This window comes from Thiobaca trueperi, assembly GCF_004342175.1.
GTDB lineage: Bacteria > Pseudomonadota > Gammaproteobacteria > Chromatiales > Chromatiaceae > Thiobaca > Thiobaca trueperi.
On record NZ_SMAO01000002.1, the window covers coordinates 344,301 to 400,820 of the forward strand.

Sequence of the window (56,520 nt, forward strand, 5' to 3'; positions counted from 1 at the left end):
AAAGGGACCGGGGCTCACCGCGACCGGTGGTCCACTGAGCGTCAAACCGCTGAAAAACGGCCCGCTGCGGCTCGACGGCAACCTCAGCATCCGCGCCGCCACCGGGCGCGACGCCTGGCAGGGTGATAACGCCTTCCTCTGTCGCTGCGGGGCATCCAGCAACAAACCCTTCTGCGATGGCAGCCATCGCGCCGCCGGTTTTAAAAGCGAGTAGCCAGGCGGCATCAAAATGGACAGGATGAACAGGATTTTCCAAGATTCACAGGATTGAAAAAACCTCACAACATCCTGTCCATTCTGCCAACTGACCACTGATGCGTGGGAGAACGTCATGTATGTGAGTGCCTTTCTATTGGGTTTGCTGGCTTTTATCGTCTACAAGGTCTTCTTCCGTGCCTTCTACACCGTCAAGCCGGATGAGCGGGCGGTTCTCACCTCATTCGGACGCGCCCAGCGTCTGGGTCGTCTGATGGTCGAGGACGACTCGCTCAATGACGAGGAAAAAGAGCGTTACCGGGTGCCGCGTCTGGTCACCGTCGGCCCCGGCGGGCCGTATTTCAAATGGCCCTGGCAGGAGGCGCACAAGGTGCGGGTGGTCACGCAGGCCATCGATCTGACCTGGGATCCGACCAAGACCCAGCACACCATCGAGGCGGTCACCAAGGACAATCTCACCACCGGGGTGGGCGGGCAGATCCGCTTCCGCGCCTCGGAGAACAATCTCTATGCCTACTGCTTCGGCGTCGATAGCCCGCTGGAGCACGTCATGGGCTATTTCATCTCGGTGCTGCGCGAGCGCATCGCCAATTTCGTCGATCCCAAGGGTCCGAGTCTGGTCGGCGAGACCGGGATCGCCGGCAGCGGCGGCTCGCCCGAACTCTCGGAAGGGGTCTCGATCAACGATCTGCGCAAAAACCTGCCGCTGCTGAACGACTACATGGAACAGCAGTGCCGCTCCACCGGCGCGCGTTACGGCATCGAGCTGGACGCCGCGCTCATCACCCAGATCGACCCGCCGCCCGAGGTCGACCGCGCGCTCTCGGCGATCAACACCACCCGCAATCAGGTCGCCGCCGACATCAGCACCGCCCGCGCCGATGCCGAGCAGCAGATCACCATGAGCAAGCGCGCCGTGGATATCGCCCGCAACAACGCCCAGGCCGAGGTCGCCCCGCTCAAGGAGCTGGCCGATACCCTCGTCAAGATCAAGGCCAGCGGCGGCTCCACGGCGCTGTACGCCTATATCCGTAACCTGCGCGTGCCCCTGCTGGGACGGGCGACGCGGATCATTCAGACCACCAGCCAAAGTGGCTGACTGACTGGAGTTGGCGTATGACAGACACCGAGCCTGAGCGCGACGTTGTTCTGGCGTGGCTTGGTCGCGAAGATGCTGTCCATTACCAGGATGGACGCGGTCAACCGCCGAAAGATCTCGACAACCTTTCCGAGCAGGAGCGTCAGGCCGTTTTGGCCTGGTTGGAGCTTGAAGATGGCCGTCCTCCACCGACGCTTCCTGACATGGAAGAGGTGTTCATGACTCACCTGAGCGATGAACACGACAAAGCCGCCACAGTCGCGTGGCTGATGCAGTCCCGTGTGATCATGGCCAGCAATCGTCTTTCGATTGGGCAGAAATTAGCCAGATTGGCAGCAAATGTGCCTTCAGAGAAAACAGTGGCGGTCTTGAAAACGGTCGGTGGAACGGCCTTGAGCGGTTATCGAAACCTGCCTTTGGCCCTGCGTGTCGCCCTGCCGGCGACTGTACTGGCAACGCCCTTATTAGGTGGCGCCGGTGTCGGTATCGCGGCGTTTGGCGGAGCAGTTGGCGTTCCGGCGCTGCTGGTCTTTTTCCTTGGCGTTTCCGGGATCACCGCCGTCATCGAATCCCTGCTGAATACCAGGGACGGTGAAGGGCTCTTTGTTCAGGGTATTCTTGCCGTCATCGCGACGGATGCGGCGCTGATACGCATGAACAAAGGGGCGCGGGAAGCCATCGTCAAAGACATTGCTCCACCCGGCAGACAATCGCTGTCGAAAGATCGCAACGTGTTACAGGCGGAGCTGCTCGCCATGAATCCGCTGGCATTCGAGCGGCATGTCATGGGCTTTTTCGCCGAAGCTGGCATGACCGCCTGGGCCACTCCAGCCGGTTGCGATGCCGGTATCGACGGGGTGGCAAAAGATGGCAGTCGATTGATTCTGGTGCAATGCAAACGCTATGGGCTCGATAACTCGGTGGGCCGGCCAGCGATTCAGCAATTCAAAGGGGTTCTGGAGGAGAATCAGGCCGATCTTGGCGTATTCGTGACCACCAGTTCGTTCACGACTCAGGCACGGGACAGCGCCAATCGAAGCAACAAGCTGATGCTGGTCGATCTGGACCGATTGATCGGCTGGCATCTCGATGGATTTGTGCTGGATAACCGGGAGACAACGGTTCCTTGAGTCACGCCCGAACACTTTACGCACCACATTTGCTCGCGGAGGTCTTATGATATTTGACATCGATAGCTCAGTCGGTCTGGTGGTCGCCTTTGTCGTCGGCTTCCTCTATATCCCGATCCTGCTCGCCATCGCCCGCAAGCTGGGGCTCTATGCCATCGTCAACGAGCGCGAGGCGCAGGTCTATACGCTCTTCGGCAAGGTCATCGGCACGCTGGACGAGCCCGGCATCCGCTTTCCGCTCGGCTATTTCGGCCCCAAGGCGCTGCTGGTGCCCTTCTTCGGCAAGCTCTACCGGGTCTCGACCACGCTGCGTCAGCATTATCTGCGCGATCAGATGGTCAACTCGGAGGAGGGCACCCCAATGGGGGTCGGCATCTGGTACGAGATGCAGGTCAGCGATCCGGTCGCCTATCTCTTCCGCAATGCCAACCCGGACGCCTCGCTCCAGGCCAATGTCGCCAGTTCGACCATTTCGACCCTGAGTAATCTGGAGATGGACAAGATGCTGGAAGACCGGCATCAACTCAGCCGGCGGGTGCGTGCGGCGGTGTCGCCGCTCTCGGAGCAATGGGGTTACAAGCTCGGCTCGGTCTATATGCGCAAGGTTGCCTTCACCGACCGCCAGATGGTCGATAACATCACCGAGAAGGTCGTCAAGCGTCTGGTGCAGGTCACCAGCGCCATGAAGCAGGACGGCGAGAACCGGGTCGGACTCATCAAGAGTCAGACCGCCTACAAGGTCTCGCAACAGATGGCCGAGGCCGCCGCGACCCGCCCGGCTATCGTCGGTGAGGCGCTCAACGCCATCGCCCAGCAGGATCCCGAGGTGCTGGATGCGGTGATGGAGGTGATGGAGACCGAACAGCTCATCCAGTCCGGGGCGACGGTCGAGGTGCTGCCGCGCGACTCCGAGATTATGGTGCAGGTGAGTTAAACCGCGTCCAGTGCGACATGCGTAATTTTCAGTTTGTGTTTAGCTTTGGGGATGTCACCGACATCAGTGGGAACGTGGTTTAAAATTTCATATAGACAGGATTAACAGGATTTTCCAGGATGGACAGGATTTTTAGATCATTGTTTTTAAACCTGTTAATCCTGTCCATTGACGGCGCTTCGGGCGGGTACGAACTTTCCCGGAAATCGCCTAAGGCGCGCCCCGTGCGTCAGTCACCGTAATGGGTTCGGGCGCGCAGTACCATGATGACCAGTTCATCGTCATGGATACTGTAGACGATGCGATCTTGGTAACTCAGCCGCATCGAGTAATACCCTTTGAGCGAACCGACCAGCGGCTTTCCTGAGTAGGGATCGACCGCCAGCCGGTGACGAACGATGTCCTTGAGCCGGGCACGCAGTTTCGGGGTCAGCTTGTCGATGTCTTTTTCGGCCTGCCGGGTGAAGCGGACCCGATAGCTCACTGCGGTTCCCCGAAGATCTCCTCGAAAGCGCGCGTCTCGCCACTGTCGGCCTCTTGGCGCGCCTGCTCGAAGGCATCCTTGAAACCGGGCGCGGACAGCAGATCCAGGGTTTCGATGAGGCTTTCGTATTCGCTCTCCGACATCAGCACCGCGTCGCCCTGCCGATGTCGGATGTGGTAGATCTCATGGCGCTCGTTGGCCCCACGCAGGAGATCGAACAGGCTTTTGCGGGCATCGGTCGCGGTGAGAGTGGTCATGTTGTTAGAATCTGTACAGGTTTTGGTACCGAAAGGCTAGGTAGCCTAACCATCTGTGTCAAGCACCCCGATTCGTCCGAGCAGATCCTGAGCGACGATTATTATCCGCCAATGGAATAACCCATGATCCCAGAGAAGCCGGAGCCGCTCGCGGCACCCACCGAGACCAGCGAGGCCGCATCCTCGCCCAATCTGATGCCCGAATTCGCCGCCCTGCGCGAACAGATCAGCCGCACCATCCTCGGCCAGCGCACCCTGGTTGATCGTCTGCTGATCGCCCTGCTGGCCGACGGGCATCTGCTGGTCGAAGGCGCGCCCGGACTGGCCAAGACCACGGCCATCAAGGAACTTGCCGCCGGGCTGGAAGGCGATTTCCACCGGATCCAGTTCACGCCCGATCTGCTGCCGGCTGATCTGACCGGGACCGAGATCTATCGTCCGCACGATGGCAGTTTCCGCTTCGATCGCGGTCCCATCTTTCACAACCTGCTGCTGGCCGACGAGGTCAACCGCGCGCCGGCCAAGGTGCAGTCGGCGCTGCTGGAGGCGATGGGCGAGCGTCAGGTCACGGTCGGGCGCGAGACCTATCCTTTGCCCGGGCTGTTTCTGGTCATGGCGACCCAGAATCCCATCGAACAGGAAGGCACCTATCCCTTGCCGGAGGCCCAGCTCGACCGTTTTCTGATGCATGTGCGGGTCGATTATCCGGATCTTGACACCGAGCGCGCCATCCTGCGGCTCAATCGCGACGAGGCGCAGCGGGGGAGGGCGGTCAGCCCTGCCGTGGTGCTCAAGCAGGCCGATGTCTTCGCGGCGCGTCAGGCGATTTTCAGGCTCTACATGGCGCCCGAGGTCGAAAACTATCTGGTGCATCTGGTGATGGCGACGCGCAACCCCGGCGCCTATGCGTCAGATCTGGCCGGCTGGTTGCGTTTCGGCGCCAGTCCGCGCGCGACCATTGCGCTCGACCGCTGCTCGCGGGCGCTGGCCTGGCTCAATGGGCGCGATTATGTCTCGCCGGAAGATGTCCAGGCGGTTGCGCCCGATATTCTGCGTCATCGGGTGCTCCTGTCTTACGAATCGGAGGCGGAAGGGCGACGGCCCGATGATTTCATCGCCGCGCTGTTGGCGCGGGTGCCGGCGCCTTAGGTGATTGACGGAAAAGGACATGCCACCCTGTAGGGGCGATTTAAATCGCCCCTACACATTGCCTGGAAGACGAGACATGACTGAACTCAGCACACTCTATCAAACCGATTATTCAGCCTGGGCGGCACAGAACGCCGAACTGCTGCGTGCCGGACGCTACGACGAACTGGATATTGAGCACCTTCTGGAAGAACTGAGCGACATGGGCAAAAGCGAGCAGCGCGCACTGGAAAACCGGCTGACGATTCTGATCGCTCATTTACTGAAATGGGAATATCAACTGCAAACGCTATCCGATCGCTGGCGCGAATTCGATGGTCGCAGTTGGCGCGCCACCATTGTCGAACAGCGCGGCCGTCTGGCCCGGCTGTTCAAACAGGCGCCCGGTCTCAAATCGCTGCTGGCCGAGACCATCATTGATGCCTATGCCGACGCCAGACAACTGGCGAGCGATGAAAGCGGTCTGCCGCTGGAGGCGTTCCCGGCGCAGTGCCCCTATACGGCCGAGCAACTGCTCGACAAGCTCTATTATCCCGCACCGCACGCATGATCTCGCCGCAGCAGACGCCGGCTACCGCTGGCATCCAGCCCAATCTCAAAGACCTGATCGCCCTGCGCGGTCAGGCGCGGCGGCTCGATCTCGCGCCGCGCGGGCGGGTGCTGGCGACCCGCAGCGGCGGTCATCTGTCGCGCTTTCGCGGGCGCGGCATGGAGTTCGACGAGTCGCGGGTCTATCAGCCGGGCGATGATCCGCGCAACATGGACTGGCGTGTGACCGCGCGTGCCGGCACCCCGCATGTGAAGCTCTTCCGCGAGGAGCGCGAGCGTCCGGTGTGGCTGCTGGTCGATCAGGGACCGTCGATGCGCTTCGGCACGCGGGTCGCCTTCAAGTCGGTCGTGGCAGCACAGGCGGCGGCGCTGATCGGCTGGGCGGCGGTTGATCGGGGTGATCGGGTCGGCGGGCTGGTGTTCGATGAGAGTCATCATCTGGAGCGTCGGCCTGCCGCGCGCGGGGCGGGGTTACTGCCGCTGCTCGACCGTCTGAGCGCGGTGCCGAAGGATGCGAACGGCGGTCATGCCGCCATCGCCGAGGCCGCTACGCATCTGGTCACTCAGGTGCGCCCCGGCAGTCTGGTGGCCATCATCAGCGATTTCGCCGGCATTCAGCCGGAGCGCAGCGGCTGGCTGGCGCAACTGGCAGCCGGCAGCGAATTGCTGCTGATCCTGATCCATGACCCGCTGGAAAGCGAGACGCCGCCGCCCGGACGTTATCCGGTGACGGATGGCGTGCAAAACGCTCTTTCGGCGGTGCTGAGGACGGGCATTCTGGATCTGACCAGCGCCCGTGTCCGCCAGGTCTATCAGGGGCATTTTCAGCAGCGTCTTGACAGCCTGCAACGACTCGCCCGACGCGACCGCGCCCATCTGCTGCAACTGGCGACCTTTAATCCGGTGGGGCCGGCGCTGGCGCGCGGTCTGGGTGCGCGTCTCGGTGCCCGGGCAACGGGGATGGCGCGATGAATCCCGATCCGCTGTCCGGGCTGCGCGACTGGCATCTGCCGGATCCGGTCTCCTGGTGGCCGCCCGCGCCCGGCTGGTGGCTGCTGGCCGGTCTGCTCCTGGCTGGCGTCTGGTTTGCCATCCGTTGGTGGCGGCGCTGGCGTCGGCAGGGTGCCGGCACGCGACTGGCGCTGCGCGAACTGGCCGGACTCAATGCCGCCCTGACGACCGATGGCGATGCACGCCGTTTTGTCGCGGGTGTCTCGCAGCTTTTGCGGCGTCTGGCGCTGGTTCGTTTTCCCCGCGAACAGGTCGCCGGGCTCAGCGGTTCCGACTGGCTGACCTTTCTCGACGCCACCGGCGGTGGTACCGGCTTCACGCAAGGTCCAGGTCGCATCCTGGTCGAGTCCGCCTATCGCCCTGAGTTCGCGCACGAGTCTGGTTTCGATCCCCAGCCATTGAGCCGTCTCGCCGCGCGCTGGATCCAGACTAAACCGCGTCCGGAGCGAAATGCGTAATGCTCATTCTGTGTCTGACTTTGGAGATTTCTTCGGTCGCGGTGAAGAGGCGGTTTAGAAATTCTTATTTTTAGTGTCTTAAACCGCGCCAGCTCCGGCAGTCATGGATTCGGCGACACCGATCCAATCCAAGAACACCGCATACCGCGCTGGGCGCGGTTTAATGAGGGAAGACGCGCCAATGATCGAAATGGACTGGTTCAGGCTGGACTGGCCCTGGGTGCTGCTTGCACTGCCGCTGCCTGTGCTCGCGCGTCTGCTGCCGCGCGCCCGCGAAAACCAGGGCGCGGCCCTGGGTCTGCCCTTTTATCGCGAACTGGAGTCGGTGACGGTCACGGGAAGGGGACGACCTTCCAGATGGCGTCTGCTGCTGGCGACACTCGCCTGGATACTGCTTGTGCTGGCCGCCGCGCGTCCGCAGTGGATCGGCGAGCCCATCGGTCTGCCGGTCGCCGGGCGCGATCTGATGCTGGCGCTGGACATCTCCGGGAGCATGGAACAGGAGGATTACGAACTTGGCGGGCGTGCCGTCTCGCGGCTGATGGCGGTGCAGGCGGTGGCGATGCGCTTCATCGAACGGCGCGACCGCGACCGGCTCGGGCTCATCCTCTTCGGCACCCAGGCTTATCTTCAGACGCCTCTGACCTTCGACGGGGCCACGGTCGCCACCATGCTGCGCGAGGCGGTCATCGGTCTGGCCGGACGCGAGACCGCCATCGGCGACGCCATCGGGCTGGCGGTCAAGCGGCTGCGCGAACAGCCGGACGGTGAGCGGGTGCTGATCCTGCTCACCGACGGTGCGAACACTGCCGGCATGCTCGATCCGCTGGATGCCGCCCGGCTCGCGGCTCAGGCCGGGGTGCGCATCCACACCATCGGCATCGGCGGCGGTGAGGTCGGCATCCGCACGCCCTTCGGCATGCGTCTGCTGCGTCAGGGTTCGGATTTCGATCCGGCGACACTCAAGCAGATCGCCGAGATCACCGGCGGACACTTCTTTTCCGCGACCAACCGCGACCAACTGGAAGCCGTCTATGCCGAACTCGACCGTCTCGAACCGACCGAACGCGATGAGCGCACCTACCGCCCTCAGCGCGCCCTCTTCATGTGGCCCGCCTCGGCTGCGCTGCTGCTGACGGTGTGGCTGGCGCTTGGATATTTGAAGAGGCCGGGGTAGCGCCGCCGGGAAATCGCCTTATGCCAGCAACTGCGAGACGAACTGCGAAGAAATGCGGCTGGCCTGACTGATCATGGCGATGTTCGCCTCATTGCGTAGCTGGTTCCGGGCCTGTGCCGCCGCCTCAAGGGCGTAATCGGTATCCTGGATACGGCTTTGCGCGGCGGCGGTGTTGAGGTTGCTCTGCGTCAGATTTTGGATGCCGGCGTCAAAGCGGTTCTGGGTGGCGCCAAACTCTCCCTGTATCCCGCTGAGATAGTCGCTGCTCTGGTCGAGCACCTTGAGTGCGCTGGCCGCGCCAGCGGAGGTGGAGAGGTCGATGCTGTCGAATCCAAAGGCGTTCAGTTGACCCTGAACGTCATGGGTGTTGACGGACAGGCTGTCGCCCGCCTTCGCGCCGGCCTGGATCGCCAGTTCACCGTTCTTTCCGAGCAACTGGGTGCCGTTGAACGCGGTGCCTTCAATGGTCTGGGTGATCTGATCTTGCAGTGCGCCGGTCTCGGTCTGAAGCGCGGCGCGATCCGAATCGGAGAGGGTGCCACTGGAGCTCTGGACGGCCAGATCGCGGATCCGCTGCACGGCCTCGCTGACCTGACTGACCCCGGCCTCCGCCGTCTGCACCATCGAGATGCCGTCACTGAGATTGCGCCCCCCCTGCGCGTTTCCGGTGATCTGGGCGGCGAACTGGTTGATGAGTGCAAGCCCGGCGGCATCGTCGGCGGCGCGGTTGACCCGCTGCCCCGAGGTCAGGCGCTCCTGAGTGGTTTCCAATGCGCCCTGACTGCGATTGAGTGCGTTCTGTGCGCCACCCAGTGCAACGACGTTATTGTTGTTGATTAACATGGCTGCCAATCCTCCATCATGTGGTTGATGGTCATGATCGATTCAATTTTATCAGCAAAATTCATTGTCACACGCAGACCGGGACAGCCGCACTCAACCCACTCGCCGCAGTAATAAAAGCGCCCCGGACACGAACAGCAGCGGTGGCGCGATGGCGGCGACGAATGGATTCAGGCCGAACAGCAGCGCCAGATAGGCGAAGGTGCGGCTGATCAGATAATAGAGGATTCCCACCAGCACCCCGCCAAAGAGACGCCGCCCCATGCCGGTGCTGCGGGTCGAGCCCAGCAGCAGCGGGATCGCGACCAGGATCATTGAGAGGGTCAGGACCGGGTGCAAGATCTTGGCCCAGAAGACGACCTCATAGGGACCGGCATCCTGTTTGTTGGTCCACATGAACTGAATATAGTGATAAAGCCCCCACACCGGCAGCACACGGGGGTCTGCGACCACCACCTTGAGCAGATCGGGATCAAGCATCGAGTCCCAGCCCGCGCGCTCGATCCGCTCGACCTCCACCCCGGCGGCGCTGACCCGGCTGCGCGAAATCCCCTCCAGTTCCCACTGGCCGTTCCGATAGCTCGCGCCCTCGGCATGGGTCGCGATCAAAGTTCCCTTTGCCGAGTCGATCTCATAGATGGAAATGTTGCGCAGACTGGCGCCGGAACGGATCTCGCGGATGTTCACATAAGACCCGTCTTCCATCGCCCAGAAGCCATCCGGCGTGCGCTGGGTCACGCCGCTTGAGAGCGCCTGCCGTCGCAGCTCGACGCCGTGCTGCTCAGTCAGTGGGGCGATGACCTCGCCAATCAACACGGCCAGCGCCGCCAGCAGCAGTCCGCCCAGCAGCGCCGAGCGGACGATCTGTGACACCGACACCCCGGCGGCGCGCATGGCGACCAGTTCCGAACGGCTGGCGAGTGCGCCGAGACCGATCAGTGCGCCGATCAGGGTTGCGATGGGAAAGAGCTGATAGGCATAGCGTGGCAGGCTCAGGAGCATGAACAGCGAGGCTTCCGCCAGACCGTAACGCTCGACGCCGATTGAGTCCGCCTCGTCGGCAAGGATGAAGACGCCAATGAGCGGCAGCAGCACGCCGAGGGTCAGCAGCGTGCCGCCAATCACCGCCCAGGCGAGATAGCGATCCAGGATTCTCACTTCGACCAAGACCCGTCATTCGGTAGACTTGAAGTCCGTCATCCTATCATCAGATCGGATCGGCCCATTCGCCCCCGAACCGCACCAGGAGCCTCGTGATGGAATTCACCACCAAAACCGGCGATCTCGCCAAACAGAAAACACCCTGTCTCGTGCTCGGGGTCTTCGAGAAGCGCAAGCTGGCCGCTCCAGCCGAGGCCATCGACGCCGCCAGCGGCGGCCGGCTGGCCGGGCTGCTGAAGAAGGGCGATCTGGACGGCGAGGCCGGGCGCACCCTGATGCTCTACGACCTGCCGGGCGTCGCTGCCGAGCGGGTGCTGCTGGTCGGCTGCGGCAAGAAAAAGGCGTTCACTCGCGCCAATCATCGCAAGGCGGTGGCGGCGGCGGTGGCCTTGCTTCAGACGACCCATGCCGGCGAGGCCATGCTGGCGCTCGCCGATCCGCTGCCCGAGGAGCTGGATCGCTACGCGGCCACCCGTGATGCCGTGCTCGCGGCGGCGGACCGGGTCTATCGCTACAGCCGAACCAAAGACGACAAGCAGGCGCCCAAGATCCCGCTCAAACGTCTGACGCTCTGGGCGCCGGACAAAGCGGATCTGGCGGTTGCCGAGCTGGCCGTCCGTCACGGCGAGGCGATGGCGGCGGGGATCGATCTTGCCAAAGAGCTGGGCAACCTGCCGGGCAATCTCTGCACCCCGACCTATCTGGCCGAACAGGCGCTTGCACTCGGCGGGCGTTTCGACACCCTCAAGGTCGAGGTACTCGACGAGGATGAGATGGCGAAGCTCGGCATGGGCGCTCTGCTGTCCGTGTCGCGTGGCAGCCGTCAGCCGGCCAAACTGATCGTCATGGAATATTGCGGCGGCAAACAGGAGGTCCGTCCGATCGTGCTGGTCGGCAAGGGTCTGACCTTCGATGCCGGCGGCATCTCGATCAAGCCCGCCGCCGAGATGGACGAGATGAAGTACGACATGTGCGGCGGCGCCAGCGTCTTCGGCGCCATGCTCGCCGCCTGCGAACTGGGTCTGCCCATCAATCTGGTGGGCGTGGTGCCTGCCTCCGAGAATCTGCCGGACGGCGACGCCAACAAGCCTGGCGACATCGTCACCAGCCTTTCCGGCCAGACCATCGAGATCCTCAACACCGACGCCGAGGGCCGTCTGATCCTCTGTGATGCGCTGACCTACTGCAAACGCTTCAATCCCGCCGTCGTCATCGATCTGGCGACCCTCACCGGCGCCTGCGTGATCGCGCTGGGCAAGCACCCGGCCGGACTCTTCACGCCGGACGACAAACTGGCCGATGAGATCCTCAAGGCGGGCGAGACCGCTGGCGACCGTGCCTGGCGCATGCCGCTGTGGGACGACTATCAGACCCAGCTCGACAGCAATTTCGCCGACATGGCCAACGTCGGCGGGCGCGAGGGCGGGGCCATCACCGCCGCCTGTTTCCTCTCGCGCTTCACCAAGGATTACCGCTGGGCGCATCTGGACATCGCCGGCATCGCCTGGAATGGCGGCAAGGAAAAAGGCGGCACCGGGCGACCGGTCGCGCTGCTCACGCAACTGCTGCTGGAGCGGAGTGGGGTGTTGCGGCAGGCGGATTGAGCGTTATTCAAGCGCCAGATTGAGCACGTTCGGAGCGGCTATATTCAGATCCGCAGCGGATTGCGCACCGTCAAGCCGTCGATGATCTGCCCTTCCTGCAAATCCTCGGTATAAAGCGTGGCGCAACCCGCCTCCAGCGCGGCGGCAACGATCTGGCTGTCCCAGATGGAGAAGCCGTAGCGTTTACGCACGGCAAGCGCACGGTGCACGACAGCCAGATTCAGCGGCTGCATTTTGCATGCCCGCAACATGCGGGCGGCATTTCGCTGAATCCGGTCTTCATCCTGTTCGTGACGCAGCATGACGTTGTAATACTCGGCGATCACTTGCGAGCTGATGATGGGCTTGGTCAGCGAATTGATGAAGTCCCACGCCCGCAAAGAACGTGGCTCGTTGGGATCGTCCAGATGTGCGTATACCCAGATATTGGTATCGACGAAACAATCACCTTGCATTGCGTTCTTCCCGCGAAGGAATGACAATTTTTTCCACGCTGGTTCTTTCGTAACCAATAAACGCGGTGCGTGCCGCAACCGTTTCATCGTCCAGGGGCCACAGAATCAACTCGACCCGGCGATGCCGCAGTTCCTGCGGCACTGGGATCATATCGGGTGCATCGTCGTAAATCTGGCGGATGGGCTGCATGACTGATCTCCAGATGCGTCGGGCTTAAACCGTGCCCGGTGCGGTATGTGATAGTTGAGGATTGAGTCGGCCTTGGCAGAATCGACGACCGTTCGAGCGGGCGCGGTTTAAGATATTAAAAAATATAAAATTTTAAACCGCGTCTCCACTGATGCCGATGACATCTCCAAAGCTAAACACAAACTGAAAATGACGCATATCGCGCTGGACGCGGTTTAAAACACCCAGGCAATCAATAGCGTGAGGACGAGAAAGAACGAGAAAAACGAACCGAGCATGAATTGCAGCTCGCCAAGCAGTCCGTCGCCGGCAACCGTAGCAAGCAGCACGAAAAGCCCGACCGTCAGACCGAACCCCCAGGGAACGGCCGCTTTCAGACCCATCCCCTCATTCAGCGCCGCAACCGCTGGCGCTGCTGCGGGCAGGAAGAAGACGATCAATGCGCCAAGCAGCAGCGCCACGACCAGCAGCGCGACCGCCAGGAGCTTGAGATCGCCGCGATTGTCGCCCGCCATCCTCAGCCCGCTCCGCCGGGCGCCGGTGCCTTGACCAGATCGCGGATCCGGGCGGGGTCGGGCAGGCCGCGCACCATGAGTTCGGGATTGTCCCCGGCGGTGAAGACCTGGATATCGCCAGCATTCATGATGCGCTGCAACAGGCTCTGACTCACCCGCACCGTGCGCACCGAGGCCATGTTGATCTCGGTGTACTGCTTGTTGAGCAGGCCATGGGTCCAGATCAGCTCGTCTTCGGTGATGACGAGTCGATCCGAGCGGGTCGAGACCCACCAGATCAGCAATTGCAGGGTCGCGGCTGCAAACACCGCGATGCCGATCATCTTGACGATTCGATCATCGATCTGCGGAAGCATTAGTGGCGGCAGCAACTGCGCCCCCAGCACGGCGACCAGGATTCCGCCGCACAGCAGCAGAATCAGCAACAGGGTGGCAAAAGGGCGCATCCGCAACAGGGATGGATGGGCGTCATAGCGGTTCCCGGACATGCGGCAGTTCCTCGGCAGGCGCAGTGAATCGCGCTTAAGAAATTGATAAAAATAATAAAATAATCGCACAACCACACGGCTGTGCGCTCCGGGATACTATCAGCAAGCCGCATGGTTAGAAAGCGGGCGATCCTCGCCGATCCCGTTATAATCCGCCGCCATGACTCCACTCTCGCTCTTTCGACTCTCATCCGGCCCGATCCGCTCGCGGCTGTTGCGCGATCTGATGCTGCTGGTCGCCTCCTCGGTCGGTCTGCTGATGGCGATCAACCTGCTGCTGATCAATGACATCAAACATGATCTCGCGGGGGACCGCATCGAGGCGGCGACGACGCTGGTCCGCGACGAGGTTCTGGGGCTCCTGTTGCCGGTGCGGCAGCAGTTGCTGATCGTCCGCGATGGACTGCAAAGCGCGGGCATCGCCCCGGCGGACGAGCAGGCATTGAATCAGCGTCTGATTCCGACCCTGGCGCACATTCCCCAGATTGCCGGCGCCATTGATGCCACCGCCGATGGTCGCGAGTATTTTCTGCGCCGTGAGGGCGACGGCTGGCTGACCCGGCAGCGCGTGGCGGAGCATCCGACACAGGCCAGCGTCACGCTCTGGGACGCCATGCTGAACCAGAGGGAGAGCCGCGAGGAGTCTTCGCCCACTTTGCCCGGTAGCCGTCCCTGGTTCCGCGAAGCGGCGGAGACTCCAGGGGAAGTGGTCTGGAGTCCGCCCTATGTCTTCGCCTCGCTCGGCGTGCCGGGCGTCACGGCGTCCATCGCCTGGCCCGGATCCGATCCGCTGCGGGTCACGGCACTGGATGTGACGCTCCAGAGCATCGTCGATGCCATCAGGAGACTGGATATTGGCGTAGATGGTCGGGCCTTTCTCTTCAGCGGCGAGGGCGGCGTCTTCGTGCCGCCGGAGTCATCCGAGACCGCTTCTGGCGAACATCATGCCGACGGGTTTTTCTCGGCCCAGACGCGCCTTGGTGGTCCGCTTCCATTCGATGCGATCGCGGCCTGGAAGACGGCTGGCGAGCCGCACGACGATCTGATTCGTTTTCACAGCGTGGGCGAGGACTGGTGGGGCGGTTTCCGGCCCCTGCTGACGGACGACCCGGATGGCGCCTGGATCGGCGTGGTGCTGCCGGTCTCCGAAACCCTGACGATCCTCCAGAGCCGCTGGCATCTCATCGCGCTTACGGCGCTCCTGATCCTGGTAGCCAGTCTGAGTCTGGCCCTGCTGGTGGTGCGCAAATACAGCCGCCAACTGCGCGATCTGCCGAAACTCAGCATTGACCGTCGCCGACTGGAAGCGGATCTGCGCGAGCTGATTGCCGCTGGCGAAGGTCCGCATCTGGAATTCAAATCCACCATGCGGATGAATCTGCGCACCCAGACCAAAGGCAAAGAGATCGAACTGGCCTGGCTCAAGGGGGTGGCGGCCTTTTTGAACACCGAGGGCGGGATCCTGCTGATCGGCATCGCCGACGACGGCACCACGCTGGGGCTGGAGGCCGATCAGTTCGAGAATGAAGACAAGTGCCATCTCCACTTCAAGAATCTGCTGAACCAGCATCTCGGCCCCGAGTATGCGCGCTGCGTGCGTTTTTACCTGCACGATCTGGATGGCCTGCGCATCGGTGCCGTCGAGTGCGAACGCGCCGATGCCCCCGCTTTTCTGCGTGACGACAAGCAGCGCGAGCTGTTCATCATCCGCAACGGGCCATCCAACATTGAGCTGTCCATCAGCCGGGCGCTCAAGTACATCCGCAGCCGCTTTTAAACCGCGCCCGGTGCGGTATGTGATCGTTGAGGATTGAGTCGGCCTTGGCAGAATCGACGACTGTTAGAGGGGGCGCGGTTTAAGATATTAAAAAATTTAAACTTTTAAACCGCGTCTCCACTGAGGTCGATGGCATCTCCAAAGCCAAACACAAACTGAAAATGACGCCTATCGCGCTGGACGCGGTTTAAACCGGCCCGCACCGACCGTCATCGATTCCGCTAGGGCTGACCCAAAAGGTGCTGGGTCAGATTGGCAACCGCAGACACAGCCGCGCCCCGCCCAGTGGACTGCTGGCGACCCGTACCTCGCCGCCATAAGCCGTGCAGATCTCGCGCACCACGGCAAGACCGATTCCATGTCCGGGCGTCGTCTCGTCCGCCCGTGCGCCCCGTTCGAGTAAATGGATCGCCTGAGCGGACGGGATGCCGGGACCGTCGTCATCAATCACCAGCTTCAGGGCGTTCCGGGTGCCTTCGCCGCTGAGACGGACCCGCCGCCCGCACCACTTGAAGGCGTTGTCCAGCAGATTCCCCAGCATCTCCAGCAGATCGCCCTCGATACCGCGAAAGACGATGGCGTGATCAAGCTCAAGATCGACCTGTACGCGCTTGTCCCGATAAACCTTATGCAGTGACGCGATCAGCCGTTCCGCCGCCTGTCGCACGGGAACCGGCGGCGCCAGGGTCGCGGCCTGTCGCCCGCCTGCACGCGCACGCTGCAACTGATACTCGACGAGATGCCCCATGCGCGTCAGTTGCTCCAGCAGCAGCGCCCTGACCGGATCGGCGGGCTCTCCGTCATCGATGGCGCCGCGCATCACCGCAAGCGGAGTCTTGAGACTGTGGGCCAGATCGCCGAGGGTGTTGTCAAGCCGCCGCTGGCGTGCCCGCTCATGGGCCAGCAGTGCATTGAGATTGCCGGTCAGGACACGGATCTCAGCCGGATAGCGTCCCTGAATCTGGGGCTGCTGGCCGGACTCGACAGCGGCGACCTCCGCCGCGACCTGACGCAGAGGCGTCAGACCCCAGCGCAGAATCAGGACCAGCGCCACCAGCATCAACAGCGCCATGCCGCCCAGCCAGCCGGCGAGACTGGCGCGGAATTGAGTGATCTCCGCCTCGAAGGCGGACGAATCCTCGGCCACGACGAAGGTATAGTCCTGCGGCGTCGGCCCGGTGGCCCAGGAGACACCGAAAGCGAGCACGAGATAATCCATGCCGTCGTGTCCATGCCCATGCTCGAAGCGGCGTTGTCCGGGGGCGAGCGGCACGGGCGTGGGAAGCTCCGTGCCGACCGCCGACGGCGACTGCCAGAGCGGATCCCCCAGTGCATTCAGCACCTGAGCGTAGAGACCGGAGCCGGGCAGCGTCAGGCGCGACTCAGCCAGCGCATTGGGAAACACCAGTCCGGCTGACTCCTCCTCACCTGCCGCCATCAGCAGAAAGATCTGCGCCTGCAAACGCTCTTCGCGCGCGGATGCGACGGTTTCACGCATCGCCCGCTCCAGCGCCAGACTGGTCAGGAGAATGAAGAGCGTCAGCACGGCAGCGGCGGACAGCACGACGCGCGTGCGGAGTGACAGCATCTGGCTGACATCCAGCCGAGGCGTCCGCAGTGTGGCGTCTTCCTGCTCGCGGGCCTCAGTGGACCGCATCAGGGCAGGATGCGGATCGGCGTTCCGTCCGGAACCAGCTTCCAGATTTCATCAATTTCATGGTTCTGCACGGCAATGCAGCCCTGGGTCCAATCGCGATTGAGGTATTGGCGGCGCATGCTTTCCGACTGGATATAGTTGGGCATGCCATGGACCATGATATTGCCGCCCGGATTGTAGCCGAGCAGTTTGCTGCTCAGACGATCCTGTTTGTTGGGATAGGAGATATGGATGGCCTTGTAAAAATTGCTCTTGGGGTTGCGCCAGTTGAGGACGTATTCGCCGACCGGCGTGCGCCCGTCGCCCTCGCGGTATTTGTGGCCGACAGGCGAGCCGCCAAGGGCGACGCGGTATTCCCGGACAGGTCGGCCCTGGCTGTGGAGTTCCAGCTTGCGTTCCGATTTTTTGACTACGACCAGGTCGACGGGGCCGGTGAATTTCTGCTCAATGGCCGGTTTGCTGCTGCTGCACCCCCCCAGCCCGAGCAGTCCCGCGAGCGCGAGCACAAAGAAGACGGATCGGCTGCGCATCCGGGGTGTCGGTTCGCGCCGCGTTGGGATGGGGTCGATGTTCAGGGTTGGATGGGTGTCGAGGTACATGGGTCGGAATCCTGAGCGGTCATGCCGTTTCGGCTGCTAAACCGCGTCCAGAGCTAAGTGGGCGTCGTTTTGAGTGGAAGCAGACTGGTCTGAATCCACAATCGTTCCGTTGGCGCGAATCCTTAAACCGCGCCCGCTCCGACGCTGCTTAGTTGCGACGACGCCATGCCGATACAGAAAACAGCGCATGTCACGCCGGGCGCGGTTTAAGTTCACAATCAACCCAAGAAAGTTTATGTAACCTCATGACTAAAATCTATTCCCACATCACATTTTCGCCATCGCGGGCAGCGGCTGTGAGCAGATTGATCAGGGGCAGGGCGCGATGGGCCAGACTGACGTGCTGATTTTCACCGTTATCCGGTGCGGCGTGGTTCGACGCGGGATCCAGAGGCTCGCTGGCATGCTCCCCGACAGCCGTTTTCAGCCGTTCCAGTGCGACCGGAATATCCGCCGCCAGTAGCGCACCCGGCACGCTGCCGCTATGCCCCATCAGCTTGATGAGCGTCACGGCCACCTCGCCAAACATGGTGATGTTTGCGTAAGCCTTGGTTTGAAAGGTGATCAGCATGGGATTCTCCGGTCTGGTTTTGTTCGGTGGACGTTACTGGTTTAGACAACGATTGAAGACTGTTTTGGAGCCTCTGCACTGCCGCACTGGACAGCAACGGGAAAGCACCTTATTCCCAGACGCCAGCGGAATCGAGGATCCGCTCGGCGGCCGTCGGATCCCCGGCCTGCAAAACGGTCCGGGCCAGATAGACCAGGGTGTCGGTGCGCTCGACAGGGTCTGTCAGGGCGTTGGCCTGCGCGATGGCGGTGACGAAATCGGTCTGCGCCTGAGCCGTCTGGCTCTGTTGTGCGCGACTGAGCGCCAGGGCGGCGAGCGCCTTGGCGCTGACAGGGGAGGGTGCCCCGGCGCTGGTCAGCATGGTCGATGCCGCTTCAGTATCGCCGGCCTCGGCCAGACGCTGCGCCAGGACCGATCTGGCAACCGTCTGGCTGGATCCGCCCTGAATTCTGCTCAGGGCGGTCGTCGCCTGCTCCGCGAATGTGGCCGACTGTTCGCGCTGCCCCGCAAGCGCCATGTCGCGGGCGAGCGTGCCCAGGAGATCAATCCGCTCCACTGGATTGCCGGCGGACTGCGCGGCCGTCGCGGCCGCCAGACTGAGATAGTCTTTTTTGGCGGGCAGCGTTGCGTCCTCGTGGGCCGCAAGGGCCAGACGTCCATAGGCCATGGCGCGGAAGCTGGGGGTGATAATCGAATCGGCGAGGAGATTGGCCCGTCGCCATTGCGACTGGGCACTGTCCGCCTCAAGCCGCTGGGCATGCCGGGCGGCGAGACCGGCGCGCAACGCGACCGCATCGCGCAGCAGCGCATCCATCGGGATACGCGACGCCGCGTTCGGATTTTCGTTGAAGCGCGCCAGCGCGCGGTCGAGCAGATTGGCGGCAAGACCCAAATCACCGGCGTCGAGCCGGTAGAACGCCAGATCAGCCAGAATGCGCGGATCGCTGGCAACGGTATTGGTGGTTTGGTCGTTGAGGCTGGATGCCGGGGCGGGGATGAGTGCGTCGGGGATATCGACCCTGGGCGCGCCGCCGTTCGATTCGGCACCACTCATTCCGGCAGCGGCGAGGCCGTCCGGCGTGGTCGTCGATGAGGTTGCGCCAGCGCCTGCCATCTCCGCCGACACGCCTTGACCGGAGGCGGCAAGCTCTGGATCGACGCCGGGATCGGCCCCGACCGTGACTGACAGACCGGGCGGAGGCGTGATGACAATCTGCATCCCGCCGGGCTGGCCGGTCGGCGCGCCGGCCTCATCCAACCCGGTTTCGTTGCGATGCTGATCCCAGACAAAGAAGCCGACGCCACCGCCAGCCAGAATCAGGACCGCCAGGATCGGCAGCGAAATGCTGGGCGCCAGGAAGGGTTTCAGCTTGCTGTAAAACGTGATGCCCAGCTCTTTTTCGACCCTGCGGCGGGCGATCTTGCGTAATTTTTCGGCCTGTTTGCGCTCGGCATCGCGGCTCTGCTGCTCGTTCACGACCGCCGTTTGCGTGGCGAGTGTCCGACGCTCCAATTCAATCGCCTGCTGCAAGTCGAATGCCTGGCGATTGGATTGCTTGCCCTTGTACTGATCGACCACGATCTGACATCGCTCACAGATATCCGGCGTGCCATCGGTCGTGTGGAGCTGCTCATGCCCACAGGCAGGGCAGCGATAGGATTTGGCCTCCAGGGCCAGAGACATGGGGTCGATCCGGCACAGCAGACCGATGGCCGTCAATCTTTCATGCATCTTGCGCGCCGCCGCGTCAGGAATGTTTTTCGCCAGAATGACGGTCTGATTGACGAGAATACGCTGGAATTTGGGCTCGAAAGCGGCCGGGTCGCCTTTCAGCAGACTGGCCAGCCCCGCGCGCACGGTCTGCTCCGGATAACCGGGAGCGAGCCCCAGGGCCGAAACTTTATAGGTGTCTTCCATCGGAAACGATCCCCTCGACTGAGCTTGTATTGTGATGTGACGCACAGACAGCCCCGGCTTTGTACGTGAGTGACCGACTCCAAATCAAGCCTTGCGTATCAACGCTTCTTTCAATCCCCGCATGAGACGCTAGAATGCAGCGTTCAGCGATTTCCCAACCATTCGAGACACCATGACCGACGCCGCCGAGCCGCCACGCACCCATTTCATCCGCCAGATCGTCGAAGCGGATCTGGCCTCCGGCAAACATGACCGGATCCTCACCCGCTTCCCGCCCGAGCCGAACGGCTATCTGCATATCGGACACGCCAAGTCCATCACGCTCAACTTCGGGCTGGCCGAAGCGGTCGGCGGTGCCTGCAATCTGCGCTTCGACGACACCAATCCGCTCAAGGAGGATGTCGAATTCGTCGATTCCATCCAGGAGGACGTGCGCTGGCTCGGGTTCGACTGGGGCGACCGGCTCTATTTCGCCTCGGATTATTTCGAGCAGCTTTATGGTTTCGCGGTCGAGCTGATCGAAAAGGGTCTGGCCTATGTCTGCGACCTCAGCGCCGAAGAGACGCGGCTCTATCGCGGCACCCTCACCGAGCCGGGCCGTGACAGCCCCAACCGGAATCGCCCGGTGGCCGAGAATCTCGATCTCTTCACCCGCATGCGTGCCGGCGAGTTCCCGGACGGTGCGCGCACCCTGCGCGCCAAGATCGACATGGCCTCGCCCAACATCAACCTGCGCGACCCGGTGCTCTATCGCATCAAGCACGGCGTGGTCCACCATCAGACCGGCACCGCCTGGTGTCTCTACCCGACCTACGACTACACCCACCCGCTCTCCGACGCCCTGGAAGGCATCACCCACTCGCTCTGCACCCTGGAGTTCGAGGACCATCGACCGCTCTACGACTGGTGCATCAACAACGTCTCGGTGCCCTGCAAACCGCGTCAGATCGAGTTCAGCCGGCTCAATCTCGAATACACGGTCATGAGCAAGCGCCGTCTGACCGATCTGGTCGGCGAGGGCCATGTCCAGGGCTGGGACGATCCGCGCATGCCGACCCTGGCCGGTCTGCGCCGACGCGGTTACACCCCGGCGGCGGTTCGCGATTTCTGCGAGCGCATCGGCATCACCAAATCCGACAATCTGGTCGAAATGGCCCTGCTGGAAAGCGCCATCCGCGACGACCTGGACGCCACCGCACCACGCCGCATGGCCGTCCTGCGTCCGCTCAGGGTGGTGCTGACCAATTATCCCGCAGACCGCACCGAGTCGATGGAATCCAGAAACCATCCCAAGGACGAGACGCAGGGCACCCGCGCCATCCCCTTCGGGCGCGAGATTTATATCGACCGCAACGACTTCACCGAGAACCCGCCCAAAGACTTCAAGCGGCTCATCCCCGGCGGCGAGGTCCGTCTGCGCAATGCCTACGTCATCCGCTGCGACGAGGTCATCAAGGACGCGCACGGTGAGGTCGTGGAACTGCGGGCAAGCGTCGATCTCGACACCCTGGGCCGGAACCCCGAGGGACGCAAAGTCAAGGGCGTCATCCATTGGGTGTCGGCGGCCCAGGCCGTCCCGGCGGAGATCCGGCTCTATGACCGTCTGTTCAGCGTCCCGACGCCGGGCGCGGGCGGGACCGATTACCGCACCGAGATCAATCCCGACTCGCTGCGGGTGCTGTCCGGCTGTCTGCTGGAGTCGTCGCTGCGCGCGGTGCAGCCCGGCGAGCGTTTCCAGTTCGAGCGCGAGGGTTATTTTGTCGCCGACCCGGACTCGACCCCTGAGCGCCCGGTGTTCAATCTCACGGTTGGATTGCGCGATACCTGGGGGAGGAGTCAGGCGTGACCCTTGGCTTGGCGAGATCGGTGCGGGGGCGCGCAGATCATGCCTGATCTCGTCAGGTTCCAGCACCGACGGGGATGTCGGTTTCAATGCATGCAAAAGGCTTCAACCCGCTGGACAGAGCGGCGTTGAAGCTGTTCCGGGAGACCGCGCAGACGGAGCGGATCGGGATAATGCTTTCGGTTTGAAGGAGAGCCGTTTGCGCGACGTGCACGTTGCGGATTGACAGGCGTTATTTGAAGGCTACTCTTGCGCTAGACTGCATTCAGTCTAGAACAAGAAAAGCAGACTGCAATCTAGAACACGTTGGGCAATCTAAAAAAGCCGGGCTATGGCGATGCCAATAAATCAAATTTGCAAGGAAAATTATGCTTAAAGAAAAAACATGTTTTGTCGTAATGGCTATTGGAGACCAGGAATACAATGGCAAAGCAATCACAGCGCAAGATCTCAAATCTAAATACGACGACCTAATTAAAGAAGCAATATTGAAGGCGAGCCCTGAAATATCTGTGGTTCGCGCTGACGACATATCACTACCTGGCTCTATTAGTAGCGATATACTTACCCACTTAATGCATGCGGATTATGTCATTGCTGATGTAACTTACCCCAATCCAAATGTGTACTATGAGCTTGGATTGCGACATGCCAGTCGGCCAGGAACCATAATAATCCGAGACTCAAGCGGCCCCAAGGTGCCTTTCGATATTTCTCACTTAAGGCACTTCGAGTACGAGAACACTGCAACCGGCCTGAAATCTCTAGCAAGTAACTTAAAAGCGTATTTTGATCTTTCAGTCAAAAATCCAGGGAGGCCCGACAACCAGTTCTTAGAACTCGCAAAGCTAACAAAATACGAATTCCCGAATTACATAGATGAGCCGGAAGAAGATCCTGTAATCACTGCGATAATGTCATTAATTACAAATCCAGATACGGCGGGTTTGTTGGTTAAAGCCGGAAGCGGGCAAGAGGTCAACCAAGCAGAAATGTTATCAGCAATTTTTCAGAATCCCACTGTCGGACAGAATTTGCTTAAAGCGATGCTTGCAACCGGACATTTAGATCAAGGAGAAATCTTTGGTAAGCAGTCACAGAAAGGCTTACCTAGCAGAAATCGGCCAAGCACAAGTCAGAAGCGACGTCGTTGAAATGCCCAACAACAGGCTCAAAGCGAGCCGCGAAGACATGCCGTAGCTGTGAATCTGCGGCCGTGTACCGTGCGGCCGCTTTAGCCTTACCGTTAGCGCACTACATGCATATCCTCTGGCTCCCACGCTCCGGAGATTGGGCAAGCCATGTAGATACAAGGGTACGCATCGCGTACTTTTTCCTCTGATTGCGGCGCTACCTCGGTTTGAAGGAGAGTCGTCATCTAGCTCCCACGCTCCGGCGTGGGAGTACGTCGCGACGCTCTGGCGTCGCGTCTCGATACGCACCGCTAGAGCGGTGCGACGGCATTCCTACGCGGGAGAGATTGGGCAAGAATTCGCAAATTGCCAATCAAGCGCGACATCTCGACCACATCCCGTAGGTCGGGTTAGGCGTGCGTAGTGCGGTTTATTTTTACCACTCAATGCTTTGGTGCACGCCGCAACCCGACACCAGTCCACGGATCGTCGGGTTATGCTGCACTAACTCGACCTGCGCAGGAATACTTTCACGGTCTCGGGAGCGTGGGAACGACGCCAGAACATGTTAGACAGACAGTCATCTATGGGATTCACACTCGAAAAAGTTGTGCCGTGGGGGCGTTCTTATGAAGAATACGTCAACATGTTTGGGCTTTCAGAGGTCGATCTTGGACTTCGCATTCTTGGCTGTGGTGATGGCCCAGCGGCGTTCAATGCAGTACTGACCAAACAAGGTGGGAATATTGTCTCGGTAGATCCAATCTACGTTTTTGAGGCAGAACAGATAAGGAGCCGCATCTCCGAAACGTATGAAAGCGTTATGGCACAAATGTGTAAAAACCAAAGCGGCTACGTCTGGGAAGCCATTCCGTCGGTAGAGCAACTTGGGAGTCTTCGCATGTCTGCGATGGAAATATTCCTCACAGACTTTGATGCGGGAAAAAAGGAAGGCCGATACATCCCAGGGGAATTACCGTCGCTGCCTTTTAAAAATGGAAATTTCGACATCGCCTTGTCGTCTCATTTCTTGTTTTTGTACAGCGCCCATCTGTCGGCAGAGTTTCATCTTCATGCGCTTCAAGAAATGTTGCGTGTTGCTCGCGAAGTGCGTGTATTTCCAATGCTTACGCTCGATGGTGCCTCATCACCACACCTCCATTTCGTGACCGAATATCTCGCAAATCATGGCTTCGCTGTTGAAGTTAAACGTGTGCCTTACGAGTTTCAGCGAGGTGGAAATGAAATGCTGTTGGTCAAACCCGTGTAGGCTGGGGTGAGTTTACGAACCCCAACAATTCTCAGGTGTGATGTTTCGCTCTCGCTCATCCCAACCAGCGGCTCTGCACCAGGAGACCATATGAAAGCCATCGAATTATCGACATGCTTTATTACAAAAGATGTAGATGCCTGCCGCGAATTCTATCAGTGCCATTTATCGGCGCAGGCCGTTTTTGATTGTGGCTGGTATGTCAATTTGCGCATTAGTGGTCATGGGCCATCCATTCAGTTCATGCAGCCGCAAGGCGAAATGCCAGCCTTTAATGGCGCAGGAATCATGCTCAATTTCAAAGTTGATGATGTTGATTCGGAACATGCAAGACTGATGGGGGAGGGTCTGCAAACTGCAATGCCATTGGATGATCACCCGTGGGGAGATCGGGGATTTTCTGTTATCGACCCAATTGGAAATTCAGTTTACATCTATTCAGATCGTGAGCCGTCAGATGAATTCAAATAATACTACAAGGGCTGACAGACCGGGTTGAGGTGAGTTTGCGAACCCTGACAATTCTCAGGTGTGATGTTGGGGTTCGCTCTCGCTCATCCCAGCCTGCGGTCCTGCGTTTAGTCTGGGGCATTAAAACCAGACTGCAATCTGGATCATGTTGGGTGGACGCCTTCGGCGCGAATCAAGAGTAGGAAATGTGCTATGGGAAATGATGGAAACAAATCAATTGTTAGCCTTAGAGTTGCATATGAATCTGAGCTTGAAAGGTTCAAGGCTGATTTGCAAGAAGCTTTTAGAGTATCGGCAGAAAGAGAATTCGGTCATACACTAGATAAGCCAATTCCTTCTGATGAAGATGTCGAGGAGTCGTTTAGAGCTGATGGCGCTATTGTATATCAGATTCTTGTTGATGAAAAAATTGCTGGTGGCGCTATTGTATTGATTGACGAAGTAACTCAATGCAATAAACTATCATTATTTTTTATTTTAAATGGAAAGCATGATCGCGGTGTTGGGTATAAGGCTTGGAAGGCAATTGAGGAAAGGCATCCAAAAACAAAGATATGGGAAACTTTTACTCCATATTTTGAAAAAAGAAACATTCATTTTTATGTAAATAAGTGCGGCTTTAAAATCGTCGGGTTTTATAATAAGCATCACCCTGATCCAGATCACAGGCATGATGGTGATGCTGGTGAAAAAGATGAAATGTTCAAATTTGAAAAGCAAATGGAATGGGCGGAATCAGCCGAACCAGCAGCAGTCTCTTCAAACAGGCGGGCTGGACATGAAGTGATGCGCTTTCGATGAAAATTTCCGGAACCATCACTAATATCGAAACCATCGCCGAAGGCAATGGTATCCGGGAGCTTGGTGTTCTCAGGCGATGTTATGGGGGTGGAAATTGGAAGAAAAAGAAAGGCATTGCGATGGTGGAGTTGGACTCAGGGCATGTCGCCGAAGCCGAAGTTCACTGGTATGAGGCTCATGGCATCGGCAAGGTAAAGCTGAAGAAATGGCTATAAAATTTGTCGTCTGCCTCGAAAAAAAAGACCTTGGAGACTTTTCCAGCGAGGATGTCACCTTGGGTCGCCTTTATGAGCTTGTGGAAGAAGATGCTGGCAATGGCATGATCCGGATTATTGACGAATCCGGTGAAGATTATCTTTATCCATCGGCGTGGTTTGAGCCGATAGCTCTGCGCGATTCAATCGCCCTTCGTCTTCATGATGCATTAACAAGACTTGCAGCTTGAGGATCACGGGCAAGCGGGCGCGCAGCAGGTTGGCGTGAACGAGAGCCGGGTAGTACCTCGATTAGCTCCCTACCGGAATTCAAGCAATGGACATCCCACGGATATTCAACATCACTGAAAGCGCGCACCGCATCCATAACCCGTTCACACCCGATAAGTTCGCCACTCTCGGTGCGGCGTTACGTCTGGAGCCGGGGGCGCGCGTGCTCGACCTCGGCAGTGGTTCGGGTGAGATGCTGTGCACCTGGGCGCGCGATCACGGCATCCTTGGCACCGGTATCGACATGAGCCAGTTGTTTACCGAGCAGGCGAAACGCCGTGCCGAAGAGCTTGGTGTCGCCCAGCAGGTCAAGTTCATTCATGGCGATGCAGCAGGTTACGTCGCTGATGAGAAGACGGATGTGGCCGCCTGCATCGGCGCGACCTGGATCGCCGGGGGCGTCGCCGGCACGGTCGAGCTTCTGATGCGGAGCCTGCGTGCCGGAGGGATCATCCTCATCGGCGAGCCCTACTGGCGTCAGTTACCGCCGACGGAAGACATTGCCAGGGGGTGTTTTGCCAACTCCATCTCCGACTTTCTGGTGCTTCCAGAACTGATCGCGTCTTTCGGCCACCTCGGCTACGACCTAGTGGAGATGGTTCTGGCTGACCAGGACGGTTGGGACAGGTATGAAGCGGCAAAATGGCTCACCATGCGCCGATGGCTTGAAGCGAATCCTGACGATGATCTGGTGGAGGAGGTCCGTTCCAAGCTGACCTCGGAACCCGAGCGCCACGCCGCTTACACACGCGAATACCTGGGCTGGGGAGTCTTCGCGCTGATGCCGCGACTCGGCCTCAAAAAAGCCTGAGCATTCATTCAAGCCGACGCGCCTCACGGCGCGGCTTCACTCCAGCGATTGCCAATGATGCCGACTGGCCGTGAAACCCATCATTCACTGCCGATCGATGCCGCAGGAATTGCGCATGGATCGATCCATTCGCCATGATTCAGTTGCGCACTTCCACCGCGATGGACACATGATCAAACCCCAAGATGTACCGACGAAGAGCGGACTGGAAACACGCCAGGCCGCGCTGATCAATCTGCACACCAATCTGGAAGCCTGCCGCCGCTGTACGGGCATGCAGGGACCGCCCGTGCATGGCCCCGCCGTGCTCTCGCCGGTGATGCTGATCGGGCAGGCACCCGGCACACGCGAGATCGAGCAGGGGCGTCCCTTCTGCTGGACCGCCGGCAAGACCCTGTTCGGCTGGTTCGCGCCCCTTGGTCTGGATGAGGCGGCCTTCCGCGAGCGTGTCCTGATCAGCGCGGTCTGTCGCTGCTTTCCGGGCAAGAATCCCAAGGGTGGCGATCGCGTCCCGGATCGTCAGGAGGTCGAGTCCTGTCGCAACTGGTGGGGGGGCGAACTGGATCTGCTGCGTCCGCGTCTCATCATCCCGGTCGGCAAGCTCGCCATCGCCCAGGTCATGGATTTCCGGCTGCTGAACGAGGTGATCGGACGGCAGTGGTCTTACCGCTCGCCGGATGGCTGGGAGTCTGACATTATCCCGCTGCCGCATCCCTCCGGCGCTTCGACCTGGTTCAAGATGGAGCCGGGGCGGACCCTGCTCCGGCAGGCGCTTGAACTCATTGCCATGCATCCAACCTGGCGCGCCTGGATGGATCAACGAGGACCGTAGAATGAATGCCCTGCTGCATCTCTCGACACTCATCGATACGCTCAACCGTCGCCTTGGACGCGCCGCCATCTGGCTGATCCTGGCCGCCGTGCTCCTGAGCGCGCTCACCGCCACCCTGCGCTATCTGCTGGACTGGGGATCGAACGCCATGATCGAGGCCCAGTGGTTCCTGTTCGGACTGGTGTTTCTGCTGTGCGCGCCCTGGACGCTCCAGGAGCAGGGCCATGTGCGGGTGGACCTGATCTATGGCCGGCTGCCGCCGCGCTGGCGGGTGATGGTTGACATCTTCGGCGGGCTGCTCTTTCTGCTGCCGGTCTGTCTGCTGATCGCCATCGACTCCTGGGGCTATTTCCTGCTCTCCTGGCAGCAGAACGAGTCGTCCATGAACCCTGGCGGGCTCATCTGGTGGCCGATGAAGCTCGCCATCCCGGTCGCCTTCGGGCTGCTTGCCGCGCAGGGTCTCTCCGAGATCATCAAGGGGTTTGCGGCGCTCACCGGGCATCGACCCCTGCCTGACATCGCGAAGGGAGTGCACTGAGTTGGAAGCCTGGTTTGCCGCCAATCTGGCGCCGATCATGTTCGCGGCGCTGATCCTCTTTCTGCTGATCGGCTATCCGGTCGCCTTCTCGCTTGCCGCCGTCGGCATGCTGTTCGGCTGGATCGGCATCGAGCTGGGGATGCTCACCCCGGCGCTGTTGCAGGCGCTGCCGGATCGCGTCTTCGGCATCATGCGCAACGAGATCCTGCTCGCCATCCCGTTCTTCACCTTCATGGGGTTGATCCTGGAGCGCAGCGGCATGGCCGAGGAGCTGCTGGACACCGTCGGCCAGATCTTCGGCGGCATTCGCGGCGGACTGGCCTACGCGGTCATCTTCGTCGGCGCGCTGCTGGCGGCGACCACCGGCGTCGTCGCGGCATCGGTGATTGCGATGGGTCTGATCTCGCTGCCGATCATGCTGCGCTACGGCTATCACAAACCCCTGGCGACCGGAGTCATCGCCGCCAGCGGCACCCTGGCGCAGATCATTCCGCCCTCGCTGGTGCTGATCGTCATGGCCGACGTGCTCGGGCGCTCGGTCGGCGACATGTACAAGGGCGCGCTGCTGCCCGGACTGGTGCTGACCGGGCTCTATGCGCTCTATGTCTTCGGCATCACCCTGATCCGACCCGATTACGCCCCGCCGCTGCCCGCCGAGGCGCGGACGCTGCATGGCCGCGCCCTGGTCATGCGGGTGATCATCGCCCTGATACCCCCGCTGGCGCTCATCTTTCTGGTGCTCGGTACCATCTTCATCGGCTGGGCCACGCCGACCGAGGGCGGCGCCATGGGTGCGGTCGGCGCCCTGCTGCTGGCCGTCGCCAAGGGGCGGCTCAACCTGGACATGCTGCGCCAGTCGATGACGACCACTGCCAAAATCACCAGCTTCGTGGTCTTCATCCTGATCGGCTCCAGCATCTTCAGCCTGACCTTCCGGGGCGTCGATGGCGATCTCTGGGTGGAGCACCTGCTCACCTCGCTCCCCGGCGGGGCGCTGGGGTTTCTGATTTTCGTCAATCTGCTGGTCTTTCTACTCGCCTTTTTCCTCGATTTCTTCGAGATCGCCTTCATCATCCTGCCGCTGCTGGCGCCGGTCGCGGCGGCGCTCGGCATCGATCTGGTCTGGTTCGGGGTGCTGATGGGGGTCAACATGCAGACCAGCTTCATGCATCCGCCATTCGGCTTCGCGCTCTTCTATCTGCGCTCGGTCGCCCCGCCTCAGGTCCGTACCACCGACATCTATTGGGGTGCCGTGCCCTTTCTCGGGATTCAGATCCTGATGGTCATCCTCATCATCGCCTTCCCCGGACTGGTGAGCTGGGGGCTGGATGCGCCGCTGTCGGATCACACCCCGACCGAGATCACGGTTCCGGATCAGGGCGGATCCAGTCTGCTCGACAGCGACGATTTTGGCGGCATGTTCGAGGCCGCGCCTGAGACCGGCGACCCGAAAAATTGAGACAGGATGTCGCCATGTCTCGCCTGATCCTTTTCAACAAACCCTATGGGGTGCTGACCCAGTTCTCCGGCACTGAGTCGGAACGCACGCTCAAGGACTATATCCCCATCCCTGGCGTCTATGCCGCTGGCCGTCTGGACAAAGACAGCGAAGGACTGCTGCTGCTGACCGATGACGGACGGCTCCAACACCGCATCAGCCATCCCCGATACAAAGAATGGAAGACCTACTGGGTGCAGGTCGAGGGCACGCCCGACGCCAGCCAACTGGCCCAGCTTCGCAACGGCGTTCTACTCAACGATGGCCCGACCCGTCCCGCCCAGGTCCACGCCCTGCCCGAGCCGGATCTCTGGCTGCGCGAGCCGCCGATCCGCGTGCGCAAACAGATCCCGACCGCCTGGATCGAGATCGCCATTCGCGAGGGCCGCAACCGTCAGGTGCGCCGCATGACCGCCGCTGTCGGGCTGCCGACCCTGCGCCTCGTCCGCATTGCCGTGGGCGACTGGCGACTGGATGGGCTGCTGCCGGGGCAGTATCGGGAGTTGACTCCAGCGTGACACTGAGACGCGCCGGATTTGCATCGAAACGGTTGACGGGACGCCGTGCAAAGTGTAAATTGCCGCCTCTTCGATTCCGGATCGTGATTCATCCGGCCCGTACGAAAACGGGGTATAGCGCAGTCTGGTAGCGCGCCTGCTTTGGGAGCAGGATGTCGGGGGTTCGAATCCCTCTACCCCGACCAAATCGCGGCCCAAAAGGCTCAGGCACATCGAACAGAATTCGACACTGCGCCCGTAGCTCAGTTGGATAGAGCAACGGCCTTCTAAGCCGTAGGTCGCAGGTTCGAGCCCTGCCGGGCGTGCCAAACAATCGAATTGCGTCAGGGATGATGGAAAGGTTTGTAATGGTGGACGTAGCTCAGTCGGTAGAGCGCAGGATTGTGATTCCTGTGGTCGTGGGTTCGATCCCCATCGTCCACCCCATTTAGTTTAAATGATTGGTTTAAAAGTCGTTTTCAGGCATTTAAATCATGATGCAGGTCAGAACGGGTCGTTAGCTCAGTTGGTAGAGCAGTGGACTCTTAATCCATCGGTCGTAGGTTCGAATCCTACACGACCCACCAATCAAAAGAAGTCAAAACAAGCGGTTACAGTCATGTAACCGCTTTTTTTGTGCCTGTTGATCGGGCTTTCTGGTCTGCTTTTTCTGCCTAACTTCTCGCGATCCCGCTCCAATGTTGGTTTGGCTGGCATCCCGTCGGCTTGACTTGATGATCATGCTCGCTTAGTGATGGTGTTGTGGCACCTGCTACAGGAACAGTTTCCAGCGGCGGATCTGTCGTACCTGCGGGTGGATCAGAATGAACGTTTTTAACCGGTACAGGCTCCAATTTTCTCCGTGCGACATCCCGTCGATTGACGTTTAGACTTTCCAGCATGGCGCATCACGATCCCTCGTATAAACTGCTCTTTTCGCATCGCGAGATGGTCACCGACCTGATTCGCGGCTTTGTTCATGAGGACTGGGTAGCAGAATTGGATTTCAACACCCTGGAACGGGTGAGCGAATCGGCGGTCAGCCATGATCTGCGCGAGCGCGAAGATGACATGATCTGGCGGCTGCGCTGGGGCGAGCGATGGCTTTACGTCTATCTGTTGCTGGAGTTCCAGTCCAGCGTTGACCGCTTCATGGCGGTGCGGTTGCTGACCTATATCGGACTGCTCTACCAGGATCTGGCCGCAGCGGGCGAGATTCCGCCCGGTGGTCGGTTGCCGCCGGTGGTGCCGATCGTGCTCTATAACGGTGAGAAGGCGTGGTGGGCCAAGACCAGTCTGGACGACTTGATCGAGCCGAACTTACCGGAACAACTGCAACGCTGGCAGCCGCAGATCCGCTATCTGCTGCTCGACGAACACCGCTATGCCGAGGCCGAGCTGGCCGGACAGCGGAATCTGGCCGCCGCCCTGTTTCGCCTGGAGAACAGTCGCCAGCCCGAAGACATTGAGCGGGTGTTAGCCAGTCTGATCGACTGGTTGACCGCTCCGGAACAAGATGAACTGCGCCGCGCCTTCGTGGTCTGGCTCAAGCGGGTGTTGCTGCCGGCACGGGTGCCCGGCGCTGAGATTCCCCCTGTCAACGACTTACAGGAGATGCATGCCATGTTAGCCGAACGGGTGAAGACCTGGACTGAGGAGTGGAAGCAACAAGGGCTTGATCAAGGCCGGTTAGAAGGCGAGACGAAAGTGGTACGCCGTTTATTAATCCGCCGCTTTGGCGCGTTGCCTGCTTGGGTCGATCAACGCCTGGAGCGCGCCAGCGAAGCGGATTTAGACGCTTGGACTGAACGGTTGCTGGACGGTCAGACGCTCGAAGCCGTCTTCAACGACCTGAACTGAAGCCTTCAAGATGGAAACATCGACAGATCGTCGTCATGCTCACGCCGGTTTTCCGGTCTTACTCCGGTTTGGCGGAGGCTATCTGGTCGCTTTCTGGTGCTGATTTGGCCGCTCAGGTGCCTTGGCAATGCCAGCGATGCCTTTTTCTTTCAAACAGTTAAGGGTCGCTTGGCCGGGATGTTCGTGGGGCTCTTAATCCATCGGTCGTAGGTTCGAATCCTACACGACCCACCAATATAAAAAATTTAAAACAAGCGGTTACAGTGATGTAACCGCTTTTTTTGTGCCCGTGATCCGGGCTTTCTGATCTGCTTTTCTGCCCAGCTTTCCTCAACAACTGCAACGCTGGCAGCCGCAGATTCGGTATCTGCTGCTCGACGAACACCGTTATGCCGAGGCCGAACTGGCCGGACAGCGGAATCTGGCGGCGGCGCTTTTTCGCCTGGAGAACAGTCGCCAGCCCGAAGACATCAAGCGGGTGTTGCTCCCGGCGCGCGTGCCCGGCGCAGACCTTCCCCCTGTCAACGGCTTGCAGAGGAGATGCACGCCATGTTAGCCGAACGGGTGAAGACCTGGACTGAAGAGTGGAAACAGCAAGGGTGCGAATCTACACGACCCGCCAAGCAAATAAGCCGGTTGCGTCGCAAGACGAACCGGCTTTTTGTTGTCTCCTGGCAATACTCCTGACAATATCGCGCCTGATTTGGTCTCTATTCGTGTCTGGTGGCGGGTGCGGGTGCATGGACTGAGCGGTCTGTCAGGAAGCAGGTAAAGCCGAATTGAGACGACAGATTTGGTGAGATGGGCCAGTGTCAACGAATCTCTCCACCGGGAAAAGAGAAGTTCACGGATATGGAATACCTGGCAGATTATTTTCGCTATTGGGGCAAGGCTGATCCGGCGGTTGAGACGGGGGTTTCGTGGCATCCGCTGGTTTATCACTGCCTGGATGTGGCAGCCTGCGGGCAGGTGCTTCTGCGATGTCAGCCGGCCTGGCTGGACAAAATGGCCGTCCTGTCCGGACTCGATCCTGTCGTCCTGTCACCGTGGCTGGCGTTTCTCCTCGCCATCCATGACATCGGCAAATTTGGGGATGGTTTTCAGGCGCTGCGGCCTCTGGGCATTGCGCAGCAATTCGGAATCCAAGAATCAAGTCAAGGATTTAGATGTGATGCGCTTCAGTCATCTTCCTGCCTCTGCAAGAACAATCTGGGCGAAAAGCGGTGATTCTGGCGGTCATAGCCTGCTCGCCCACATGCTGGACGTGGCAGCCGTCGCTGAGACGATTCTGAGCCGCGAATCGGCACAGACTCAGAATTGGGCGGCCTGCTCATTCCATCTCCCGCAGCCAACTGCAAGCCGCTGGTTTGCCGCCATCGCCGGACTCCACGATTTCGGCAAGGCAATCCCCGGTTTTCAGTTCAAATGGCCGGAAGGTCAGCGGGCCGATGAAGCCGTTGGGCTGGCTTTCAAGACGGGTTCGCTCGATGTTCACCGTCACGATCTGGCAGGAGCCGCCCTGCTGCATCGGCAGCTTCCCGCCCGGTTTCCTGGCGCAGAGTGGATTCGAGGCGTGTGTCAGGCGCTTGGTGCCCATCACGGCTATATGCCCAATCCGATGGAGATCAGGGACTCGATGCCGCGCTATGAAGGCGCCGCCTGGGCCGATGTGCGGACCGAAATCCTGGATGCCTATCTGCAAACCCTGGCGCCGGGAGACGGCCCCGCGCTGGAAGATCTGCCGCTGCCAGCGGTCGCCTGGCTGGCCGGACTGACCAGCGTCGCGGACTGGATCGGCTCAAACCTGGAGTGGTTTCCGGCTGGCGAACGAGCGGACACACTCGCCGGTCATTTTGACAAGGCCCGTGAGCTTGCCGAGGCCGCCCTGGACGCCATCGGCTGGCCCGCCTATCAACCGCTGCTCGACACGGCGGCGGATACCGATCACCTCGTCTGGCGCATCCTTGGTCAGCCGGACAAAACAGTCGCAGCGCGTCCGCTCCAACAGGCCGCTGACCGACTGCTGACCCAGGCCACTGGCCCCACCCTGTGCATCGTTGAAGCCCCCATGGGCGAGGGCAAAACCGAGCTGGCGTTGCTCGCCCATCTCCGGCTACAAGCCGCCAACGGGCATCGTGGGCTGTACCTTGCTCTTCCCACTCAGGCGACCGGCAATGCCATGTTTGATCGCGCCCTGGCTTTCCTGCGCGGCTTTTCACCGGATTTGCGACTGGACATCCAGTTGATCCACGGCGGCGCCATGCTGGATGAACGCATCCACCGGCTGCGCGGGGTGGATGACTCGCAAGCCGAGTCAATCAGCTCATCCGTCTGGTTTTCCCAGCGCAAACGTCCCCTGCTCTCTCCCTATGGCGTCGGGACCGTCGATCAGGCGCTGTTCGCCACCTTGAACGTCAAACACCATTTCGTGCGTCTCTGGGGCTTGACCAACCGGGTGGTCGTGCTCGACGAGATCCATGCCTACGACACCTATACCAGCGGGCTGATCGAGGCGTTGCTGCGCTGGCTCAAACCACTGGGCTGTTCGGTGATTCTGATGAGCGCGACCCTGCCGGCCAAGCGCCGTGCCGCGCTGCTCGACGCCTGGGGCGCCACGGATCGGCCCGAGATCGCCTATCCGCGCATCCTGATGGCGCGGAACGGCGAAACGCTCGGGGAAACCGTTGCCTGCCGTTCCCTGGCGCCCATCCAGATCAGCGGCATCGCGGAAGATCTGGCTACCCTGGCGGACGCAGCGCTTGCCTGTCTCGCTGAAGGAGGTTGCGGTCTGGTCGTCGTCAACACCGTGCAGCGGGCCCAGGATCTTTACCTCCTGCTGCGCGAACGGCTGGACGAGCCGAGCGAACTCCTGCTGTTCCACGCCCGCTTCCCCGCTGATGAGCGTGCAGCACGCGAGCGCGATGTGTTGACACATTTCGGGCCAACGCCAACGGCTCGGCGTCCGACGCGCTGTCTGCTGATCGCCACTCAGGTTGCGGAACAAAGCCTGGATCTGGACTTCGATTTCATGTTCTCCGATCTGGCTCCGGTGGATCTCCTGCTGCAACGGTCTGGCCGACTGCACCGGCACGAGCGTGAACGGCCGCCCGCACATCGGCAACCGCATCTGCGGATCGCCGGACTCCTCAATGAACGCCCGCCCGAACTGACCGAGACCGCTTGGGGCTTCGTTTACGATCCCTATGTTCTTTACTGCACCTGGGTCGTGGCACTCCGCGAGCCGTTATGGCGACTGCCCGAAGACATTGATCGACTGGTGCAAGCCGTCTATTCCGGCGATCCCTTCGAGGAAGAGGATCGACCCGACTTCCTGGCCACCCTGGACAAAGCCTTGGGTGAGCACTACGCCAAGATACAAACCCAGCGGCAACAGGCGATCAACGCCGCCATCGACGCTGACGCCGAGCCGCAGAACGCCTACAACCAGAAGCCGCGTGCAAATGAGGAACGGGACGGTGGAGGCACGCCTGTCGTCACCCGCCTGGGAGACGATAGCCTGACGGTCATCCCCGTTCTGGTGGCGGATGACGGCTGGCGCTTGTTACCGAACGACCCACCGTTTAACCCGGAAATGGTTCCTGATGACGCACTGGCCCGGCGCATCTTCGGGCGTCAGGTCCGCATCTCCCGCAAGGGCGTTCTCCACGCCTTGCTTGCTCTGCCGCTCCCGAAAGGTTTTGACGAACACCCGCTGCTGCGACACCTGCGACCGCTTCCTCTACACGATGGTGTCGCTGACATCGGCGGAATTCGCGTTATCCTCGACCCCGAGCTTGGAATCGTCTACAAACCACTCTCACCCGACACGGAGGCGGCATGAGTCAAGAAAACCAACCGGCTTTCAACCTGCTGGACGAGCCCTGGATACCGATACGAACCCTGGCCGGCGACGTCCGCGATGTCAGTCTGACTCAGGTGCTCTTGAACGCCGATCAGTTCTCCGCACTGGCCGAAACCTCGCCCCCCAATCTGGTCGCGCTGCACCGTATTTTGCTTGCCGTCCTGCACCGGGCACTGACCACCCATCATGGCCCCTGGAAGGATGCCGACCGCGCCCGCTGGTATCGCGAGGGGCTGCCTGAGGCGCCAATTCGCACTTACCTGGAGCAATGGCGAGAACGGTTTTGGCTGTTCCATCCGGAGCAGCCGTTTATGCAGGTGGCCGCGTTGGCGGATGCGCCGGAGACCCAGGACAAGCTGAAACCCTGGACCCAGATTTGTCTTGAAGGCGCCAGTGGCAATGCTCCGGTGGTCTTCGATCACGCTCTGGATGACCGGCCTTCCGAGATACCCCCTGCGCTGGCGTGTCGAAATCTGCTCGGGGCGCTTCAATTTACTCCGGGCGGATTGGTTAAAACCCTGCGCGATTCCGATAAGGCGGGACCACTTGCCAACACGGCGGCGGTGATCCCGACCGGACGAACGCTTGCCGAAACCTTGCTGGCTGGACTGCATCCATCCAGCGCCAAGGGGATTGATGACCTGCCATCCTGGGAACGGTCCCCACCGGGCATTCCTGCGCTGCTGGCAGCCGCCCGGCCGGCAAGTGGCCCCAATGATCGCTATACACGCCTGACTCGCGCTGTCTTGCTGGTTCCTCAAGGCGATGAAAGACACGTTCGGCATCTTCGTTTTGCCGCTGGCATTGCCTTGGAAGAAGATCCGAATGCGCCGGATCCGATGGCCTGTTATCGGGTGACAAAGGAAGGGAAAGCCATTCGCGTATCCTTTTCCGAAGGCCGATCCTTCTGGCGTGAGCTACCGGCTCTGGTTCCCGATCCCAGCGGCAAGTTCAATCAGCCCGCAACCATCTTGATGTGGGCGACGAATCTGCATGAGCGGCTGGGGCAACTGGAGACCAACGTCCCGCTGGTCGTGGCGGGCCTAGCGAGCGATCAGGCCAAATTATTGCGCTGGCGGAGCGAACGCTTCGATCTGCCGCTGACCATGCTCGCGGATCCGGATGCCGCCGCCGAGCTTCGCGCGCAAATCCGTGAAGTGGAAGCGGTCTTTTTCCGCTTGCGCGCCATCTGCGCCGAGATGATCGCCGAGTCAATGCCCGACCCGAATCACAAAGACACCAAGGCGCGCGCCAAGGCGATCCTGGATCGCGGGCCGACCGCCGCCGTCTTTTTCTCCGCCGCCGAACGGGCATTGCCGAACCTGATGCAGCGCATCGCCGCCGGGGATATCGAAGGCGCGCATCAGCACTGGCGGGAAACCTTGAAGACTGCCGCTCAACGCGCCTGGACGGCGACATACCGCGTACTTGGCGACTCCCCGCGCGCCTTGCGCGCTGAGGCCCGCGCCCATGCCGATTTCCGCCGTCTGCTGCGCTCGCTTGAGCAACCAGACACCGCAACGATTCCCGAGGAGGCCAATGCATGAGCGATCACGCTCAATCCTTTGTCGCCCATCTCTCCGAGCTTGCCGAGCATGATCGGGGAGCCCTGGCGCATCTACGTCGCAGCCTGGGATTCGCGCCCGGCGCCTTTCCCCGCGCCTATCCCTACGTGGAGCGATTCGTTGGTGCCGACCGACACGCCAGCGATCCCTGGCGCAAGGCGCTGTATCTTGCCGCCGGGCTGTTCGCCCTGCATCCCGAGCATCGCGAGGGCGAGACCCTGGCGTCGGCTCTGGGTGCTCTGGCCCGCGCCCGCGAGAGCGCGAGCATCGAGCAGCGTTTCATTGCCCTGCTAGGCGCCGAACCGGAAAGCCTGCCCAATCTGCTGCGTCAGGCCGTCTCGCTTCTGGCCGCCGACGGTCACGCTTGCGACTATGCCCGCCTGCTCGATGACCTGGGCATCTGGCTGCGCCCCTTCGATGGCGAAGGCCGGGATCGGATCCGCCAGCGTTGGGCGCGCGACTTCTACCGCGCTTATGACGCCAAAGCCGATCAAGATCCGTCTGATCTCGACACTATCCAACCCGCTGACTGACACGGAGCGCACCATGAGTCTCTTCATCGAGTTTCATCTGATCCAGAATTTTGCCCCCTCCAATCTGAACCGCGACGATACCGGCGCGCCCAAGGACGCCATCTTCGGCGGTCAGCGGCGGGCGCGGGTCAGCAGTCAGTGTTTCAAACGGGCGATCCGGCTCAAAGCCGCAGAATCAGGCGACATTCCAGCCGAATTTGGTTCGGTGCGAACCAAAAAACTCAAGGAATTGCTGGCGCTCCGACTGGTCGATCTCGGCCACACGGAAGCCGGCGCGCAAATCGATATCGCTCTGTCCGCAGCCGGTCTTAAGGTCAAGGACGACGGCAAGACCGAGTATCTGTTGTTCCTGGGGCAGGGCGAGATCGAACGGTTCGCAGACCTGATCCACAGGCATTGGGATGTCCTCGGCGCCGCTCCCGCAGGAGATGCAAAGAAGACGAAGAAGGAGGCCAAGGCCAGCGCACCGCCAGAAGTCGTCAAGGAGGCCAAAAACCTGCTGGACGGACCAAAGGCGGTAGACGTAGCCATGTTCGGTCGTATGCTGGCGGATCTCCCCGGCGTCAACCAACACGCCGCCTGTCAGGTCGCCCACGCCATCAGCACCCATCGCGTCGAACGGGAATTCGACTACTTCACCGCCGTGGATGACAAAAGCGACATTGATGAGACCGGCGCTGGCATGATCGGGCAAGTCGAATTCAATTCAGCCACCTTCTACCGCTATGCCGTCATCGATCCACGCAAGCTGTGCCAGAATCTGCAAGGCGATACGGATCTGGCCCTCAAGGGCATCGGCGCCTTTGCCCAAGCCATGGCGCGCGCGATCCCGACGGGTAAGCAGAACACCTTCGCCGCCCACAACCCGCCGAGCTTCATCGGCGTGGTCTTCCGTCATACGAGTCCCTTCAATCTTGCCAACGCCTTCGAGAAACCCATCTGGCCGCGACAGGACAAGGAACTGACCAGCCTTTCCGTCGAGAAACTCGCGGAGCATGAAACCACGGTGGCGAGCGCCTTCGGTGATGGTCGGGATGTCTGGGCCTATCTGGATCTCACCGGCGTCTGGCCCGCAACGCAGGGCGCTCGGCATCAGGATCTGCAATCCCTGACCGATTGGATCGTCGAAAACGCCCGCGTCGAATTGGAGAGCTGATCATGCCCACGCTGCTGCTGCGGCTGGTGGGTCCGATGCAGTCCTGGGGCACCACCAGCCGGTTCGATGAGCGCGATAGCCAACTGGAACCGTCCAAATCCGGCGTGCTGGGTCTGATCTGCGCGGCCCTGGGACGTGATCGCGCCGAATCGGTAGAGGACTTGGCGCGGCTGCGCATGGGGGTGCGGGTTGACCGCGAAGGATTGCTCATGCGTGACTATCAAACAGCGACCGGCGTCATGACCGCTGCGGGAAAGGCCGACCCGAAGCGTACCGTGGTCAGCCCGAGGTACTACCTTGCCGACGCCGCCTTTCTCGTCGGGCTCGAAGGGGATGATCGGCAGCTCCTCGAATCCATTGATGCCGCCCTGCGCGATCCGGTCTGGCCCCTGGCGCTCGGTCGTAAGTCATTTCCGCCCGCTGTGCCGATCTGGCTCGAACCGGGACTGTTCGATCTGGGATTGCGGGACAGTCTGGTGTCCGCCGCGCTGCTCACACCCTCGCGCCCGCATGATGGCGATGTCCCGCTGCGACTGATCCTTGAGCACGAGACGATCGGGGCTGTGCGCTTCGATCAACCCGTCGCACCCTTCGCCGAGCGCCGTTTCGGCCCGCGCTACATCGCAGCGGAGGTCATCCGTGTATCTGTCTAAATTGACCCTCGACCCACGACACCCCCAGGCACGCTGCGATCTGAGCAACCGTTACGACATGCACCGCACTCTCGTCCGCGCCTTTGCCCCGGACGAGCACAGCCAGCCAGCGCGATTTCTCTGGCGATTGGAGCCCATGCTGTCTTTCGCTTCGCGCCCCGTCGTGCTGGTGCAATCCGGATCTCCTGCTCAATGGTCGGCGCTCGATGCCTTTCCCGGTTATGCCCAGGAAATCCTCGGCAACAAGCCGGTGGATCTGGAACAACTGATTCAGGCTGGAACACGCTACCGATTCCGATTGCATGCAAATCCGACAGTGACTCGCGAGGGAAAGCGGCTGGGTCTGTGTCAGGAGGCCGATCAACTGGCCTGGTTGAATCGTCAGGCAGAGACACGGGGTTTCAATCTGATCGCCTGTTTACGAAGTGGCAACGAGCGAATCCATGCGCGCCAGAGCAAGAGCGGGCAGCGGATCACCGTTCAGTCAGTCTTGTTTGAAGGCATGCTGGAAACAAATGAACCGGATGGGCTGCGTCTGGCTGTCCGCAATGGCCTTGGGCACGGCAAGGCATGGGGGCTTGGACTACTTTCTCTTGCACGAATGGCTTGATGAGCAAACCAGGCCGATCGTCACGCGGTCGCTGGAGAACGGCATCGGCCCCGCCAAAGCCTTCGGCTGCGGTCTGCTGCTGGTGCGTCGGCTGGCGGACGATTGAAAACAAACCATGCGGGCATTTGGTTTGATCCGCTGGAATTTACCGAACCATTGCGAGTTAAAATCATGCAAGCGATTGAATTTGAAGCTGTCGTGCAAGCGCAAGCCATTCCGCTACCGAATTCCGCCGTGCTCTCCCCCGGACAACCTGTGCGGGTCGTGGTGATGTATGAATTAACACCTGCTGTGGATCAGCCGGAACCCGATGACGATGCGATCCTGAGGCTTGCTCGACACCCATTGGTGATGGCGGGTTTTAATCCGCTCTCACGAGAAGATGCCCATGCACGATAACGTCTTTGTGGACTCGAATCTTTGGCTCTATGCCTTCGTTCTGCGTCCGGGCGAAGAGGTTAAACATGCCCGTGCCTTGGCGTTGCTGGAAGCACGGAACCGCTACACCATCAGCACTCAGGTGGTTTCCGAGGTTTCGGTCAACCTGCTGAGAAAGGCGGGAATGGACGAAAAGGGTCTGCTCGAAATCGTCGAGGGATTTTATCGCCGGTGTCGGGTCGTGAAAACGGATCTTGAGTGCCACCGCACCGCCAGCCGACTGAGAAGCACGCATCAGTTCAGTTTTTGGGATAGCTTGATTGTCGCTGCTGCACTGGAGGCCGACTGCCCGTTGCTTTACTCGGAAGACATGCAGCACGGCCAGATGATTGACCAAAAACTCACGATTCTGAATCCATTGCTCGAAGCGGCGACTTCAGCAGGATAGCCTGGACCTAATCTCACCCAACAGGGACGTACCTCATGCTCCCCCCACTCAAACCCATCGCCATGAAAGAACGCATCAGCCTGATGTTCATCGAGTACGGCGAGATCGATGTGCTGGATGGTGCCTTCGTCGTCATCGACAAGACCGGCGTGCGCACGCATATCCCCATCGGCAGCATCGCCTGCATCATGCTCGAACCCGGCACCCGCGTTTCGCACCGGGCGGCGGCACTGGCGGCGCGGGTCGGCACCCTGCTGGTCTGGGTCGGCGAGGCCGGCGTGCGGCTCTATGCCTCCGGTCAGCCGGGCGGCGCGCGCTCGGATCGGCTGCTGTATCAGGCCAGACTCGCCCTGGACGATCAGGCGCGGCTCAAAGTGGTGCGCAAAATGTACGAGCTGCGCTTTGGCGAGAAACCGCCAGAGCGGCGTAGCGTCGAACAACTGCGCGGGATCGAAGGTGCGCGGGTGAAAAAGACCTACGAGAATCTCGCCAAGCGTCATGGCGTCCAGTGGCGCGGTCGGCGCTACGATCCATCCGAATGGGACACCAGCGATGTCCCCAATACCTGCCTGTCGGCGGCGACCGCCTGCCTCTATGGCATCACCGAGGCCGCGATCCTCGCCGCCGGCTACGCCCCGGCGGTCGGCTTCATCCATACCGGCAAGCCGCAGTCGTTCGTCTACGACATCGCCGACATCGTCAAATTCGAGACCGTGGTGCCGGTTGCTTTTCAGATCGCGGGCAAGAATCCGCCCCAGTCGCAGGCTGAACGTCTGGTGCGGCTGGCCTGCCGCGATGTGTTTCGAGAAAGCAAACTGCTCGGCAAGATCATCCCGATGATCGAAGAGGTGCTGGCCGCCGGCGAGATCGAGCCACCCAAGCCAGCGCCGGAAGCGGTCGCCCCGGCCATCGACGACGGGAAGCCCCTGGGCGATGCTGGTCATCGTCACTGAAAACGTCCCGCCGCGTCTGCGCGGACGGCTGGCGGTCTGGCTCCTGGAGATCCGCGCCGGGGTCTATGTCGGCAACCCGTCCAAGCGGTTGCGCGAGTTCATCTGGAATCAGGTGCTGGAAGGCGTCGAGGACGGCAACGCCGTGATGGCCTGGAACACCAATACCGAATCCGGCTACGACTTTCTCACCGTCGGCAAAAACCGGCGCATCCCGGTCGATTTCGACGGCCTCCGATTAGTCAGTTTTCTACCGCCAGATGAACCTGAAAAAGCTCTTTAGCAATCTAAAGCGAACCCCTTTGAAACGGGCCATTTTGCTGGTAGATTTGTCCGCGCCTGATTTTCTTTTGCAGATCAGGTAAATACGGGAAGTGTGTTCCCCGCGCTCGCGGGGATGAACCAGTCGGGTCGCTGATCGCGCGCATCAATGCGTCGTGTTCCCCGCGCTCGCGGGGATGAACCGGTGGATCGCGCGAATGTCATAGAACGCTAAAAGTGTTCCCCGCGCTCGCGGGGATGAACCGTAGTCCTGAGCAAGATAATTCGCCCACTCTGGGTGTTCCCCGCGCTCGCGGGGATGAACCGGCTCCCTCTTCGCGCCGCAGCAAGAGGCCATGGTGTTCCCCGCGCTCGCGGGGATGAACCGCCCAGCACCACCCCGCCATCGTCATAAAGCCGGTGTTCCCCGCGCTCGCGGGGATGAACCGCCCCGGTGGATCAGACCGGGGCTTTGGCTGGAGTGTTCCCCGCGCTCGCGGGGATGAACCGTTCCGCTGCGACATGAGCACCGCTCTGTTGCGGTGTTCCCCGCGCTCGCGGGGATGAACCGTCTGTTTCCGCCCGCGACTGGCGTGGAGTCGCGTGTTCCCCGCGCTCGCGGGGATGAACCGCTCAGGGGCCAGACGTGGCACATCGACAAAATCGTGTTCCCCGCGCTCGCGGGGATGAACCGCTCAACCAGTTCTTCGAGCGAGCGAGCGGACGGTGTTCCCCGCGCTCGCGGGGATGAACCGCCCACTATCCGCGCTATTCGTGACGCTTTGGGGTGTTCCCCGCGCTCGCGGGGATGAACCGGCGTTCGCCCGTGGGATCGGTATAGAGATACCGTGTTCCCCGCGCTCGCGGGGATGAACCGATTTCCAGTTTCTTGCCGCATTTGAAGAATAGGTGTTCCCCGCGCTCGCGGGGATGAACCTATTTTCAGGAAAAAACTTCCTGACCTGGATGTGTGTTCCCCGCGCTCGCGGGGATGAACCGTAGAAAATAAGGCCCATTATTACCTGAGAAAAGTGTTCCCCGCGCTCGCGGGGATGAACCGTTTGCCGAATAAACGATCAAACTAGTTTGTACGTGTTCCCCGCGCTCGCGGGGATGAACCGCCTAACGATGATGTCTATCTCTTAGGCGATGTGTGTTCCCCGCGCTCGCGGGGATGAACCAAGACCGCTGAACTCCTACTCATGGCTGCAATCGTGTTCCCCGCGCTCGCGGGGATGAACCGAATAGCTCCCACTTCAACCCATTTCCACTTATGTGTTCCCCGCGCTCGCGGGGATGAACCGACTACTACACGATAAAAGTCCCGCACCACATCGTGTTCCCCGCGCTCGCGGGGATGAACCGGCACGGCGACGGATCGCGTCAGCGGAAAAGAGGTGTTCCCCGCGCTCGCGGGGATGAACCGGGCGAACAGCAATGATCTTCACTTCTTGATAGGTGTTCCCCGCGCTCGCGGGGATGAACCGTTGTATCAATTGTGGGATGCGTCAATCGTGACGTGTTCCCCGCGCTCGCGGGGATGAACCGGTTTTTGAAGGTTTCTGCGTTCGAGACGATATGTGTTCCCCGCGCTCGCGGGGATGAACCGCAACCGTCACCCAAAGCTGGATTGATGAAGCCGTGTTCCCCGCGCTCGCGGGGATGAACCGGCGGCGCCGGTTTCGCCGGGGCGGGCTTGGGGGTGTTCCCCGCGCTCGCGGGGATGAACCGGTGGCGCCTTCGGTGACGATGGGATCCGAGCCGTGTTCCCCGCGCTCGCGGGGATGAACCGACGACCGGAGCAGGACCAGAGCCTAGATGAGTGTGTTCCCCGCGCTCGCGGGGATGAACCGTTCTGGCCGCCGACGAACCCGAGCCAATACGTGTGTTCCCCGCGCTCGCGGGGATGAACCGGAATGGATAGCCGGATTTATCTGCTGCATATGGTGTTCCCCGCGCTCGCGGGGATGAACCGCCCCTGCGCGCGCCATCTCCAGCGCCCGTTCCGTGTTCCCCGCGCTCGCGGGGATGAACCGCTGTCAACACGAGGATTTTTCATGCGCCCGACGTGTTCCCCGCGCTCGCGGGGATGAACCGCGACGCGAGTATGTTGGCGCGCTGCGCCTGGCGTGTTCCCCGCGCTCGCGGGGATGAACCGGTCGGCGCGCTCTTCGCTGAGATGGGCACCGGGTGTTCCCCGCGCTCGCGGGGATGAACCGTCTCGGCAAATTACGACGTCAATCACCAGCAAGTGTTCCCCGCGCTCGCGGGGATGAACCGGATGACGGGTCGCGCGCGATCCTGGCCGTAAAGTGTTCCCCGCGCTCGCGGGGATGAACCGCCACCGGCCTGCCGGTCGCCGTCGCCTTCGCCGTGTTCCCCGCGCTCGCGGGGATGAACCGCTGGACGACAAAGACCGGCGTTTCCTCGTCATGTGTTCCCCGCGCTCGCGGGGATGAACCGATGGGGGGTTATGCAGGCAACAGGAAATATGTGTGTTCCCCGCGCTCGCGGGGATGAACCGCAGCTTGAATCAGCCATTGCTCACGACATCCGGTGTTCCCCGCGCTCGCGGGGATGAACCGTGCTGATTGTATCCAACACTAACGACTCCGGAGTGTTCCCCGCGCTCGCGGGGATGAACCGATTGAGGGCGCCGAGTGCCTGCGCGCGAAAATGTGTTCCCCGCGCTCGCGGGGATGAACCGGCCGAATCTCCGCCAAAGACCTGCGCCGCGCGGTGTTCCCCGCGCTCGCGGGGATGAACCCGGCGCCTCCATCCGTCGCGTGGTGATGAAACGGTGTTCCCCGCGCTCGCGGGGATGAACCGATTTAAATCGCCGCTGCCGTCTGGAATTTCCAGTGTTCCCCGCGCTCGCGGGGATGAACCGGCTCGTCGCTGTCATCCTCCTACATCAGCTCCGTGTTCCCCGCGCTCGCGGGGATGAACCGGCGACGATCTGGACATCGGCCCGCCGCCGGCGGTGTTCCCCGCGCTCGCGGGGATGAACCGTCGAGTCGTTGACAGCGGCACGGCAACTACACGTGTTCCCCGCGCTCGCGGGGATGAACCGGTTGATCGCTGCGAGATTTACATCGAAGACGGGTGTTCCCCGCGCTCGCGGGGATGAACCGTAGGTCCGTCCTTTGTACTGGACAGGCTGCATGTGTTCCCCGCGCTCGCGGGGATGAACCGCTTGGCGACACGCCGGAGCAGCGGGCGATGCGGTGTTCCCCGCGCTCGCGGGGATGAACCGCCTTCCTGCATTGAAGACGCTGCCGGAACGTCGTGTTCCCCGCGCTCGCGGGGATGAACCGGTACCGAATCGCCTGCGTCACGGTATCGGTCAGTGTTCCCCGCGCTCGCGGGGATGAACCGGCATGGGACGTAGAGCGCGCCCGTTACGACCTGTGTTCCCCGCGCTCGCGGGGATGAACCGGCGCAAAGCTCGCCCCAGTCGTCGATGAAATCGTGTTCCCCGCGCTCGCGGGGATGAACCGTCAGAAATGCGTCAGCCGCCTACCCTTCCGGCGTGTTCCCCGCGCTCGCGGGGATGAACCGCTCCTAGTTCATGCATTTTGTCGTTCTCACTGGTGTTCCCCGCGCTCGCGGGGATGAACCGCGAGGGCGTCAATCCAACTTACGCCGGCTCAAGTGTTCCCCGCGCTCGCGGGGATGAACCGACCCCGTTTGCAACGCAGATTGGCATAAATCCGTGTTCCCCGCGCTCGCGGGGATGAACCGGCGCATAGCCGCCACGGCATGACGCGGTTCGGGTGTTCCCCGCGCTCGCGGGGATGAACCGCTGGGGCGGGTGGGGGCGGTGGTGCGCGGGCTGTGTTCCCCGCGCTCGCGGGGATGAACCGGGCACACGTTTGATGGACTGCGGCTGACGCAGGTGTTCCCCGCGCTCGCGGGGATGAACCGAAGTGGCAGCCCGCGCCAACGGGTTGCCGGAGGTGTTCCCCGCGCTCGCGGGGATGAACCGCTGCACCGGCGCGTCAACGAGGTGGAGCAGCGGTGTTCCCCGCGCTCGCGGGGATGAACCGGCCGGGCGGACGATCAAAGTGCGGCAACTCCAGTGTTCCCCGCGCTCGCGGGGATGAACCGCAGCATAAGAACGTGCTCAAGCTGATCGCGCAGTGTTCCCCGCGCTCGCGGGGATGAACCGCCAAGCGCGACGGCAACCAGGAAGCCATCGCCGTGTTCCCCGCGCTCGCGGGGATGAACCGCAAATCCTCGACGCCTTCGTGACCGACCAGCGGTGTTCCCCGCGCTCGCGGGGATGAACCGACGAAATCACCCGGCGCCTGCTGGGTCCGACCGTGTTCCCCGCGCTCGCGGGGATGAACCGTTGGCTTGCGTTGGCCATGACAGGCTCCCAGGGTGTTCCCCGCGCTCGCGGGGATGAACCGGCGGCGACCAGGCCCTGCACGACGCTGGCGGTGTGTTCCCCGCGCTCGCGGGGATGAACCGAAATATGCCGGAGGTGCGCAATGACCGCGCTCGTGTTCCCCGCGCTCGCGGGGATGAACCGTCGCTCCAGCCGAGCCCGCGCATCGGCGCCGTGTGTTCCCCGCGCTCGCGGGGATGAACCGGTCATCCGCCTCGCGGTAGTTCCAGTCGAAATGTGTTCCCCGCGCTCGCGGGGATGAACCGGCGTCGAGGATTTGCTTACGGCTCGCCGAATCGTGTTCCCCGCGCTCGCGGGGATGAACCGTCTTTGGCGAGCAGCTCATAGGGGACGTGCAGGTGTTCCCCGCGCTCGCGGGGATGAACCGTCAGTACACCGGGTGCAGCGGGCGACGGGCGGGTGTTCCCCGCGCTCGCGGGGATGAACCGATCGGCGGGGCAGGGCTAGGCTGGGCAGGGCTGTGTTCCCCGCGCTCGCGGGGATGAACCGCGTCCAGCTACTCGGGCACGGCGACAACGAATGTGTTCCCCGCGCTCGCGGGGATGAACCGGCAACCTGGAATTTACCCTGGCTGATCTACCGGTGTTCCCCGCGCTCGCGGGGATGAACCGGCATGGGTCGCCTCATGAAGGTCGCTATCGGTGTGTTCCCCGCGCTCGCGGGGATGAACTGCGGGATGAGAGCAGCGCCGAACAACAGCCCCGGTGTTCCCCGCGCGCGCGAATAAAACGCGACGGGAAGAGTGAGGTTGATAAACAGTTACAAATAAGCTAACATAAGCTCACTTTCTACAACATACGCTCTTTTCGTCTTCATGGCCTACGTCCCCTTGCGGAAGGCGGTCGCCGAACTTGGACTGCACCCCAATACGCTGCGTAAATACGCCGATGACGGACTTATCCCCAGCATCCGCAATCCCGCCGGGCAGCGCCTCTTCGACGTGGACGCCTACCTGCGGCGCGCGACCGATGCCGTCACCATCCTTTACGCCCGCGTCAGCAGCGCCAAGCTTTGCTCCGACCTCGTGCGACAAATCGAGCGTTTGCGGCGCGTCTACCCCGACGCGGAAGTCGTCCAGGACATCGCCAGCGGACTCAACTTCAAGCGCAAAGGATTGCGCGCCTTACTGGAACGACTCCTGCGCGGCGATAAGCTCCGGGTTGTGGTTGCCCATCGTGACCGACTCGCCCGCTTCGGCTTCGACCTCATCGCCTTCCTGGTCGAACGCAACGGCGGCGAGATCGTGGTTCTCGATCAGCCAGTCGATCAATCCCAAGAAACCGAACTCACCGCCGATCTACTCGCCATCCTCCATCACTTCGCGTGTCGAATGCACGGGCGGCGAAGTCATCAAGGCCAGGCGGATTCGCGTGTATCCGACGACGGCACAGAAGAGCCTGTTTCGGCAGTGGCTCGGAACCTCAAGATACGTCTACAACGAGACCGTCAAGCATCTCAATCTGCCGCCCGGCGAGCGGGCGGGACATTGGATGGGAGCGGCGAAGATCGTCCTGCCGAGCCTGCCGGAGTGGGCCGGACCGATCCCCTATCAGATCAAGAAGATCGCCGTTGAGGACGCCTACAAGGCGTTCTCGAATGGCGTGCGCAAATGGCGGCAGACCGGCGAGCCGTTCGATCTGAGCTTCCGCTCGCGCAAGAACCCGAAGCAATCCTGCTTCATCCCGTCGTCCGCCCTCAAGGACGCGGGCATTTACCCGAAGATTGCCGGGAGCCTCAAGCGCGCCGAGGACTTCCCCGACAACGCAAGGGATTCGCGCCTGGTCTGCGAGCATGGCCGATGGTTCGTGATCGTCCCCTTTCGTGTGCCCGTCACCCAGACCGAAAATCAAGGTCGCGTGGTGGCGCTCGATCCGGGCATCCGCACCTTTCTGACCGGCTTTGCCGAAGACCAGGCGTTCAAGATCGGTCAGGGCGATTTCGCCCGCATTGCCCGTCTCTGCTATCACCTGGATCGCCTGCTGGCGAAGATCGCCAAGGCCAAATGTCGGCAGAAAGCCCGGCTCCGCAAGGCCGCGCACCGCTTGCGCTGGAAGATCCGTGATCTGGTGGACGAGTTGCACTTTCAGGCGATTCGCTTCCTGCTCGACCGCTTCGACCTGATCCTGCTGCCGACCTTTGAGACCCAAGCGATGTCGGCGAAATCCAGGCGCAGGATCCGGGCGAAATCCGTCCGGGCGATGCTCGGTTACGCCTTCTTCCGCTTCGGACAGCGCCTGGAGGCGGCAGCCAAACGGGTTGGCAAGGTCGTGATTCGCGTCAACGAAGCCTACACCTCGAAAACGGCCAGTTGGACCGGCGAGATCAAACAGATCGGCGGTGCGAAAACCATCACCAGCGGCGGCCTGACCGTGGATCGTGACATCAATGGCGCACGCGGGATCTTCCTGCGTGCTTTGGGAGATACCCCCTCGCTCAGAAATGAGCGTGCATGTGTTGGCGCTTGTGAGTCAGCGTTAGCATAAAAGTATCGGACAGGTGTTTTACAGAAGGCGTTTCGATAGCATCTCCGGTCGTTCCGACAGGCGCGAGGCTCGCTTGCATTGCGAAAAGTTGATCCGGCGGTCGTCGATTCGCCTTGCCTGGGCGTCGCTGATAGTATTCAGCTCATCTGTGTCTGACAGGTTCGGCTCTTCCTGGAAACGGCTATTGCAGCCGTGCAGATGTTCCGAAACCGTCTCTGGTCGTTGTCGTTGTCGAAGATTCGCAAACCGACAACCAACGGCCCCGGAATTTCTAAGGCGCTGCATATCCTGCCGAGCTGCCTTCACCTGAACCTGTCAATGAACACCGATGCTTCCCAACGCTCGCTGTCAGGAACACTGATTCCCCCAGGAGATCATGGACACCAGAACCGTTATTGAGTCCGGTCTGGCCGTTTCGCTGGCGGTGAATCTGGCCATGGCCGTTGTCTTCTGGACACGCCACACTTATCCGGGCTTTGGCTACTGGCTGACCGGAACCCTGTGCCGAACGGCCGCACTGACACTGCTGCTGCTTCCGCGCGATCAGTTTCCGCCTTGGCTCACGATCATTCTGCCGAATTACGCCATGCTCCTCGAACTGATGCTCTATGTTCGGGGAACCCATCTGTTTCGCGGTGTCCCGCTCCGTTTCGGCTGGGAGATCATCGTCTCGCTGTCTTTCATCGGTCTGATCCTCTATTTCTCGTATCACGTCCCCAGCCTCAGTATCCGCTTCCTGATCCTGTCGATTTATTGGGGGTTTCTGGAGTGTTGGCTGGCCTGGCTGCTGCTGACCCGACGACCTGCTTATTTCGGTTCCGGGGATTGGTTGCAGGCCGCTGTCTGGATCGTTTTGATCGTGTCGAATGTTGTCCGCGTCGGATTGGTCTGGACCTCGGCAGAGACACTGACGGCGGGCATCGCGACGCTTCCACTGTCTCAAAACCTGTTGTTTCTGCTCATCATCATGAGCTTCATTCTGATCGCCTTGAGCCAGAAGGTGATGAATGCGCAGCGCCTGGAATACGACTATCGCGTGGCGCAGGAACAACTGGAGCAGGTCGCTTACCACGATGCCCTGACCGGGCTGCCCAATCGGCGCTTGCTGCATGACCGGCTCACGCTGGCTCTGACCAGCAGCAAGCGGAGCGGTCTTGGTGGTGCGCTGATGCTGCTTGATCTCGACAACTTCAAGCCGCTCAACGATGAGCATGGGCATGCGGTGGGCGATCTGCTGCTCATCGAAGTCGCTCGCCGACTCAGCACGACCGTGCGCGAGGTCGATACGGTCGCGCGTCTCGGCGGCGATGAATTCGTGGTTGTGCTCAATGGTCTCAGTGCGGACGAAGCGGTCGCCGGGGGGCAGGCGAGGATGATCGCCGAAAAGATTCGTTTCGCACTGGCTCGCCCTTATATTCTGACGGTGACGCACGATGGCGAAGCCGATGCCATCGTTGAGCATCGCTGCACGGCAAGCATCGGCGGCGCCCTGTTCGACCGGGGCGCTGATCAGGAGGCGATCCTCAAGCGTGCCGACAAGGCGATGTATCAGGCGAAGGATGTCGGACGCGATGCGGTCGTCTTCGTGGCCAGCAGTTCGCAGCCGGCCGACCTGGCTGTCTCGGCCAATTTCGTCCACCTGCACTGGCACTCCGCCTACGAGTGCGGACACCCGCTGATCGACGCCCACCATCGCGGATTGTTTGAGATCGCCAACCGGCTCCTGACCGCCATCCTCTCCGATCATTCAAAGGATGAGGTGGCGATGCTGATCGATCTCCTGGTGCGTGACGTTTCCCAGCATTTCCAGGACGAGGAGACGATCATTGAGGCCGCCGGTTTCCCCGGTGCATCTGAACATGCCGTCATCCATCGTCAGCTTGTCGAGACGGCTGTCGATCTGGTCGCTCGCTTTCATGACGGCATGCTTGGCATCGGCGAACTCTTTCAGTTTCTGGCCCAGGACGTGGTCGCCCGGCACATCCTCAGCGAAGACCGAAAATTTTTCTCCTACCTTGATGAGCGGGGTTGAGGAGCCGACAATCCAAATCTCCGGGGCTGGAATCTTGAAGCCCCGCCCTCAAAATGCCGGGGGCATGCCTGTTGAGGTCGCGAGCCGGACGGATGGTCGTTCGTCCGGCATGCGCAGCGCCATTGATCTGATTCGACCGGTGTTTTTCATTGCTGTTTTAGCGTTGGATGTCCCTGCATTCAGGAGTCGGCCATGCTCAATCGACTTTCCATGACACGTAAACTGCTGTTTACGCTTGTTCCCATGTCAGTGCTGGTGTTGTTGGGGACGACGCTTTTCGCGCGCGGGATGGTGCGGGAGGCGACCACGCAGGAAGCAATTTCGGCCACCCGCCAGTTGGCGCGTGCGCAGGGTGAGCAGATCGTGGGAGATCTGTTGCAGGATCTGGCGAGCGTCCGCGCGCTGGCGACTGTGCTCCACACCCGCAACCGGATTCAGCCCGATCAGCGCCGGGATTTCATCAATCAGGTTTTCGCCCGTTATCTGGCCGACCATACCGAAATCCTCGGTGTCTGGACGGTTTGGGAGCCGAATGCCTTCGACGGCCTGGACGCGCAGTTCGTCAACGCCGCCGGCCATGACGCCACCGGGCGCTTCATTCCATATTGGTATCGGGATGGCGGTAAGACGGCCTCGGAGCCATTGAAGGACTACGACACCCCCGGCGCCGGCGATTACTATCTGCTGGCGAAGACCAGCCGTCGCCCGGTGATCCTGGAGCCTTACAAATATGCGGTGGGCGGGGTGGAGAAACTGCTCACCTCGCTGGTGATCCCGATCATTGAGGATGACCGGAGCGTCGGCGTGGTTGGCGTGGATCTGCTGGTGTCAGACCTCCAGGAACAGATCGCCAAGATACGACCCTTTGAAGGCGTTTCCGCACTGTTCGGGCAGCAGGGGGGCGTCATCGCCCACCCGGATCCGGCCCGGCTGGGTCTGAATCTGCGCGATACCGAATCCGATACCTTCGGCGAGGATCTGCCCCGGTTCACGGATGCCGTGCTCCAGGGACAGGCATTCATGACCCGGCGAGAGATCGCTCGCCATGCCGGACAGACCCTCATCGTCAGTGAGGCCATCCCTCTCGGCGATGCGCCCGGCGCCTGGTCTCTGGTCATGATGCTGCCGTTGGAGAACGTCCTCGCAAACACCGATACGCTGATCCAGCGGGTCATTTTCATCAATCTGGTTGGTCTTGCCCTGCTGGTGGCGCTGATTCTGGTCTTGAGCCGGAGTCTGGCCACCCCGCTGCGTGGAGCGGTGGCAGCCCTCGAAGACATCGCCAGCGGGCAGGGCGATCTGACGCGCCGCCTGCCGGTCGAGGGTCGCGACGAAATGGCCCATATCGCCGCCGCCTTCAATACCTTCGTGAGCAAGATCCAGGATCTGGTTGGCCAGTTGACGGGAGTGGCCGCGCAACTGGCGGCCGCTGCGGAAGAATTGTTCGCGACCAGTGAGAGCAGCGACGGTCAGATGCAGCGGCAACGGGCGGAAACCGAACAGGTGGCAACGGCCATGCATGAGATGACCGCCACCGTGCAGGAGGTGGCGCGCCATGCCAACGACGCCGCCCGTGCGGCGGAAATCGCCAACCAGGAGTCTGCCAGTGGCAGCGATGTGGTTCAGCAAACCATCAGCGCCATTGAGTCGCTGGTGCGCGAGATCGAGGAAGCGGGCGAGATCATCCACCGGCTCGAAACCGACAGCGGGGCGATTGGCAAAGTCCTGGATGTGATTCGGGGGATTGCCGAGCAGACGAATCTGCTGGCGTTGAATGCCGCCATCGAAGCCGCCCGTGCTGGCGAGCAGGGACGGGGGTTTGCAGTGGTGGCCGATGAGGTTCGCGTCCTGGCGTCCCGAACGGAAGCCTCCACGAAAGAGATTCAGCAGATGATCGAACGGTTGCAGGCGGGAGCGGACAATGCGGTGGGCGCGATGGCCCTCAGCCGTTCGCGATCCACCGAGACCGTCACCCAGGCGGCGCACGCCGGAACCTCGTTGAAGGCGATCAGTGGGGCCATTGCCCGCATCAATGAGATGAACATCCAGATCGCCAGTGCCGCTGAGGAACAGAGTGCGGTCGCCGAAGAGATCAACCGCAACGTCGCCAATATCAGCCAGTCGGTGGACAGCAGCTCATACGGTTCCCGTCAGATTGCCGAGGCAAGCGAACAGTTGGCTCGCCTGGCGGCTGAGCTCCAGACGCAGCTTGGGCAATTCAAGGTTTGAACGGCGCTTGCCAGTCCGTTTAAGTTGCCATGTTGGCTGCGCCTGATCGATGTGGGCTTGCCGGAGTGAGGGGGGTTGAAGTTTGCAGGGCAGCTCAAGCATGGCGGCTACAGAGTCTAAGGGACATCACAGTCGGAAACATGCCAGACGCTGTCAGATTGTGATCCCGAGCGTTACCCGGAAGGCACTCAGGCAAGAAAAAGGGTTAGCCGGTAAGGCTAACCCTTTACTTTCTTTATGATTGGAGCTGGCGGTCGGATTCGAACCGACGACCTGCTGATTACAAATCAGCTGCTCTGCCAACTGAGCTACGCCAGCCTGTGAAGGGGCGACCCGCAGTCATGATGCGGCGTCGGGGGGTGCATTCTACAGCGAAGTGGTCTGCCTGCTCAACGCGGCGTTGGATCTGGCAGTTGCACCTGCTAACTGGTCATCATCGCGGCCAGTTGCTCGGTGCGGTATTCGGCCAGCAGGGGTTCGATGACCTGGTCGAGCTGGCCGGCCATGATCTCGTCGAGCTTGTAGAGGGTGAGATTGATGCGGTGATCGGTGAGCCGGTTCTGCGGGAAGTTGTAGGTGCGGATGCGTTCCGAACGATCGCCGCTGCCGACCTGTAATTTGCGCGACTCGGATTGCTCGGACGCCTGTGTTTCGCGGGCGCCGGAGAGCAGTTTGGCGTGCAGCAGCGACATGGCGCGGGCGCGGTTTTTGTGCTGCGAACGCTCTTCCTGACATTCGACCACGATCCCGGAGGGGAGATGGGTGATGCGGATGGCCGAGTCGGTCTTGTTGACATGCTGTCCGCCAGCACCGGATGAACGGTAGGTGTCGATGCGCAGGTCGTTCGGGTTGATGTCGATGGCATCGATTGAATCGGCCTCGGGGAGCACGGCGACCGTGCAGGCCGAGGTGTGGACGCGCCCTTGCGATTCGGTTTCGGGCACGCGCTGGACGCGATGCGCGCCCGGCTCGAATTTCAGCCGGGAGAAGACGCCGCTGCCGCTGATGCGTACCACGACCTCTTTATAGCCGCCCAGTTCGCCCTCGCTGGCTGAGACCTGTTCGGTGCGCCAGCCCAGCAGTTCGGCATAACGGACATACATGCGCAGCAGGTCGCCAGCGAAGAGCGCGGCCTCGGCACCGCCGGTGCCGGCGCGAACCTCCAGAAAGATGTTGCGCTGGTCGTTGGGATCCGGCGGTACCAGCAGACGTTGCAGTTCCGGCTCCAGCGCGGCGCGGCGCGCCTGGGCCGCGGCGAGTTCGTCTTTCGCCAGCGCGGCCATTTCCGGGTCGCCGAGCATCTCCTCGGCGGCTGCCATGTCGCGCTCGACCGCCAGATACTGCTCATAGCAGCGTATGAGCGGTTCGAGCTGGGCGTACTCTCGCCCCAGATCGCGAAAGCGGTTCTGATCGGCCTGGATCTCGGCCTCGGCCAGCAGTGCCATGATCTCGCTGAAGCGCTCAGTGATGCGTTCCAGCTTGCCCCGGATGGATGGATTCATCAGTCGATCTGGGCGCGGGTCGGGTCGAGCTGGAACAATTCGTTCGCGGCTTCCAGGATCTCGGCCTCGCCCTCGCGCGCGGCCTGACGCAGACGTGAGCTGGGGGCGTGCAGCAGTTTGTTGGTCAGGGTGTGGGCGAGGAAATTCAGCACTTCGGCTGGCGATTTGCCGGCTTCGAGCTGACGCTGCGCGCGGGCGAGCACCTCATCGCGCAGTTCTTCGCCCCGGCGGCGGTAATCCTGGATCAGCCCTGCCGCATCGAGCGAGCGCAGCCAGGCCATGAATTCGCTGGCGTGGAAGTCGATGATCTCTTCGGCCTGCGCGGCGGCGGCCTGACGCGAGCGCAGACCCTCGTCGATGACCCCTTGCAGATCGTCGATGGTGTAGAGATAGACATCGGCGAGTTCGCCCACCTCGGGCTCGATGTCGCGCGGGACGGCGATATCGACCATGAAGATGGGGCGATGCTTGCGCTTTTTGAGCGCGCGTTCCACGGTGCCCTTGCCGAGTACCGGCAGCGGGCTGGCGGTGGAGGCGATGACGATGTCGGCCTCGGGCAGATGATTGGCGATTTCGGTGAGCGAGATGGCGAAGCCGTCGAACTGGGCGGCGAGGTCATGGGCGCGCTCGACGGTGCGGTTGGCGACGATGATGCGTCCGACGCCGTTGTGGTGCAGATGGCGGGCGGCCAGTTCGATGGTCTCGCCGGCGCCGATCAGGAGCGCGGTCTGTTCGGAGAGGTCGCTGAAGATCTGGCGCGCCAGATTGACGGCGGCGAAGGCGACCGAGACCGGGCTGGAGCCGATGGCGGTCTCGGTGCGAACGGTCTTGGCGACCGAGAAGGCGTGCTGGAAGAGCCGACCCAGGAGCTTGCCGGTCGCGGTGCAGTCGGTCGCGGTCTGATAGGCGGTCTTGACCTGACCGAGAATCTGCGGCTCGCCGAGCACCAGCGAATCCAGGCCGCTGGCGACGCGCAGCAGATGAATGACGGCGTCGCGGTCGGCATGGGCATAGAGAAAGGGATTGACGCGCTCGTGCTCGATGCCATGAAAGCCGCTGAGCCAGCGGCGAATGATCTCTTCCGCACCTTCCTGGACCGCGCAATAGAGTTCGGTCCGGTTGCAGGTGGAAACGACCACGCCCTCGCAAACGCCTTGACAGCC

The 56,520-nt window shown here is 61.3% G+C and carries 53 protein-coding genes, 6 tRNA genes, 2 pseudogenes and 1 CRISPR repeat array (2 of these 62 running past the window's edge); of the genes and pseudogenes, 46 read left to right on the forward strand and 15 right to left on the reverse strand.

The annotated features are described in order from the left end of the window. The 4 genes from EDC35_RS04660 to EDC35_RS04675 all read left to right on the forward strand — a co-directional run. A protein-coding gene (locus tag EDC35_RS04660) for a CDGSH iron-sulfur domain-containing protein (protein ID WP_132976074.1) crosses the window boundary here: on the forward strand, window positions 1-214 show its 3' portion. It extends 437 nt beyond the left edge of the window; the window shows 214 of its 651 coding nt (coding positions 438-651); its start codon lies off the left edge, out of view; its stop codon occupies window positions 212-214. Between the two features lie 117 nt (window positions 215-331). Further along, window positions 332-1,315 carry an SPFH domain-containing protein gene (locus EDC35_RS04665; protein ID WP_132976075.1) on the forward strand — a complete coding sequence of 328 codons (984 nt, stop codon included), beginning with the start codon at window positions 332-334 and terminating at the stop codon, window positions 1,313-1,315. Window positions 1,316-1,332: 17 nt separating this feature from the next. Next, entirely contained in the window at window positions 1,333-2,445 is a 1,113-nt protein-coding gene (locus EDC35_RS04670; protein WP_132976076.1) for a restriction endonuclease, read from the forward strand. Window positions 2,446-2,491: 46 nt separating this feature from the next. Continuing rightward, a complete protein-coding gene (locus tag EDC35_RS04675) occupies window positions 2,492-3,379 on the forward strand; it encodes an SPFH domain-containing protein (RefSeq protein ID WP_132976077.1) in 888 nt (295 codons plus the stop codon). A 229-nt stretch (window positions 3,380-3,608) separates the two neighbouring features. Here the strand turns inward: EDC35_RS04675 and EDC35_RS04680 are convergent, their stop codons facing one another. Continuing rightward, window positions 3,609-3,863, reverse strand: a complete 255-nt coding sequence (locus EDC35_RS04680; RefSeq protein WP_132976078.1) for a type II toxin-antitoxin system RelE family toxin — start codon at window positions 3,861-3,863, stop codon at window positions 3,609-3,611. After that, entirely contained in the window at window positions 3,860-4,120 is a 261-nt protein-coding gene (locus EDC35_RS04685) for a type II toxin-antitoxin system Phd/YefM family antitoxin (protein ID WP_132976079.1), read from the reverse strand. The genes EDC35_RS04680 and EDC35_RS04685 overlap by 4 nt, the downstream gene beginning before the upstream one ends. Window positions 4,121-4,315: 195 nt before the next feature. Between EDC35_RS04685 and EDC35_RS04690 the strand changes: the two genes are divergently transcribed. The 5 genes from EDC35_RS04690 to EDC35_RS04710 all read left to right on the forward strand — a co-directional run bounded on the left by EDC35_RS04690 (window position 4,316) and on the right by EDC35_RS04710 (window position 8,464). Further along, entirely contained in the window at window positions 4,316-5,269 is a 954-nt protein-coding gene (locus tag EDC35_RS04690; RefSeq protein WP_132976306.1) for an AAA family ATPase, read from the forward strand. 76 nt (window positions 5,270-5,345) lie between these two features. Continuing rightward, window positions 5,346-5,819 (forward strand): DUF29 domain-containing protein, encoded by a 474-nt coding sequence (locus EDC35_RS04695; protein ID WP_132976080.1) that lies wholly within the window; start codon window positions 5,346-5,348, stop codon window positions 5,817-5,819. Next, window positions 5,816-6,790, forward strand: coding sequence for a DUF58 domain-containing protein (locus tag EDC35_RS04700; RefSeq protein WP_132976081.1), 975 nt, complete (start codon window positions 5,816-5,818; stop codon window positions 6,788-6,790). Before EDC35_RS04695 ends, EDC35_RS04700 begins: the two co-directional genes overlap by 4 nt. Next, window positions 6,787-7,287: a DUF4381 domain-containing protein gene (locus tag EDC35_RS04705; protein WP_132976082.1), complete on the forward strand. Its 501-nt coding sequence runs from the start codon at window positions 6,787-6,789 to the stop codon at window positions 7,285-7,287. Before EDC35_RS04700 ends, EDC35_RS04705 begins: the two co-directional genes overlap by 4 nt. Window positions 7,288-7,477: 190 nt before the next feature. Continuing rightward, window positions 7,478-8,464, forward strand: a complete 987-nt coding sequence (locus EDC35_RS04710; protein WP_132976307.1) for a VWA domain-containing protein — start codon at window positions 7,478-7,480, stop codon at window positions 8,462-8,464. Between the two features lie 18 nt (window positions 8,465-8,482). Here EDC35_RS04710 and EDC35_RS04715 read toward each other — a convergent pair whose 3' ends face one another. Then, on the reverse strand, window positions 8,483-9,307 hold the full coding sequence (locus EDC35_RS04715; protein WP_132976083.1) for a flagellin N-terminal helical domain-containing protein: 825 nt from the start codon (window positions 9,305-9,307) through the stop codon (window positions 8,483-8,485). Window positions 9,308-9,400: 93 nt separating this feature from the next. Further along, the gene (lptG, locus tag EDC35_RS04720) at window positions 9,401-10,465 is read right to left on the reverse strand and encodes an LPS export ABC transporter permease LptG (protein ID WP_132976308.1); all 1,065 of its coding nucleotides are present in this window, start codon (window positions 10,463-10,465) and stop codon (window positions 9,401-9,403) included. Window positions 10,466-10,563: 98 nt separating this feature from the next. Here lptG and EDC35_RS04725 point away from each other — a divergent pair, with 98 nt between their 5' ends. Beyond that, window positions 10,564-12,072, forward strand: coding sequence for a leucyl aminopeptidase (locus tag EDC35_RS04725; protein WP_132976084.1), 1,509 nt, complete (start codon window positions 10,564-10,566; stop codon window positions 12,070-12,072). Window positions 12,073-12,116: 44 nt separating this feature from the next. Here the strand turns inward: EDC35_RS04725 and EDC35_RS04730 are convergent, their stop codons facing one another. From EDC35_RS04730 to EDC35_RS04740, 4 genes are all read right to left on the reverse strand, one after another. Next, the gene (locus EDC35_RS04730) at window positions 12,117-12,527 is read right to left on the reverse strand and encodes a PIN domain-containing protein (protein WP_165903351.1); all 411 of its coding nucleotides are present in this window, start codon (window positions 12,525-12,527) and stop codon (window positions 12,117-12,119) included. Beyond that, complete coding sequence (locus tag EDC35_RS18470) at window positions 12,517-12,717, reverse strand: hypothetical protein (RefSeq protein WP_165903352.1); 201 nt, start codon at window positions 12,715-12,717, stop codon at window positions 12,517-12,519. The genes EDC35_RS04730 and EDC35_RS18470 overlap by 11 nt, the downstream gene beginning before the upstream one ends. 215 nt (window positions 12,718-12,932) lie before the next feature. Beyond that, a complete protein-coding gene (locus EDC35_RS04735) occupies window positions 12,933-13,232 on the reverse strand; it encodes a hypothetical protein (RefSeq protein ID WP_132976086.1) in 300 nt (99 codons plus the stop codon). 2 nt (window positions 13,233-13,234) lie between these two features. After that, complete coding sequence (locus tag EDC35_RS04740; protein WP_132976087.1) at window positions 13,235-13,720, reverse strand: PH domain-containing protein; 486 nt, start codon at window positions 13,718-13,720, stop codon at window positions 13,235-13,237. A 160-nt stretch (window positions 13,721-13,880) separates the two neighbouring features. Between EDC35_RS04740 and EDC35_RS04745 the strand changes: the two genes are divergently transcribed. After that, complete coding sequence (locus EDC35_RS04745) at window positions 13,881-15,497, forward strand: RNA-binding domain-containing protein (RefSeq protein ID WP_132976088.1); 1,617 nt, start codon at window positions 13,881-13,883, stop codon at window positions 15,495-15,497. Between the two features lie 247 nt (window positions 15,498-15,744). On the opposite strand, the gene EDC35_RS04750 is transcribed toward EDC35_RS04745, so the two are convergent. From EDC35_RS04750 to EDC35_RS04765, 4 genes are all read right to left on the reverse strand, one after another. Further along, on the reverse strand, window positions 15,745-17,154 hold the full coding sequence (locus EDC35_RS04750) for an ATP-binding protein (RefSeq protein WP_243651431.1): 1,410 nt from the start codon (window positions 17,152-17,154) through the stop codon (window positions 15,745-15,747). Further along, complete coding sequence (locus EDC35_RS04755) at window positions 17,154-17,753, reverse strand: L,D-transpeptidase family protein (RefSeq protein WP_243651433.1); 600 nt, start codon at window positions 17,751-17,753, stop codon at window positions 17,154-17,156. The genes EDC35_RS04750 and EDC35_RS04755 overlap by 1 nt, the downstream gene beginning before the upstream one ends. A 256-nt stretch (window positions 17,754-18,009) precedes the next feature. Then, entirely contained in the window at window positions 18,010-18,324 is a 315-nt protein-coding gene (locus EDC35_RS04760) for a DUF1840 domain-containing protein (protein WP_132976089.1), read from the reverse strand. 109 nt (window positions 18,325-18,433) lie between these two features. Further along, entirely contained in the window at window positions 18,434-20,242 is a 1,809-nt protein-coding gene (locus EDC35_RS04765; RefSeq protein WP_132976090.1) for a hypothetical protein, read from the reverse strand. A 172-nt stretch (window positions 20,243-20,414) separates the two neighbouring features. On the opposite strand from EDC35_RS04765, the gene EDC35_RS04770 reads away from it, so the two are divergent. The 35 genes and pseudogenes from EDC35_RS04770 (at window position 20,415) to EDC35_RS04945 (ending at window position 53,855) form a co-directional block, all read left to right on the forward strand. Then, entirely contained in the window at window positions 20,415-22,088 is a 1,674-nt protein-coding gene (locus EDC35_RS04770; protein WP_132976091.1) for a glutamine--tRNA ligase/YqeY domain fusion protein, read from the forward strand. Window positions 22,089-22,453: 365 nt separating this feature from the next. Then, window positions 22,454-23,239, forward strand: coding sequence for a hypothetical protein (locus EDC35_RS04775; protein ID WP_207896111.1), 786 nt, complete (start codon window positions 22,454-22,456; stop codon window positions 23,237-23,239). A 565-nt stretch (window positions 23,240-23,804) separates the two neighbouring features. Beyond that, window positions 23,805-24,488, forward strand: a complete 684-nt coding sequence (locus EDC35_RS04780; RefSeq protein ID WP_132976092.1) for a malonyl-ACP O-methyltransferase BioC — start codon at window positions 23,805-23,807, stop codon at window positions 24,486-24,488. 90 nt (window positions 24,489-24,578) lie between these two features. Continuing rightward, window positions 24,579-24,959, forward strand: coding sequence for a VOC family protein (locus tag EDC35_RS04785; RefSeq protein ID WP_132976093.1), 381 nt, complete (start codon window positions 24,579-24,581; stop codon window positions 24,957-24,959). A gap of 192 nt (window positions 24,960-25,151) precedes the next feature. Further along, window positions 25,152-25,760, forward strand: coding sequence for a GNAT family N-acetyltransferase (locus EDC35_RS04790; RefSeq protein WP_207896113.1), 609 nt, complete (start codon window positions 25,152-25,154; stop codon window positions 25,758-25,760). Then, complete coding sequence (locus EDC35_RS04795) at window positions 25,757-25,975, forward strand: hypothetical protein (protein ID WP_132976094.1); 219 nt, start codon at window positions 25,757-25,759, stop codon at window positions 25,973-25,975. The genes EDC35_RS04790 and EDC35_RS04795 overlap by 4 nt, the downstream gene beginning before the upstream one ends. Continuing rightward, a complete protein-coding gene (locus EDC35_RS04800) occupies window positions 25,966-26,205 on the forward strand; it encodes an SH3 domain-containing protein (protein ID WP_207896115.1) in 240 nt (79 codons plus the stop codon). The genes EDC35_RS04795 and EDC35_RS04800 overlap by 10 nt, the downstream gene beginning before the upstream one ends. 86 nt (window positions 26,206-26,291) lie before the next feature. Beyond that, window positions 26,292-27,056 carry an SAM-dependent methyltransferase gene (locus EDC35_RS04805; protein WP_132976095.1) on the forward strand — a complete coding sequence of 255 codons (765 nt, stop codon included), beginning with the start codon at window positions 26,292-26,294 and terminating at the stop codon, window positions 27,054-27,056. 169 nt (window positions 27,057-27,225) lie between these two features. Beyond that, entirely contained in the window at window positions 27,226-27,888 is a 663-nt protein-coding gene (locus EDC35_RS04810) for a uracil-DNA glycosylase family protein (RefSeq protein ID WP_132976096.1), read from the forward strand. A 1-nt stretch (window position 27,889) separates the two neighbouring features. Beyond that, window positions 27,890-28,426, forward strand: a complete 537-nt coding sequence (locus tag EDC35_RS04815) for a TRAP transporter small permease subunit (RefSeq protein WP_132976097.1) — start codon at window positions 27,890-27,892, stop codon at window positions 28,424-28,426. A gap of 1 nt (window position 28,427) precedes the next feature. Then, window positions 28,428-29,885: a TRAP transporter large permease gene (locus tag EDC35_RS04820; RefSeq protein ID WP_132976098.1), complete on the forward strand. Its 1,458-nt coding sequence runs from the start codon at window positions 28,428-28,430 to the stop codon at window positions 29,883-29,885. A gap of 14 nt (window positions 29,886-29,899) precedes the next feature. Continuing rightward, window positions 29,900-30,442: a pseudouridine synthase gene (locus EDC35_RS04825; RefSeq protein ID WP_132976099.1), complete on the forward strand. Its 543-nt coding sequence runs from the start codon at window positions 29,900-29,902 to the stop codon at window positions 30,440-30,442. 108 nt (window positions 30,443-30,550) lie between these two features. Next, a tRNA-Pro gene (locus EDC35_RS04830) sits at window positions 30,551-30,627 on the forward strand. Window positions 30,628-30,673: 46 nt separating this feature from the next. Beyond that, window positions 30,674-30,750: transfer RNA gene (locus EDC35_RS04835), tRNA-Arg, on the forward strand. A gap of 42 nt (window positions 30,751-30,792) precedes the next feature. Continuing rightward, window positions 30,793-30,868: transfer RNA gene (locus tag EDC35_RS04840), tRNA-His, on the forward strand. 64 nt (window positions 30,869-30,932) lie between these two features. Beyond that, window positions 30,933-31,008, forward strand: a tRNA-Lys gene (locus EDC35_RS04845). 313 nt (window positions 31,009-31,321) lie between these two features. Next, the gene (locus tag EDC35_RS04850) at window positions 31,322-32,281 is read left to right on the forward strand and encodes an Rpn family recombination-promoting nuclease/putative transposase (RefSeq protein WP_132976100.1); all 960 of its coding nucleotides are present in this window, start codon (window positions 31,322-31,324) and stop codon (window positions 32,279-32,281) included. 161 nt (window positions 32,282-32,442) lie between these two features. Next, window positions 32,443-32,515, forward strand: a tRNA-OTHER gene (locus EDC35_RS04855). Window positions 32,516-32,600: 85 nt separating this feature from the next. Continuing rightward, window positions 32,601-32,887, forward strand: a pseudogene (locus tag EDC35_RS18790) (Rpn family recombination-promoting nuclease/putative transposase); the annotation flags it as partial. A 246-nt stretch (window positions 32,888-33,133) separates the two neighbouring features. Further along, a complete protein-coding gene (locus tag EDC35_RS04870; protein ID WP_165903353.1) occupies window positions 33,134-33,508 on the forward strand; it encodes an HD domain-containing protein in 375 nt (124 codons plus the stop codon). 28 nt (window positions 33,509-33,536) lie between these two features. After that, complete coding sequence (gene cas3, locus EDC35_RS04875; protein WP_243651435.1) at window positions 33,537-36,122, forward strand: CRISPR-associated helicase Cas3'; 2,586 nt, start codon at window positions 33,537-33,539, stop codon at window positions 36,120-36,122. Continuing rightward, on the forward strand, window positions 36,119-37,690 hold the full coding sequence (gene casA, locus EDC35_RS04880; RefSeq protein ID WP_132976103.1) for a type I-E CRISPR-associated protein Cse1/CasA: 1,572 nt from the start codon (window positions 36,119-36,121) through the stop codon (window positions 37,688-37,690). The genes cas3 and casA overlap by 4 nt, the downstream gene beginning before the upstream one ends. Continuing rightward, window positions 37,687-38,241: a type I-E CRISPR-associated protein Cse2/CasB gene (gene casB / locus EDC35_RS04885; RefSeq protein WP_132976104.1), complete on the forward strand. Its 555-nt coding sequence runs from the start codon at window positions 37,687-37,689 to the stop codon at window positions 38,239-38,241. The genes casA and casB overlap by 4 nt, the downstream gene beginning before the upstream one ends. Before the next feature lie 13 nt (window positions 38,242-38,254). Further along, window positions 38,255-39,397 carry a type I-E CRISPR-associated protein Cas7/Cse4/CasC gene (cas7e, locus tag EDC35_RS04890; RefSeq protein ID WP_132976105.1) on the forward strand — a complete coding sequence of 381 codons (1,143 nt, stop codon included), beginning with the start codon at window positions 38,255-38,257 and terminating at the stop codon, window positions 39,395-39,397. Between the two features lie 2 nt (window positions 39,398-39,399). Beyond that, window positions 39,400-40,050 carry a type I-E CRISPR-associated protein Cas5/CasD gene (cas5e, locus tag EDC35_RS04895; RefSeq protein ID WP_132976106.1) on the forward strand — a complete coding sequence of 217 codons (651 nt, stop codon included), beginning with the start codon at window positions 39,400-39,402 and terminating at the stop codon, window positions 40,048-40,050. Continuing rightward, window positions 40,037-40,660 carry a type I-E CRISPR-associated protein Cas6/Cse3/CasE gene (gene cas6e, locus EDC35_RS04900; RefSeq protein WP_132976107.1) on the forward strand — a complete coding sequence of 208 codons (624 nt, stop codon included), beginning with the start codon at window positions 40,037-40,039 and terminating at the stop codon, window positions 40,658-40,660. The genes cas5e and cas6e overlap by 14 nt, the downstream gene beginning before the upstream one ends. Further along, window positions 40,644-40,766, forward strand: coding sequence for a type I-E CRISPR-associated protein Cas6/Cse3/CasE (locus EDC35_RS18980; RefSeq protein ID WP_279387976.1), 123 nt, complete (start codon window positions 40,644-40,646; stop codon window positions 40,764-40,766). The genes cas6e and EDC35_RS18980 overlap by 17 nt, the downstream gene beginning before the upstream one ends. Next, complete coding sequence (locus tag EDC35_RS04910; RefSeq protein ID WP_132976108.1) at window positions 40,763-41,059, forward strand: hypothetical protein; 297 nt, start codon at window positions 40,763-40,765, stop codon at window positions 41,057-41,059. The genes EDC35_RS18980 and EDC35_RS04910 overlap by 4 nt, the downstream gene beginning before the upstream one ends. Further along, a complete protein-coding gene (locus EDC35_RS04915; RefSeq protein ID WP_132976109.1) occupies window positions 41,049-41,486 on the forward strand; it encodes a PIN domain-containing protein in 438 nt (145 codons plus the stop codon). Before EDC35_RS04910 ends, EDC35_RS04915 begins: the two co-directional genes overlap by 11 nt. Before the next feature lie 35 nt (window positions 41,487-41,521). Further along, window positions 41,522-42,439 (forward strand): type I-E CRISPR-associated endonuclease Cas1e, encoded by a 918-nt coding sequence (gene cas1e, locus EDC35_RS04920; protein WP_132976110.1) that lies wholly within the window; start codon window positions 41,522-41,524, stop codon window positions 42,437-42,439. Beyond that, window positions 42,420-42,719 (forward strand): type I-E CRISPR-associated endoribonuclease Cas2e, encoded by a 300-nt coding sequence (gene cas2e / locus EDC35_RS04925; protein WP_132976111.1) that lies wholly within the window; start codon window positions 42,420-42,422, stop codon window positions 42,717-42,719. The genes cas1e and cas2e overlap by 20 nt, the downstream gene beginning before the upstream one ends. Window positions 42,720-42,812: 93 nt before the next feature. Further along, a CRISPR array of direct repeats spans window positions 42,813-47,783; the repeat unit is 29 nt; unit sequence GTGTTCCCCGCGCTCGCGGGGATGAACCG. A gap of 142 nt (window positions 47,784-47,925) precedes the next feature. After that, a pseudogene (locus tag EDC35_RS04930) lies at window positions 47,926-48,468 on the forward strand (IS607 family transposase); the annotation flags it as partial. A gap of 13 nt (window positions 48,469-48,481) precedes the next feature. Beyond that, window positions 48,482-49,594: an RNA-guided endonuclease InsQ/TnpB family protein gene (locus EDC35_RS04935; RefSeq protein WP_243651437.1), complete on the forward strand. Its 1,113-nt coding sequence runs from the start codon at window positions 48,482-48,484 to the stop codon at window positions 49,592-49,594. Window positions 49,595-49,970: 376 nt separating this feature from the next. Continuing rightward, window positions 49,971-51,626, forward strand: a complete 1,656-nt coding sequence (locus EDC35_RS04940; protein WP_132976112.1) for a diguanylate cyclase domain-containing protein — start codon at window positions 49,971-49,973, stop codon at window positions 51,624-51,626. 192 nt (window positions 51,627-51,818) lie between these two features. Next, window positions 51,819-53,855, forward strand: coding sequence for a methyl-accepting chemotaxis protein (locus EDC35_RS04945; protein ID WP_132976113.1), 2,037 nt, complete (start codon window positions 51,819-51,821; stop codon window positions 53,853-53,855). A 242-nt stretch (window positions 53,856-54,097) separates the two neighbouring features. On the opposite strand, the gene EDC35_RS04950 is transcribed toward EDC35_RS04945, so the two are convergent. From EDC35_RS04950 to hemA, 3 genes are all read right to left on the reverse strand, one after another. Beyond that, window positions 54,098-54,173, reverse strand: a tRNA-Thr gene (locus EDC35_RS04950). Window positions 54,174-54,277: 104 nt separating this feature from the next. Next, a complete protein-coding gene (gene prfA, locus EDC35_RS04955; protein ID WP_132976114.1) occupies window positions 54,278-55,357 on the reverse strand; it encodes a peptide chain release factor 1 in 1,080 nt (359 codons plus the stop codon). Beyond that, window positions 55,357-56,520 carry the 3' portion of a glutamyl-tRNA reductase gene (hemA, locus tag EDC35_RS04960; protein ID WP_132976115.1) on the reverse strand. 108 nt of this gene lie beyond the right edge of the window, so 1,164 of the gene's 1,272 nt are visible here — the last part of the coding sequence; the start codon falls outside the window, past its right edge — the gene reads right to left on this strand; the stop codon is at window positions 55,357-55,359. The genes prfA and hemA overlap by 1 nt, the downstream gene beginning before the upstream one ends.

Excerpts from the sequence above, each read along its gene's own strand:
- cas2e (WP_132976111.1), top strand. The coding sequence starts at position 42,420 with ATGCTGGTCATCGTCACTGAAAACGTCCCGCCGCGTCTGCGCGGACGG.
- EDC35_RS04825 (WP_132976099.1), top strand. The coding sequence starts at position 29,900 with ATGTCTCGCCTGATCCTTTTCAACAAACCCTATGGGGTGCTGACCCAG.
- EDC35_RS04715 (WP_132976083.1), bottom strand. The coding sequence starts at position 9,307 with ATGTTAATCAACAACAATAACGTCGTTGCACTGGGTGGCGCACAGAAC.
- EDC35_RS04690 (WP_132976306.1), top strand. The coding sequence starts at position 4,316 with ATGCCCGAATTCGCCGCCCTGCGCGAACAGATCAGCCGCACCATCCTC.
- EDC35_RS04795 (WP_132976094.1), top strand. The coding sequence starts at position 25,757 with ATGAAAATTTCCGGAACCATCACTAATATCGAAACCATCGCCGAAGGC.
- EDC35_RS04870 (WP_165903353.1), top strand. The coding sequence starts at position 33,134 with ATGGAATACCTGGCAGATTATTTTCGCTATTGGGGCAAGGCTGATCCG.
- EDC35_RS04790 (WP_207896113.1), top strand. The coding sequence starts at position 25,152 with ATGGGAAATGATGGAAACAAATCAATTGTTAGCCTTAGAGTTGCATAT.
- EDC35_RS04750 (WP_243651431.1), bottom strand. The coding sequence starts at position 17,154 with ATGCGGTCCACTGAGGCCCGCGAGCAGGAAGACGCCACACTGCGGACG.
- cas3 (WP_243651435.1), top strand. The coding sequence starts at position 33,537 with ATGCTGGACGTGGCAGCCGTCGCTGAGACGATTCTGAGCCGCGAATCG.
- EDC35_RS04675 (WP_132976077.1), top strand. The coding sequence starts at position 2,492 with ATGATATTTGACATCGATAGCTCAGTCGGTCTGGTGGTCGCCTTTGTC.
- EDC35_RS04735 (WP_132976086.1), bottom strand. The coding sequence starts at position 13,232 with ATGGCGGGCGACAATCGCGGCGATCTCAAGCTCCTGGCGGTCGCGCTG.
- EDC35_RS04815 (WP_132976097.1), top strand. The coding sequence starts at position 27,890 with ATGAATGCCCTGCTGCATCTCTCGACACTCATCGATACGCTCAACCGT.
- EDC35_RS04945 (WP_132976113.1), top strand. The coding sequence starts at position 51,819 with ATGCTCAATCGACTTTCCATGACACGTAAACTGCTGTTTACGCTTGTT.
- EDC35_RS04805 (WP_132976095.1), top strand. The coding sequence starts at position 26,292 with ATGGACATCCCACGGATATTCAACATCACTGAAAGCGCGCACCGCATC.
- EDC35_RS04850 (WP_132976100.1), top strand. The coding sequence starts at position 31,322 with ATGGCGCATCACGATCCCTCGTATAAACTGCTCTTTTCGCATCGCGAG.
- EDC35_RS04685 (WP_132976079.1), bottom strand. The coding sequence starts at position 4,120 with ATGACCACTCTCACCGCGACCGATGCCCGCAAAAGCCTGTTCGATCTC.
- cas7e (WP_132976105.1), top strand. The coding sequence starts at position 38,255 with ATGAGTCTCTTCATCGAGTTTCATCTGATCCAGAATTTTGCCCCCTCC.
- prfA (WP_132976114.1), bottom strand. The coding sequence starts at position 55,357 with ATGAATCCATCCATCCGGGGCAAGCTGGAACGCATCACTGAGCGCTTC.
- EDC35_RS04760 (WP_132976089.1), bottom strand. The coding sequence starts at position 18,324 with ATGCTGATCACCTTTCAAACCAAGGCTTACGCAAACATCACCATGTTT.
- EDC35_RS18470 (WP_165903352.1), bottom strand. The coding sequence starts at position 12,717 with ATGCAGCCCATCCGCCAGATTTACGACGATGCACCCGATATGATCCCA.
- EDC35_RS04915 (WP_132976109.1), top strand. The coding sequence starts at position 41,049 with ATGCACGATAACGTCTTTGTGGACTCGAATCTTTGGCTCTATGCCTTC.
- EDC35_RS04785 (WP_132976093.1), top strand. The coding sequence starts at position 24,579 with ATGAAAGCCATCGAATTATCGACATGCTTTATTACAAAAGATGTAGAT.
- EDC35_RS04775 (WP_207896111.1), top strand. The coding sequence starts at position 22,454 with ATGCTTAAAGAAAAAACATGTTTTGTCGTAATGGCTATTGGAGACCAG.
- casA (WP_132976103.1), top strand. The coding sequence starts at position 36,119 with ATGAGTCAAGAAAACCAACCGGCTTTCAACCTGCTGGACGAGCCCTGG.
- EDC35_RS04940 (WP_132976112.1), top strand. The coding sequence starts at position 49,971 with ATGGACACCAGAACCGTTATTGAGTCCGGTCTGGCCGTTTCGCTGGCG.
- EDC35_RS04705 (WP_132976082.1), top strand. The coding sequence starts at position 6,787 with ATGAATCCCGATCCGCTGTCCGGGCTGCGCGACTGGCATCTGCCGGAT.
- cas1e (WP_132976110.1), top strand. The coding sequence starts at position 41,522 with ATGCTCCCCCCACTCAAACCCATCGCCATGAAAGAACGCATCAGCCTG.
- EDC35_RS04700 (WP_132976081.1), top strand. The coding sequence starts at position 5,816 with ATGATCTCGCCGCAGCAGACGCCGGCTACCGCTGGCATCCAGCCCAAT.
- EDC35_RS04695 (WP_132976080.1), top strand. The coding sequence starts at position 5,346 with ATGACTGAACTCAGCACACTCTATCAAACCGATTATTCAGCCTGGGCG.
- EDC35_RS04770 (WP_132976091.1), top strand. The coding sequence starts at position 20,415 with ATGACCGACGCCGCCGAGCCGCCACGCACCCATTTCATCCGCCAGATC.
- EDC35_RS04755 (WP_243651433.1), bottom strand. The coding sequence starts at position 17,753 with ATGTACCTCGACACCCATCCAACCCTGAACATCGACCCCATCCCAACG.
- EDC35_RS04730 (WP_165903351.1), bottom strand. The coding sequence starts at position 12,527 with ATGCAAGGTGATTGTTTCGTCGATACCAATATCTGGGTATACGCACAT.
- EDC35_RS04765 (WP_132976090.1), bottom strand. The coding sequence starts at position 20,242 with ATGGAAGACACCTATAAAGTTTCGGCCCTGGGGCTCGCTCCCGGTTAT.
- EDC35_RS04740 (WP_132976087.1), bottom strand. The coding sequence starts at position 13,720 with ATGTCCGGGAACCGCTATGACGCCCATCCATCCCTGTTGCGGATGCGC.
- EDC35_RS04745 (WP_132976088.1), top strand. The coding sequence starts at position 13,881 with ATGACTCCACTCTCGCTCTTTCGACTCTCATCCGGCCCGATCCGCTCG.
- EDC35_RS04670 (WP_132976076.1), top strand. The coding sequence starts at position 1,333 with ATGACAGACACCGAGCCTGAGCGCGACGTTGTTCTGGCGTGGCTTGGT.
- EDC35_RS04710 (WP_132976307.1), top strand. The coding sequence starts at position 7,478 with ATGGACTGGTTCAGGCTGGACTGGCCCTGGGTGCTGCTTGCACTGCCG.
- EDC35_RS04725 (WP_132976084.1), top strand. The coding sequence starts at position 10,564 with ATGGAATTCACCACCAAAACCGGCGATCTCGCCAAACAGAAAACACCC.
- EDC35_RS04810 (WP_132976096.1), top strand. The coding sequence starts at position 27,226 with ATGATCAAACCCCAAGATGTACCGACGAAGAGCGGACTGGAAACACGC.
- EDC35_RS04665 (WP_132976075.1), top strand. The coding sequence starts at position 332 with ATGTATGTGAGTGCCTTTCTATTGGGTTTGCTGGCTTTTATCGTCTAC.
- cas5e (WP_132976106.1), top strand. The coding sequence starts at position 39,400 with ATGCCCACGCTGCTGCTGCGGCTGGTGGGTCCGATGCAGTCCTGGGGC.
- EDC35_RS04800 (WP_207896115.1), top strand. The coding sequence starts at position 25,966 with ATGGCTATAAAATTTGTCGTCTGCCTCGAAAAAAAAGACCTTGGAGAC.
- EDC35_RS04780 (WP_132976092.1), top strand. The coding sequence starts at position 23,805 with ATGGGATTCACACTCGAAAAAGTTGTGCCGTGGGGGCGTTCTTATGAA.
- casB (WP_132976104.1), top strand. The coding sequence starts at position 37,687 with ATGAGCGATCACGCTCAATCCTTTGTCGCCCATCTCTCCGAGCTTGCC.